The organism is Henriciella mobilis (assembly GCF_003576315.1).
Lineage (GTDB): Bacteria > Pseudomonadota > Alphaproteobacteria > Caulobacterales > Hyphomonadaceae > Henriciella > Henriciella mobilis.
Window position 1 is genome coordinate 1 of record NZ_QWFZ01000018.1, and the last position, 48568, is coordinate 48568.

49 protein-coding genes and 4 pseudogenes are annotated in these 48568 nt (G+C 58.6%); 25 read left to right on the forward strand and 28 right to left on the reverse strand.

Going from position 1 to position 48568, the window contains the following annotated elements:
- Positions 1-182 precede the first annotated feature (182 nt).
- Complete coding sequence (istA, locus tag D1227_RS10470; RefSeq protein ID WP_035542056.1) at positions 183-1706, forward strand: IS21 family transposase; 1524 nt, start codon at positions 183-185, stop codon at positions 1704-1706.
- Positions 1703-2515 carry an IS21-like element helper ATPase IstB gene (istB, locus tag D1227_RS10475; RefSeq protein WP_119404655.1) on the forward strand — a complete coding sequence of 271 codons (813 nt, stop codon included), beginning with the start codon at positions 1703-1705 and terminating at the stop codon, positions 2513-2515. The genes istA (D1227_RS10470) and istB (D1227_RS10475) overlap by 4 nt, the downstream gene beginning before the upstream one ends.
- Positions 2516-2643: 128 nt before the next feature.
- On the opposite strand, the pseudogene D1227_RS10480 reads toward istB (D1227_RS10475), so the two are convergent.
- From D1227_RS10480 to D1227_RS10510, 7 genes and pseudogenes are all read right to left on the reverse strand, one after another.
- A pseudogene (locus D1227_RS10480) lies at positions 2644-3384 on the reverse strand (IS256 family transposase); the annotation flags it as partial.
- Between the two features lie 98 nt (positions 3385-3482).
- Positions 3483-3932, reverse strand: coding sequence for a MarR family winged helix-turn-helix transcriptional regulator (locus D1227_RS10485; RefSeq protein WP_035540749.1), 450 nt, complete (start codon positions 3930-3932; stop codon positions 3483-3485).
- Between the two features lie 196 nt (positions 3933-4128).
- Positions 4129-5535: an MFS transporter gene (locus D1227_RS10490; protein WP_158586624.1), complete on the reverse strand. Its 1407-nt coding sequence runs from the start codon at positions 5533-5535 to the stop codon at positions 4129-4131.
- 352 nt (positions 5536-5887) lie between these two features.
- On the reverse strand, positions 5888-6811 hold the full coding sequence (locus tag D1227_RS10495) for a fatty acid desaturase (protein ID WP_119404657.1): 924 nt from the start codon (positions 6809-6811) through the stop codon (positions 5888-5890).
- Positions 6812-7245: 434 nt separating this feature from the next.
- The gene (locus tag D1227_RS10500) at positions 7246-7743 is read right to left on the reverse strand and encodes an aromatic-ring-hydroxylating dioxygenase subunit beta (RefSeq protein ID WP_233349699.1); all 498 of its coding nucleotides are present in this window, start codon (positions 7741-7743) and stop codon (positions 7246-7248) included.
- Positions 7740-8915 (reverse strand): aromatic ring-hydroxylating oxygenase subunit alpha, encoded by a 1176-nt coding sequence (locus tag D1227_RS10505; RefSeq protein ID WP_035540745.1) that lies wholly within the window; start codon positions 8913-8915, stop codon positions 7740-7742. Before D1227_RS10505 ends, D1227_RS10500 begins: the two co-directional genes overlap by 4 nt.
- A 29-nt stretch (positions 8916-8944) precedes the next feature.
- A complete protein-coding gene (locus D1227_RS10510; RefSeq protein ID WP_119404658.1) occupies positions 8945-9931 on the reverse strand; it encodes a dihydrodipicolinate synthase family protein in 987 nt (328 codons plus the stop codon).
- A 168-nt stretch (positions 9932-10099) separates the two neighbouring features.
- On the opposite strand from D1227_RS10510, the gene D1227_RS10515 reads away from it, so the two are divergent.
- Positions 10100-10885, forward strand: coding sequence for a 1,6-dihydroxycyclohexa-2,4-diene-1-carboxylate dehydrogenase (locus tag D1227_RS10515; RefSeq protein WP_119404659.1), 786 nt, complete (start codon positions 10100-10102; stop codon positions 10883-10885).
- Between the two features lie 25 nt (positions 10886-10910).
- Here the strand turns inward: D1227_RS10515 and D1227_RS10520 are convergent, their stop codons facing one another.
- Together D1227_RS10520 and D1227_RS10525 are read right to left on the reverse strand one after the other, a co-directional pair.
- Positions 10911-12137, reverse strand: coding sequence for an NAD(P)/FAD-dependent oxidoreductase (locus tag D1227_RS10520; RefSeq protein ID WP_119404660.1), 1227 nt, complete (start codon positions 12135-12137; stop codon positions 10911-10913).
- A gap of 116 nt (positions 12138-12253) precedes the next feature.
- Positions 12254-13897: a sigma-54-dependent Fis family transcriptional regulator gene (locus D1227_RS10525; RefSeq protein WP_035540741.1), complete on the reverse strand. Its 1644-nt coding sequence runs from the start codon at positions 13895-13897 to the stop codon at positions 12254-12256.
- A gap of 217 nt (positions 13898-14114) precedes the next feature.
- On the opposite strand from D1227_RS10525, the gene D1227_RS10530 reads away from it, so the two are divergent.
- The 6 genes from D1227_RS10530 to D1227_RS10555 all read left to right on the forward strand — a co-directional run bounded on the left by D1227_RS10530 (position 14115) and on the right by D1227_RS10555 (position 20389).
- Positions 14115-15461 carry an aromatic ring-hydroxylating oxygenase subunit alpha gene (locus D1227_RS10530; protein ID WP_119404661.1) on the forward strand — a complete coding sequence of 449 codons (1347 nt, stop codon included), beginning with the start codon at positions 14115-14117 and terminating at the stop codon, positions 15459-15461.
- Complete coding sequence (locus tag D1227_RS10535) at positions 15454-15981, forward strand: aromatic-ring-hydroxylating dioxygenase subunit beta (protein WP_119404662.1); 528 nt, start codon at positions 15454-15456, stop codon at positions 15979-15981. The genes D1227_RS10530 and D1227_RS10535 overlap by 8 nt, the downstream gene beginning before the upstream one ends.
- Before the next feature lie 77 nt (positions 15982-16058).
- A complete protein-coding gene (locus D1227_RS10540; protein ID WP_119404675.1) occupies positions 16059-17426 on the forward strand; it encodes an aromatic ring-hydroxylating oxygenase subunit alpha in 1368 nt (455 codons plus the stop codon).
- 14 nt (positions 17427-17440) lie between these two features.
- A complete protein-coding gene (locus D1227_RS10545; protein WP_119404663.1) occupies positions 17441-17992 on the forward strand; it encodes a 3-phenylpropionate/cinnamic acid dioxygenase subunit beta in 552 nt (183 codons plus the stop codon).
- Positions 17993-18157: 165 nt separating this feature from the next.
- Positions 18158-19228, forward strand: a complete 1071-nt coding sequence (locus D1227_RS10550; RefSeq protein ID WP_325048733.1) for an alkane 1-monooxygenase — start codon at positions 18158-18160, stop codon at positions 19226-19228.
- 120 nt (positions 19229-19348) lie between these two features.
- Positions 19349-20389 carry a 2Fe-2S iron-sulfur cluster-binding protein gene (locus D1227_RS10555; RefSeq protein WP_119404665.1) on the forward strand — a complete coding sequence of 347 codons (1041 nt, stop codon included), beginning with the start codon at positions 19349-19351 and terminating at the stop codon, positions 20387-20389.
- A 95-nt stretch (positions 20390-20484) separates the two neighbouring features.
- On the opposite strand, the gene D1227_RS10560 is transcribed toward D1227_RS10555, so the two are convergent.
- The 19 genes from D1227_RS10560 to D1227_RS10650 form a co-directional block, all read right to left on the reverse strand.
- A complete protein-coding gene (locus D1227_RS10560) occupies positions 20485-20865 on the reverse strand; it encodes a hypothetical protein (RefSeq protein ID WP_119404666.1) in 381 nt (126 codons plus the stop codon).
- A gap of 58 nt (positions 20866-20923) precedes the next feature.
- Positions 20924-21724: a 3-(cis-5,6-dihydroxycyclohexa-1,3-dien-1-yl)propanoate dehydrogenase gene (gene hcaB, locus D1227_RS10565; protein WP_035540728.1), complete on the reverse strand. Its 801-nt coding sequence runs from the start codon at positions 21722-21724 to the stop codon at positions 20924-20926.
- A 39-nt stretch (positions 21725-21763) separates the two neighbouring features.
- Positions 21764-23263 carry an aldehyde dehydrogenase family protein gene (locus D1227_RS10570; RefSeq protein WP_035540725.1) on the reverse strand — a complete coding sequence of 500 codons (1500 nt, stop codon included), beginning with the start codon at positions 23261-23263 and terminating at the stop codon, positions 21764-21766.
- A 23-nt stretch (positions 23264-23286) separates the two neighbouring features.
- Positions 23287-23565 (reverse strand): 2Fe-2S iron-sulfur cluster-binding protein, encoded by a 279-nt coding sequence (locus D1227_RS10575; RefSeq protein WP_045695151.1) that lies wholly within the window; start codon positions 23563-23565, stop codon positions 23287-23289.
- Between the two features lies 1 nt (position 23566).
- Entirely contained in the window at positions 23567-23779 is a 213-nt protein-coding gene (locus D1227_RS10580; protein WP_035540723.1) for a 2-hydroxymuconate tautomerase, read from the reverse strand.
- Positions 23780-24550, reverse strand: a complete 771-nt coding sequence (locus D1227_RS10585) for a 2-keto-4-pentenoate hydratase (protein ID WP_035540762.1) — start codon at positions 24548-24550, stop codon at positions 23780-23782.
- 9 nt (positions 24551-24559) lie between these two features.
- Positions 24560-25591: a 4-hydroxy-2-oxovalerate aldolase gene (gene dmpG / locus D1227_RS10590; protein WP_035540720.1), complete on the reverse strand. Its 1032-nt coding sequence runs from the start codon at positions 25589-25591 to the stop codon at positions 24560-24562.
- Positions 25588-26526, reverse strand: a complete 939-nt coding sequence (locus D1227_RS10595; RefSeq protein WP_035540761.1) for an acetaldehyde dehydrogenase (acetylating) — start codon at positions 26524-26526, stop codon at positions 25588-25590. Before D1227_RS10595 ends, dmpG begins: the two co-directional genes overlap by 4 nt.
- Before the next feature lie 22 nt (positions 26527-26548).
- Positions 26549-27361, reverse strand: a complete 813-nt coding sequence (locus tag D1227_RS10600; protein ID WP_119404667.1) for a fumarylacetoacetate hydrolase family protein — start codon at positions 27359-27361, stop codon at positions 26549-26551.
- A gap of 4 nt (positions 27362-27365) precedes the next feature.
- Positions 27366-28850 (reverse strand): 2-hydroxymuconic semialdehyde dehydrogenase, encoded by a 1485-nt coding sequence (locus D1227_RS10605; protein WP_035540717.1) that lies wholly within the window; start codon positions 28848-28850, stop codon positions 27366-27368.
- 39 nt (positions 28851-28889) lie between these two features.
- Complete coding sequence (locus D1227_RS10610; protein WP_206741594.1) at positions 28890-29309, reverse strand: GlcG/HbpS family heme-binding protein; 420 nt, start codon at positions 29307-29309, stop codon at positions 28890-28892.
- A gap of 14 nt (positions 29310-29323) precedes the next feature.
- Positions 29324-30247 carry a catechol 2,3-dioxygenase gene (locus tag D1227_RS10615; protein WP_035540713.1) on the reverse strand — a complete coding sequence of 308 codons (924 nt, stop codon included), beginning with the start codon at positions 30245-30247 and terminating at the stop codon, positions 29324-29326.
- Positions 30248-30267: 20 nt separating this feature from the next.
- Positions 30268-31119 (reverse strand): alpha/beta fold hydrolase, encoded by an 852-nt coding sequence (locus D1227_RS10620; protein WP_119404668.1) that lies wholly within the window; start codon positions 31117-31119, stop codon positions 30268-30270.
- A 190-nt stretch (positions 31120-31309) separates the two neighbouring features.
- The gene (gene gstA, locus D1227_RS10625) at positions 31310-31915 is read right to left on the reverse strand and encodes a glutathione transferase GstA (protein ID WP_119404669.1); all 606 of its coding nucleotides are present in this window, start codon (positions 31913-31915) and stop codon (positions 31310-31312) included.
- A gap of 42 nt (positions 31916-31957) precedes the next feature.
- Complete coding sequence (locus D1227_RS10630; protein WP_035540708.1) at positions 31958-32437, reverse strand: aromatic-ring-hydroxylating dioxygenase subunit beta; 480 nt, start codon at positions 32435-32437, stop codon at positions 31958-31960.
- A complete protein-coding gene (locus D1227_RS10635) occupies positions 32434-33714 on the reverse strand; it encodes an aromatic ring-hydroxylating dioxygenase subunit alpha (protein ID WP_035540707.1) in 1281 nt (426 codons plus the stop codon). The genes D1227_RS10630 and D1227_RS10635 overlap by 4 nt, the downstream gene beginning before the upstream one ends.
- Complete coding sequence (locus D1227_RS10640; RefSeq protein ID WP_119404670.1) at positions 33711-34733, reverse strand: PdxA family dehydrogenase; 1023 nt, start codon at positions 34731-34733, stop codon at positions 33711-33713. Before D1227_RS10640 ends, D1227_RS10635 begins: the two co-directional genes overlap by 4 nt.
- A complete protein-coding gene (locus tag D1227_RS10645; RefSeq protein ID WP_035540703.1) occupies positions 34717-35211 on the reverse strand; it encodes an aromatic-ring-hydroxylating dioxygenase subunit beta in 495 nt (164 codons plus the stop codon). The genes D1227_RS10640 and D1227_RS10645 overlap by 17 nt, the downstream gene beginning before the upstream one ends.
- Positions 35208-36620, reverse strand: a complete 1413-nt coding sequence (locus D1227_RS10650) for an SRPBCC family protein (protein WP_119404671.1) — start codon at positions 36618-36620, stop codon at positions 35208-35210. The genes D1227_RS10645 and D1227_RS10650 overlap by 4 nt, the downstream gene beginning before the upstream one ends.
- A 306-nt stretch (positions 36621-36926) precedes the next feature.
- On the opposite strand from D1227_RS10650, the gene bphC reads away from it, so the two are divergent.
- The 16 genes and pseudogenes from bphC (at position 36927) to istB (D1227_RS10730) (ending at position 48441) form a co-directional block, all read left to right on the forward strand.
- Positions 36927-37826, forward strand: coding sequence for a biphenyl-2,3-diol 1,2-dioxygenase (gene bphC / locus D1227_RS10655; RefSeq protein WP_035540701.1), 900 nt, complete (start codon positions 36927-36929; stop codon positions 37824-37826).
- Positions 37827-37879: 53 nt separating this feature from the next.
- On the forward strand, positions 37880-38206 hold the full coding sequence (locus D1227_RS10660; RefSeq protein WP_119404672.1) for a non-heme iron oxygenase ferredoxin subunit: 327 nt from the start codon (positions 37880-37882) through the stop codon (positions 38204-38206).
- Position 38207: 1 nt separating this feature from the next.
- Entirely contained in the window at positions 38208-38696 is a 489-nt protein-coding gene (locus D1227_RS10665; RefSeq protein WP_045695146.1) for an aromatic-ring-hydroxylating dioxygenase subunit beta, read from the forward strand.
- Positions 38697-38718: 22 nt separating this feature from the next.
- Positions 38719-39981 (forward strand): aromatic ring-hydroxylating dioxygenase subunit alpha, encoded by a 1263-nt coding sequence (locus D1227_RS10670; RefSeq protein ID WP_035540699.1) that lies wholly within the window; start codon positions 38719-38721, stop codon positions 39979-39981.
- Positions 39978-40574, forward strand: a complete 597-nt coding sequence (locus tag D1227_RS10675) for a 2-hydroxychromene-2-carboxylate isomerase (RefSeq protein ID WP_035540696.1) — start codon at positions 39978-39980, stop codon at positions 40572-40574. Before D1227_RS10670 ends, D1227_RS10675 begins: the two co-directional genes overlap by 4 nt.
- Positions 40575-40946: 372 nt before the next feature.
- On the forward strand, positions 40947-41300 hold the full coding sequence (gene tnpA, locus D1227_RS10680; RefSeq protein ID WP_045695144.1) for an IS66-like element accessory protein TnpA: 354 nt from the start codon (positions 40947-40949) through the stop codon (positions 41298-41300).
- Positions 41297-41398, forward strand: a pseudogene (locus D1227_RS20350) (IS66 family insertion sequence element accessory protein TnpB); the annotation flags it as partial. The gene tnpA (D1227_RS10680) and the pseudogene D1227_RS20350, both read left to right, overlap by 4 nt.
- Before the next feature lie 108 nt (positions 41399-41506).
- Positions 41507-41899, forward strand: coding sequence for an IS66-like element accessory protein TnpA (tnpA, locus tag D1227_RS10690; RefSeq protein WP_045695771.1), 393 nt, complete (start codon positions 41507-41509; stop codon positions 41897-41899).
- A complete protein-coding gene (gene tnpB, locus D1227_RS10695; RefSeq protein WP_035540695.1) occupies positions 41896-42249 on the forward strand; it encodes an IS66 family insertion sequence element accessory protein TnpB in 354 nt (117 codons plus the stop codon). Before tnpA (D1227_RS10690) ends, tnpB (D1227_RS10695) begins: the two co-directional genes overlap by 4 nt.
- 38 nt (positions 42250-42287) lie before the next feature.
- Positions 42288-43940, forward strand: coding sequence for an IS66 family transposase (gene tnpC, locus D1227_RS10700; protein WP_084146413.1), 1653 nt, complete (start codon positions 42288-42290; stop codon positions 43938-43940).
- Positions 43928-44596, forward strand: a complete 669-nt coding sequence (locus tag D1227_RS10705; RefSeq protein ID WP_119404673.1) for a UPF0149 family protein — start codon at positions 43928-43930, stop codon at positions 44594-44596. Before tnpC ends, D1227_RS10705 begins: the two co-directional genes overlap by 13 nt.
- Before the next feature lie 17 nt (positions 44597-44613).
- A pseudogene (gene tnpB / locus D1227_RS10710) lies at positions 44614-44871 on the forward strand (IS66 family insertion sequence element accessory protein TnpB); the annotation flags it as partial.
- 50 nt (positions 44872-44921) lie between these two features.
- The gene (locus D1227_RS10715; RefSeq protein ID WP_035542059.1) at positions 44922-45359 is read left to right on the forward strand and encodes an IS66 family transposase; all 438 of its coding nucleotides are present in this window, start codon (positions 44922-44924) and stop codon (positions 45357-45359) included.
- Positions 45360-45383: 24 nt separating this feature from the next.
- Positions 45384-45926, forward strand: a pseudogene (locus D1227_RS10720) (IS256 family transposase); the annotation flags it as partial.
- Between the two features lie 182 nt (positions 45927-46108).
- Positions 46109-47632, forward strand: a complete 1524-nt coding sequence (istA, locus tag D1227_RS10725; protein ID WP_035542056.1) for an IS21 family transposase — start codon at positions 46109-46111, stop codon at positions 47630-47632.
- Complete coding sequence (istB, locus tag D1227_RS10730) at positions 47629-48441, forward strand: IS21-like element helper ATPase IstB (RefSeq protein WP_119404655.1); 813 nt, start codon at positions 47629-47631, stop codon at positions 48439-48441. Before istA (D1227_RS10725) ends, istB (D1227_RS10730) begins: the two co-directional genes overlap by 4 nt.
- Positions 48442-48568: the final 127 nt, after the last annotated feature.

The window sequence follows — 48568 nt, forward strand, 5'->3', positions numbered from 1 at the left end:
TGCAGCGCGACAATCAGGATGAGAGTTGCGCGACAAACGGGATGAGAACGCTTCGGGGCGGGAACGTAGGGAGGGCGTAGCCCGACTGGAGTTCCTGCCCCGAAGCGTAAGTTTTTCAGGACTTTCTGGTGCTCGCGGTCGGTGGAGTAAGCTGGCGATTTTCCATTCGGAGGGATCGCATCTTGCCCGGCCGCCACATAACCGACCATCAGATGAGGCTCTATATGACGTACAGGAAGACTTACCCGATAGCCGTTGCCGCCGCGAAGGCGTCGATCAGCCCGGCAACCGCCTATCGGATCGAGAAGGATCCAAGACCGCCTTCACAGAAGACCGAGGCGCGCGGCCGCCGGCGCCCTGATCCCCTGGCCGGCATTTTCGATGCCGAAGTCGTGCCGATGTTGCAGGCAGCGCCGGGCCTCCGGCCCGTGGCTGTTTTCGAGGAGTTGATCCGGCGTCATCCTGATCTGGGTGAGAGCGTACGGCGCACGCTTGAGCGTCGCATTCGGGCCTGGCGCGCCATTCATGGCGAGGAGCAGGACGTCATCTTCCGCCAGGTGCAGGAACCCGGCCGGCTGGGGCTTTCGGATTTCACCGACATGGCCGCACTCGGCATCACGATTACCCACCAGGTTCTGGACCATCGGCTCTACCATTTCCGGCTGGCCTATTCCGGCTTTGAACACGCCCATGTCGTACTCGGTGGGGAGAGTTTCGTCGCCCTGGCAGAAGGCCTGCAGAACGCACTCTGGTCGCTGGGCGGGGTGCCGCGTGAGCACCGCACGGACAGCCTGTCGGCGGCCTTCCGTAATCTGGGCAAGGAGGCGCGCGAGGACCTGACCCGCCGCTATGACGAGATGATCACCCATTATGGCATGGTCGCCTCGCGCAACAATGCCGGCATCGCCCGCGAGAACGGCGCCATCGAGGGCCCGCACGGCCACCTCAAACGCGCGATCGAGGATGCCCTCTTGCTACGGGGGGCGCGCGATTTCGACACCCTCACTGCATATCGCGGTTTCGTCGACGAGATCGTCAGCCGCCGCAACGCGCGCAATGCCAGACGCATCGACGCAGAGCGAAGTGAGCTCAGGCAACTGCCCGAGCAGCGTAGCGCCGACTTTGAGGAACTCGGTGTGCGGGTCACATCCTCAGGCGGATTCACCCTGCGCAAAGTTTTCTACACCGTGCCCTCGCGTCTCATCGGTCATCGCCTGCGCGTGCGCCTCTATGACGACCGCCTCGACGTCTTCATCGGCAGCACACATCTCATGACATTGCCGCGCGGGCGCGCTTCGCCTTCCGGCAAGCATGATCAGGTCGTCAACTACCGACACGTCATCCATGCCCTGAAGCGCAAACCGATGGCCTTGATGCGGCTTGTCTACCGCGACCAGCTGTTCCCACGTGAAGCCTACAGGCAGACCTTCGACCTCCTCGTCGATCGTTTGACCGAGCGCCAGGCGTGCCAGATCATGGTCGAGCTGCTTGGTCTCGCCCACGAACGCGGCTGCGAGCGCGAACTGGCTGAAGAGTTGTCGATCTGTCTGGGTACTGGCGACCTGCCTGACATGGGCCGTCTGCGAACCCGCTTTGCGCCTGATGCCGCCAGCCTGCCCAATGTCGTCGTCCGCCTCGAGCCGCTTCAGGCCTATGAAGCGCTCATCGGCTCCACACCTGCGCTGGCGACGGGAGAAGGAGCATGAAGAACTCCGCGACAGACCCGACCCGGCTCAGCCTGCTCCTCAACGAGCTGCGCTTGCCTGCAACCAAGGTCAGCTGGCCAAAGTTCGCAGACCAGGCTGACAAGGAAGGCTGGCCCGCCGCCCGCTTCCTCGCCGCACTGGCTGAGCACGAACTGGCCGAACGTGATCGCCGCCGCATCGAGCGGCATCTCGCAGAGGGCCGCCTCCTGCCTGGAAAAACGCTCGACACATTCGAGTTCGACACCGTGCCGATGGTCTCGAAGGCTCAGGTCATGGCCATTGTCGCGGGCGACATCTGGCTGGGCAAAGGCGCAAACCTGCTTCTGTTCGGACCGCCCGGAACCGGCAAAAGCCACCTCGCTTCGGCGATCGGACTCGCGCTCATCGAGAGCGGATACCGGGTTCTGTTCACTCGAACCACCGATCTCGTCCAGAAGCTGCAACAGGCCCGTAGAGATCTCGTTCTCGAGAACGCCCTGGCAAAACTCGACAAGTTCGATCTGCTCATCCTCGATGATTTCGCATACGTCACCAAGGATCAGGCCGAGACCAGCGTCCTCTTCGAGCTCATCAGCACACGCTACGAGCGCCGGTCCATGTTGATCACAGCCAACCAACCGTTCGGGGAATGGAACAAGGTCTTCCCCGATCCCGCCATGACACTCGCCTCCGTCGATCGCCTCGTTCACCACGCAACAATATTCGAGATGAATGTCGAAAGCTATCGGCGCCGACAGGCCGTTGAGCGACGAAAGGGACCAGGAAGGCCCGCCGCGTTCGCAACCACCAACAATATCATGCCTGATTGACGCGCCGCGACAATCAAACTGACAAACCTCTTGCAAGCGTCAATCTTTGACGCAATCATTCAAAAATCGCGGCTCCAGATTCTCATCCTGATTGACGCTCGCTTCTCATCCAGAATGTCGCGCTACAGGCATCTTTGCTGGCTGGTGTTCAGCACTTTCGATGCGGCCGCACGCAGGCCTTTGTGATCATCGGCGATGACGAGCTTCACGCCGCGCAGGCCGCGTGCTGTCAGGGACCTGAGGAAGTCCTTCCAGAACGGCTCTGCTTCCGATTCGCCGGTGGCGAGGCCCAGAACCTCGCGCTTGCCTTCGGCATTGGCCCCGACAGCCACTATGGCAGCGGTCGAGACGATCCGTCCGCCCTGCCGGCTTTTGATGTACGTGGCGTCGATCCACAGGTAAGGCCACTCGCCTTCGATCGGGCGGTTCAGGAAGGCTTGTACACGCTCGTCGATCTCTTCGCACAGCCGGCTGACCTGGCTCTTCGATATGCCCGTGCCACCCATCGCCTTGACCAGGTCGTCCACCGCGCGCGTCGAGATGCCCTTGATGTAGGCTTCCTGGATAACGGCCGTCAGCGCCTTCTCGGCCGTTCGGCGCGGTTCAAGGAAAGATGGGAAGTAGCTGCCCTTGCGCAGCTTCGGGATATCCAGATCGATCCGGCCAGCCCGTGTGTCCCAGGCTCTCTCCCGGTAGCCATTCCTGTAGGTCTTGCGATCCGCGGAGCGGGCACCGGGAGCCGCGCCCGTATGCGCCTCCACCTCCATCTCCATCAAGCGCCCGGCTGCAAAGGCCAGCATGTCGCGCACCAGATCGTTGTCTGCGCTCTGGTCAATCAGCTCGAATAAAGCCAATCTGTCTTCGGTCATCGTGTGAGGTCCTTCTGGTTGAGTTTCGCAACCACAACCTCGACGGATTCGCGCACGATGACCTTCCTCAGGTCGAATTTACACCAAGTCCCGGGACGCTACCCAAGGTTGCCAGACATTTTCCCAAGCAGGGTCTTGACCGTGTCAAACTCCGTTGCGGAAATTCCTGCCAGTCGTTGCGCGTATATCGCGTCGGCCTCCGACCGAAGTGATGGAAGTATCTCGATAGCCTTGGGAAGCAGGTGCAGGCTCCAGACGCGCCGATTCCCTTCCATCGAACGCCGCTCGACAAAATGTGCCTTTTCCAACTGATCGATCACATGACCCACACTCGCGCGTTCACGATCTAGGTGTTTTGCAAGTTCGGTCTGGGTGAGTCCCGGTGAGCGGAATATATAGGCAAGGGCGCGCCACTGAGTGCGAGACAGGCCAAATTTTGCCACGGACGCATCAAACAGCTTGCGCAGTTTGCGCGGAACTTCCTCGACGAGAAAAACGATCTCGTCGGCCTCGGTCACATAGCTATCCTGGTTGATTTCGTCGCGCATCGAGGAGGCTCGCGCAATCGGCGATGACACGCGTCGGGCCGATGATCCGTGCCCGCTCGACGCTAGCGAGCGAACTTTAGGCAAGAAGGTGTTCGTGGCATCTTGCAGGGCCGATCATGCTCAATCAGTTTTTCGGTAACCATCAAGACTGCGACGCCCGCGACCGACGTTCAAAACCCAACCGCAGCGCTCAGCGTCAGGTCCCTGCGGCCGGGGTTGCCCCGGTTTTCGCGCTGGGCGGGATGTGTCTCCTCACCAGCAGCAACGCGATCACCGTCACGGCCATGGCGGCGGCCACTACATAATAGAAGCCCACCGGGCCGAAGCCGGACAGGGCCGCTGCGCCGATAAAGCTGCTCAATACCGCACCGACCCTGCCGATTCCCGCCGAAAGTCCAACCCCGGTTGCACGCAGCAACGTCGGATAGACGTGTGACGCGAGCACGTAGAGTACAACTTGAAGGCCTACGATACAGCCACCAAGCAGGGCCAGCGCCGTCAGGAGCAGCAGCTTTGGCGCGGCCGGGTCAAACCCCATGCGGCTCAACGCCAAAGCCCCCCCGGCACCGCCAAGCGCCATAATCACCATTGGCAACCGCGACCCGGTGAAAAGGATTATCCAGGATACCAGCACCGCAGCCACAATCGCCCCCACATTAAACGTCAGCAGGCCGCGGCTCGATGTCGGAAGGTCGAAGCCGGCATCGGCGAGCATGGTCGGAAGCCAGTTAAACGACATGAACACCGCCAGCAGGCAGCCAAAGAAGGCCAGCCACAAGAGCAATGTATCACGCAAGTAGGGAGGGCGGAGAAGGGTTGCCGCCGATGGCTTGTTGACACCCGATTCGGCGCGATCGACAAACACGGCGTCCGACGGCACGTCGAACCGCATCCTTTCGAAGATCTGGCGCAATTCGTTCGACCGTTCCGGCCGGGTCACCAGAAATCGTGGAGATTCCGGCAGCAACAAAAACAGCGCCAATGCCAGCACTAGCGGCAAGGCGCCCGCCACAGCGAACAATCCCCGCCAGCCCAATGCCGGAAGCGCTTCGGCAGAAACAAACCCGCCGACCACTCCGCCAACCGCCATGCAAACCAAACTAAGCGTAACCGCAAAACTGCGACGGTGTTGGGGCGTATACTCTGCAACCAGTGCGGTGACATTCGGGAGCGCGCCGCCCAGACCGATACCCGCAATAAAGCGGAATAGTCCCAGTGTCGGCAAGTCATTGGCGAAAGCGATTGCGCCCGTCATTGATCCGAAGATGATTGTGCTGGCCAACAGGGCTATCTTGCGTCCAAACTTGTCGCCGATGATCCCGCCGATTGTGGCGCCTATGGTCATGCCGATCAGGCCGATCGCCAGCACCGGCGCAAGTTCTTCCTTGGTCAGGTTAAGGTCGGGCAGCATCGCCGGGGCGGCAAAACCGAGCGCCAGCGCATCGAAACCATCGAGCACGATCACCAGGGAGCACAGCAGAAGCACCAGCTTCTGATAGGGCGTCCATGGCGATGTGTCTGAAGCAAACCCCACGTCGAATTCGGGGGGACCAGCTGGGATTGCATGAGGGGGCACACCTCCCCCAATCTCTTTGGCACTCATAATGGACATCCTCGCCGTTGCTGTTTTCGCTGGTCTACATGGTTGAGCAAAATTGCGCCAGCCTGCCGAACGCCCCTTTGCTTGCTTCCCAAATACGCTTCGTCAGCGGACTTTCTCCGTTCGAGCTTCCTGGGGATGATGCTCCGCCCGGTCGATTGTTCCAGCACCGTAACCAGCCCGCGCTGCCGATTGGCGGTCCTGTGCCTTGTGATCGGCGCAGTGCGGAAGGCGGGAGCGCGTGCAGCGTAGCGCCTGTCCATGAGTAGAGGCCAGCCTGACCGATCGCGGCGAGAGGCCGTTCGCAGCCGTAGGGACGGCAGTGATCTGATCGGGCAGCCTGTCGGGCCATCTATTATTCAGCTGGCTGCAATGCCGCGTCTTTTTCCTGGCGGTAGGCCAGATGGGACTCCATGTTCTCCGGCTTGACCCCAAAGGCTGTCTGTCGGCTGATGTTCTGACGGTTGATCTCATCGAACTTGATGAAATAGGCCCTATGCATCCTGTAAAAGGGAATTTCCGGATAGAGATGATGGATGAGATGGTAGTTCTGATAAACCAGCAACGGTGTCAGCAGCCATTCCCATCCGTAGCGCATCGTCGTCGCCATATAGGGCTCTTCATCCTGTGCAACCATCGCCGGATAGTGCGGCAGAATCACGAAAACGATCGCAATCAGGAACAGCGTGATTCGCGAGGGCAGAAACCACAACATGAAGAGTTCGAAGCCGTATCCAAAATAAAGGGCCGCTACAAACAGCGCGAGCAAGACCGAGTAAAAAGCGACGAGTTCCTTGTCGTGCTTTTTGCGAACATTCTGGCCGTACTTGAAAAAATAATAAATATAGGCGCCGTCAAACATCGTCCAGCGAAACGGCACCTGCCACCATGACGACTCGTGTTCGAAGCGATCAGGGTCTAGTGGGCCATTGGCATAGCTGTGGTGTTTGTTGTGCACCCACCGCAGAAGTACCATCGGGGCATATGGGAACAAGAAGAAGAGGCCGATCGCTCCGATCGTCTCGTTTAGCCATTTGACCCTGGAAAGGGACATATGGGCCGCATCATGTATTACGCTGAAAAGCAGATAGGTGATCAGGCCGTTGGCGATGGTGCCGAGCCAGATAGGTATCTGCCCCGTCAATGCCAGATACCAGACAATTCCGATGCCACCCATCGAGGCAACGAAAAGCAAGAAGGTCGGCAGCGCCAGTAACGGTGCCCTTCGCAACTGCTCGAAATACTCTTCCTGGTTTTTTGGAAAAACACTCGCAGCCATACCACATCTCCCAAATCTTAATTAACCCATGGGTTCAGCCATCTCGGTTTGGCGTTCCATGTTTTGTGTTCAATTGCTCGTTGCACAATTGTGCGGACTATAGACGCATGTTGTATAATATACAACTCTTATCCTGAAATGACATGGCAATCAGGCAACCCCGTTGAACGCCCGGCGCCCATACTAAACCGCCCAGGGATTGTCGGAAGCGATTTTTTAAAGTTACACGGCCATGCCGACATTGGTCAGCATGGCATAATATTTTTGTTCGGCAAGCGGGGCTCAAATGTCAAATCGGCTCCCATAGGCAAACACTTGTTATCGTTCAAATTATAACAACTAAGGGCCTGAATGACGCCAGGCCCTTCTGTTGCGGCCGAAGCACTGGTTACCGGTTTGGCGGAAAATATCCGTCGCTTCGGCTGACCACCTGATCAAATCGGATAGACCAGATATCGCGGAAGTACTGAGGTATCGAGCTCAGCGCGCCTCGATAACAGCTTCAGTTCGCCATTCTTGTCTTGCCGAACAGTATCGAGATACTGCCCTGCCGCCAGCACTTGGGTGATACCGCTGTCTTTAGGCGTCATGAACACCGAAAAATTTGATCGCATTTCCAGGGTGGTTGCATCAACGCGATTAAAGCTGGTGAGCTGGACGAAATGGCGGGTTCGATAGTCCTGAAAGGTGCCAGCCCAGATGTCGTTCACGAAGGTGACGCGATCCTCGAGCCTGGCGCGGCAGTCGTCGTACATGAATCCAAGGGCGAGTCCGTGCTCCGAATTTTCCGCCGAACGGCAGTAGTAGGCGGCAGCCTCCTCGTCCGCGTAATTACCAAGCCACCCCGGCATATCCTTGCTGTCGAGCGCGTGAGCATCAGCCAGCAGCAGGGCGTTAAGCGCCGCTTCGAGCGATGTATCTGTCTGCATCATACTGTCGCCCTTTCGAAGCCCATGACCGAACGGTAATATTCCCAGCGCGGAAGATTGCCGCTCTCGTCATTCTGAAGAAATTCCGATTCCAGCTTCAAAGGGTCATGTACTCCCTTCTGGAAGATGGCCGACCCTGGTGTGTGGTTTCCGATGTGGATGCGGTGAAAGACCGAAGCATCCTCCATGCTGATCAGGCCGCACGGGCCGAGCAGGTTGGAACTTTGCCGCAGGCGATGGCGAACCATGTCCTCGTCGTCATCCTGATGGGCGAAATAGGCATAGTGGACTTCAACCGTCTCCGCATCGATCGGTGTAGCGAAGCGCAAGTTGATGACGTCAAGATGCTTCGTCGAAACGAAGGTTGGAAACAGCGAGACGATCCGGGATCCGACCGCCGGGTCCTGCCCTTTGAACTCGATCAGCGACTTGTCCTTGAGCACGGAAGGCCCGGTTGCCACAGAAAGGGCCGATTCGAAGCAGATGTGGCCGCGGTGCGTTGCCGTGTACTGGCGACCCTTGCCGCCTTGCCAGTTGAGCATCTTGAACGCCTGATGCAGCAACGGAGCATGATAGCCATCGTTATCGGTATACGACTTCCAGTTCGTATCATAACGGACCTTCTGGTAGCCAAGCAGCTTGAGCCGCCCGTCGCCCGCAAGCAGCTCGCGCAAGCAATTCTGCGAGTCGCCCAGATATTCAAGCAGCGGCTCGGTTTCCGCCGAAAGCGTCACGAATATCAGGCCAAAATAGATGTCGAACCGCGGCTGGGCAAGCGGATAGTCAGCTTTGTTGAAACCGGGCAGAAATTCCCGTGGGTTAGGACACCCGACCAGGTCACCCTTCGAATCGAACAGCCAGCGGTGGTAAGGGCATTCGAATTCGGTCTTGTTGCCCATGATCGCCGTCTCGAGCTGATTGCCGCGGTGCGAGCAAGCGTTGTAGAACACCCGCACCACGCCCTCGACGTCGCGCCCGATAAGCAGCGGTACGCCCGCCAACCGGAAAGTCTTGAAATCTCCTGGGTTGGGCAATTCGCTTTCATGGGCGACCGGGTGCCATTCGGTGCCGTGAAAAATCCGTTTGACCTCCTCCGCATAGATGTCCTTGCGAACAAAGGCTTCTTTAGGAACTTCATTATAGTTTTTCGGCCACGACAGGTTAATCTCCGTCATCTGCTCTCTCCCAAATTATCGCGCTGATATCATTTCTCAGATTCGAGTGCTTTGCCGAGCTCAGCCCACATTCTGCCCGACTGGCGCGCGCCTTCGAGGTAGGGTTCCGGGCAAAGATGATAAGGCGGACGGGCCGGGCCGGCATTCATCCACCCGCCGGCATTCATCCGCGCCTTTTCAAGCGCGATGTTGTAGGTCGAGAATTCCTTAAAGCTGCCGTTCGGGAACAGCGGCGCTGCCGTTGGGCCGAGCTGGCCCATAAAAGCCCGCGCCGCGCTCCAGTCGCCCGTCGCGCGCGCTTGCGACACGAGGTCGCGCAGCGTAGTTGTCACCAGCGGATGACACACGGCACCGCTGGACCAGAAGGCGTCGATTGAATCGTCCATACGGGCTGCACCATAATAGTCGAAGTCGATCGGCAGCAGCTTGATGCGACCGCGAATTGCCGCAAGGTCTGGCAGCAGGGTGCCGACACCGATGTACTTCGCCGTGACGACCTGCGGAAGCTCGGCCACCTGTGCCCAGAATGAACGTGGAAAATCGAATTTGAAAGCTTCGGGATTGGCGTAGATCGCAATGTTCATTTCAGGGACGGCTTCAGCGACATCCTTGTAGAACTGCACGGCAACGTCGAGGCTGGGCGCGCACCACATCGGGACTCCCAACATAGTGCCATCCGCACCTATATCGAGCGCCTGCCGGGTTAACGCGACGGTATCGCGGGTGTTGATGCAGGTAGTTCCGACAAAAATCGGCACCCGGCCAGCCGCAGAATCGACCAATGCCTTCATGAAATCGAGCTTTTCATCGTGGGTCATGGTCGCCGCTTCCCCAAGCGTGCCCATGCTTAGAATTCCGTTAATTCCTGCGTCGATAAGACCGTTTACCACGCGCGCGGTCTCATCGAGATCCACCGTTTTTGTCGCGCGCCAATCCGAGGCATTGTCCTTCGCCGGAGTGGGAATAATTGCCCATGCTCCTTTGATGTCGGCTGGGGCCATAAGTGTACGCGTCATCTTCGTCGCTCTCCTAGAATTTACGTCAGGTGATTGTTGCCGCAGTGTCCCGGCGTTCTGCATTGTGTAATGCTTTTCCTTGCATGACATAAAGTGCGGATATATACAAGATCGTCCTTCGACCTTGCGTATTTTTTCAGGAGTTCGGGAAAGAGGAGCAGACTGACCATGCCTATATGCAGACGGTTCGAAAACCAGGTAGCGGTTGTGACAGGCGGAGCTCAAGGTATCGGGCTGGCCACCGCCCAGCGCCTGGCGGAAGAAGGCGCGACGGTGATCGTCGCTGACCGCGCAGCTCAAGCCACGCAGGATGCGGTCGACCGGCTGCGGGCCGACGGCGCGGACGCCCACGCCGCCATCTTCGACCTTGAGCAATGCGAGGGAGCGACCGAACTTTACCGGACGGTTTCCGATCAATTTGGCCGGATCGACGTGGCAGTCCACAATGTGGGCGGCACGATTTGGGCCAAACCCTATTGGGACTATACACCAGACGAGATCGTGGCAGAAATTAACCGCTCGCTGTGGCCGACTCTTTGGTGCTGCCACGCAGTGGTGCCCTATATGCTCGCGGCCGGGCGCGGTTCGATCGTCAATATCGGTTCAGTGGCCACACGCGGCGTGAACCGGGTGCCCTATGCCGCCGCCAAGGGCGGAGTCGCTGCGCTGACCGCTGCCCTGTCGCTGGAACTGGAAACCAGCGGTGTCCGAATCAACTGCGTTGCGCCGGGGGGTGTCAATGTTACCCGGGTCACGCCGCGCGATCCGGCGCCAATGAGCGACGCCGTCAAGGCGGGCTTTGCCGGGGTGATGGAGCAAACCATGCGCGACACCCCGATGGCCCGTTTCGGCGAACCCGAGGAACTGGCCGCCGCAATCTGCTTTTTTGCATCGGAAGAAGCGTCGTACGTTACGGGACAGACGCTCTTCGTCGCAGGCGGCGGTATCGGATAGGCCGGTCCCGCGGCGCTGCCATCCATCAAGCGGTCTGTTTAAGCAGCTCACGTAATGAAACATCCGCATCGGCAAGCCGGTCCGCACTGGCGATCACCCGCCGTTCGACCAGCCGTTTGCCAATTCCCATGTCGGCAGCGCGGTTGACAGTCAGGACTCCTTCAATGGTATTCCCGGAGAGGAAGAAAGCGACGAATGCGTTGCTTTCGACGTCGCCGCGGACGACAATCTCGGCTTCTACCGGAATTTGTCCGCAGAACTGGATGTTCAGATCGAACTGGTCGCTCCAGTACCACATCGGCTTGCAGTAATCGACTTCGTGGCCAAGCATTGCCAAGGCCGCAGCCTGGGCTTGGTCGGCCGCGTTTTGGTACGTTTCCTGACGGAATCGACCACCAAAAAACCCGTCCTGTTCGGCCACGTCGCCGGCGGCGAACACTATTGGACTACTGGTTTGGCAACGACGATCGACGACGATCCCGTTGTTTACAGTCAACCCGGCATCTATCGCCAGAGACGTTGCAGGAATGATTCCCACGCCGACTACGACAGCGTCGCAAGGGATGAGGGTGCCGTCGTCGATCTCTACGGCGGAGACGCGACCGTCCGCGAACTTGAACCCCGTGACGCCCCGGTTGAAATAGGTCCTGACCCCACGCTTGCTGTGCTGCTCACCCAGCCATAGGCCGAAGCGCTTGCCCAGCGCCCGTTCCATCGGCGCCGCCAGCGGCTCTATCGCGGTTACCTCGCAGCCCAGCTTGATCGCGCTGGCTGCCACTTCAGCACCGATCACCCCCATCCCGACAATAACGACCCGCGCCCCTTGACGAAGGTCGAGTGCCATCCTGGTGGCGTCGTCGCGGGTGCGCAGATAATGGACATTGGCACAATCGGCTCCCGCTAAATTGAGTTTGCGGGCATGCCCGCCGGTCGCCAGCAACACCTTGTCGGCGGTGACCAGCGACCCGCCGGACAGGCGCACTCCGCCCGCATTCAAATCCAGCGCTTCAACACGCGTGTTGAGAAGCAGGTCGATCCTGTTTTCCGCGTACCAGCCCTCATCTTGCAAGAAAAAATTATTCGGAGCCTCCGCCGTATTCCACAGAAGTTCTTTCGAAAGAGGTGGGCGTTCATAGGGCCTCAACGGCTCTTCACCGATAAGGGTGATCTGACCGTCAAACCCCGCCTGCCGAAGCGCTTCCGCCGCTCGCCCACCAGCAAGATTCGCACCTACAATCGCTACCGAATGCACTCGATTTCTCCCAATTTCACGAACGCCGCCATACCTTTATCCTTGCACACTCTGCTAAGGTTTGTGTTGCACAATATACAATATGTTGTAAATCCGTCAATATCCGTCAATATCTGTCAATATCTGTCATTTCGAATTTTCTCGATACGGTATGCCAGTTGCCGACGCGTCAGCCCCAATTCTCTGGCCGCTAGTGCAACGTTACCGCCGGCGGCTTCGACTGATGCACGAACGATCGCATCTTCGATCGTCGAAAGCGTTTCGCCGTTCTGGCGAAGCAAGCCGACCAGCTGGTCAATCCCAGACGACTCTTCGGAGCTCGGCTCCGCGCCGACCACACGGCCATCCTGAGCCAGGGTCAGACTGCTTGGGATGAGCGCCCTGTTCGATCCAATGAAGAGGTGCCGTAAATCGATGGCACCAGTTTCGTCGGCGAGCAGCACGGCACGCTCAACCATCCGCTCCAGTTCCCTGACATTGCCGGGATAGTCGTGCATCAGCAGCGCATTGATCGACCGCGCCGTGAAGCCTTCTACGGTACGCCCGTGACGCTTGGTATATTTGGCGCGGAAGTGCTCCATTAATCCCGGGATGTCCTCGCGCCGCTCTCTCAGCGGCGGAACCCAGATCGGCAGTGTTGAAAGACGGAAGTACAGGTCCGGACGAAATGTCCCCGCAGCGATTGCCGCCTCGAGATCGATGTTGGAGGCGGCGATCAGGCGAACGTTTACCTGAATGGTCTTGGTACCACCCACACGTTCGAATTCGCCTTCCTGGATGGCCCTCAGAACCTTGCTTTGCGCCAGGGGTGACAGCATCGAAATCTCGTCGAGAAACAGCGTACCACCGTGGGCGAGTTCGAAACGTCCTTGCCTGTCGGTCATGGCGCCGGTGAAAGCACCCTTGGCCACACCGAACAGTTCGGCCTCGATCAAGCCTTCAGGAATTGCTGCGCAATTCAGCGCGACGAAAGGCGCGTCGCGGCGAAGGCTAAGCCGGTGCGCCATCCTGGCGAACACCTCCTTGCCGACTCCCGTCTCCCCCAAGAACAACAGCGTGGCATCGGTCCCTGCAGTCCGCTCGATCAAGTTGCGCACCGCGTGGAAGCCTGCCGATACTCCAGCGACGAATTGGTCGTCCTGACTCTTGAGGCCGCTTGAATCGATTTGAACCACTGCCGTTTCGACATCGTCCAGGCTTGGCCACTCGGCTTCAGGCTTGCCATGGAGCAGGCAGGCCCGATGCCCCATTCCCTTGCACTCGATTTCACGCATGATTATGGGCTGACCCGCGAAAGTGCTTGCAAAGCCGCTGGCAAAACCAGTTTGCAACCAACACACAGGATCGGTGCTAATGCCATCGGTCGCGAGATGGATTCCGGCTTCAATCGAATCGTGGACCAGAAAACGACCATCGAAATGCCCGTTCTCGGTATCGGTGTCCAAAGTTTCGATCTCGGTCCAGCCGAACCCGGTTACTGCATGGGCTTGAGGGCCGACCGCAAAGGCATCAAGGAAACTGCTGCCGGGCCTTAAATGCTTTGCTTCGACTGCGCAACGCGCGCCTTCGGCGAACCCTATCTCCCAGAATAGTCGGCGAGCGCTGACTAAGCCCAGTTGGACAACTATTTCGTTCCGCAACATGACTAGCGCAGAATTACTCAGCAATACGCAGCGCTCGCTGTCACGCCAGATGCGGCCCTGCTCGGGCGAAAAACGGAGCCGGCTGGTAAGGTCGGTGTACGCGGGGAGATGCTTCATGCCTTATCATAACAAAAATGTACACTGTGCGCCACAACATCATCCAGCACTCGACAAATATGTCAAACTTTAACGGGGTTAAAAGTAGAGATCTTTTATATATGCACGAGATTCCTTGACTTTTGAATTTGGCACAGTTTATGAATCATATATGCAAAATTCTGGACTTGGCTGACCGAAGGAAAACTGCGGCGGCGACTCGGAGGAGAGGACGCAGATGGATGTTTCCGACCTGGTCGATACGACGACAGGCCGTCAAAAGCGGACGATCTACTCGAACGAGGAGCTCTACAAACAGGAGCTTGAACGCATTTTCGGTCGCTGCTGGCTGTTCCTCGTTCACACCAGCCAGATCCCCAAAGCTGGTGACTATTTCCGCACCTTCATGGGCGAGGACGACGTCATCGTCATTCGCCAGAAAGACGGATCGATCAAAGCATTCCTCAACAGCTGCACCCACCGCGGGAACCGCATTTGCCGCGCCGATCGCGGCAATGCCAAGGCCTTTACCTGCAATTATCATGGGTGGTCGTTCGCGCCAGACGGGTCGCTCGCCGGGGTTCCGCTGGAAAACGAGGCCTATTTTGGCGAACTGGACCGCAGCAAGCTGGGCCTGGTTCAGGTAACCCATGTTGCCGAATACAAGGGCCTGGTCTTCGGCTGCTTCGATCCAGATGCGCCCTCGCTCGAGGATTACCTTGGCGATGCAAAATTCTTCCTCGATGTCTGGCTGGATGCGATGCCAGGCGGAACTTCGCTGCTCGGCGAAACCCAGAAGATGGAGCTGGGCAGCAACTGGAAGCTGCCGGTTGAGAATGTCTGCGGCGATGGCTACCATCTGGGTTGGGCGCATGCCGGAGCGATGTCGGCCGTCCAGTCGATGGACCTTGCCGGTCTCAGCGTCGGCAATTCGAGTACCAACCTCGAAGGCGGGCTTTCCGTCGCCGGAATGAACGGCCACATGGCGCTGACCTCGCTCGACGGGATTTCGGGCTACGCCTTCTACCCCGAACCGAAGCCCATGATGGATTATCTGGAGGCCAATCGTCCCACGGCGATCGAGCGGTTGGGCAAGGTGCGCGGCGAACAGCTCTGGGGTTCGCAGATCAACATCACGATTTTCCCCAATCTCCAGTTCCTGCCAGGCCTGAACTGGTTTCGGGTCTATCATCCCAAGGGTCCGGGCAAGCTCGAGCAATGGACCTGGGCGATGGTGGAAAACGACATGCCTGACGAGATGCAAGCAGCAATCCTTGACAATCAGTGCCTGACCTTCGGGCTTGCGGGCCTGTTTGACAATGACGATGGCGATAATCTTGCCGCCTGCACCGAACAGTCGCGTGGCTGGCGGACGGCGCAGATGGACGTCTTCACCAACATGGCGCTCGGCCGTTCTGGGCCGCGCGATGGCTTCCCCGGCGACATCGCAGCCGGATTGGTGAGCGAGCACAACCAGCGCTATTTCTATCGCCGCTGGCAAGAACACATGCAGGCTGAAAGCTGGGCCGAGGTTCCCACCTACAACATCAACTCGCTCTCCGTTGAGGAGCCTGGGAATGCTTGAAATGAACCCTGCCCCGGTCCTGGTAGAGGATATGATCGCTCTGACGCAGCGCCTGTATCACGAAGCGCGCCTGCTCGATGCCGAACGCTTCGAGGACTGGCTGGAGCTGCTGTGCGACGATGTTACCTACCGAATGGACCTCAAACGGCGGCGCTTCCGGGCAGATCGGTCGCCGCCGGCGGCAGTCGGTGCTGGCGTTGTTTTTAACGAGAACTTTGCGCGCCTTAAACTCAGGATCGATCGCCTGCGCTCGGGATATGTGTGGGCCGAGGATCCGCCCAATTTCGTGCGCCGCGTCATATCGAACGTCGAAATCGAACCTGCGGATGCCGAAAACGAGGTGATCGTACACTCGGTGATCGTTATTCATCGCAACCGCATCGACGGCTTGGCGCGTCAATTTACTGCGGGGCGCACCGACCGGTGGCGCCATGGCACGCAGGGCTGGTGCCTCGCTGCGCGTGACATCGCGCTTGACCATGCGGTGCTGCCAGACAGCAACATCAACGTGTTTTTCTAAAATGAGGTTACAATTTTCTAAAATGAAGTTACAATTTTCTAAAATGAAGTTACAAAGAAGTTAATGGGAGAGAAATGATGCGCATTGAACGGATCGGCCGCGAGCCAGAATTTTCACAATACATGGACCTCAAGGAAGGCTGGCTCGATCGCCGGATCTTCAGCGATGCCGAGATTTACGAGGAAGAGCTGTACCGCATCTTCGCACGGTCCTGGCTGTTCGTGGCCCACGAGAGCCAGCTGCCCAAGGCGGGCGATTTTCTAACCACCCATATGGGCGAAGACGCCGTGATCGTCGCGCGTCAGCCCGATGGCTCGATCAAAGTCTTCCTGAATTCCTGTCCGCATCGCGGCAACAAGGTGTGCTTTGCCGACGCCGGAAACACCCGCCGGTTTGTCTGCAATTACCACGGCTGGGCCTTTGATACCGGCGGTGAACTGAAAGGCATGCATGAGGAATATTGCTACGACGAAATCGATATTGATCGGAAAAAGAACGGCTTGAAGCAGGTTGCCCGGGTAGCCGGTTACAAGGGGTTGGTGTTTGCGACCTTCGCCGAAGACGGTCCGAGCCTGGACGCGTGGCTGGGCGACTTTCGCTGGTACCTCGACATGTTGCTCGACAACGAAGAAGGCGGCACCGAATTGATCGGCGGCTGCATCAAGTCGGTGATTAACGCCAACTGGAAGTTCGGCGTCGAGAACTTCATCGGTGATGCCTACCATGCTGGCTGGACCCATGATTCCGGCTGCCGTTCGATGAACAATGGCGAGCCTTTCCCGCCGGTCGACATGGAAAATTCCTACCATGCCAGCGTCAACGGCCACGGGTGGGAATTCGGCACCGAAGGGGTCGGCGATCTCTTCCTCCTGGGCCGACCGAAGGTTATGGAATACTATGAAAGAATCCGGCCCAAGATGGCCCAGCGGCTGGGTGAGATGCGCTCCCAAATCTTCGGATCGGTCGCCTCCGCGTCGATTTTCCCCAACGTGTCGTTCCTTCCAGGCATTTCGACCTTCCGTCAGTGGCAGCCCAAGGGACCAATGGAGTTCGAACTCAAGACCTGGGTGATCGTCAACAAGGCGATGCCCGATGACATCAAGGATGAAATTACCAAGGGGGTCATGCAGACCTTTGGCCCAGGGGGCACGTTCGAGATGGACGATGGGGAAAACTGGAGTAACTGTACCACGGTCAACCGCGGCGTAGTGACCCGCCACGAACGCCTGCACTACCGCTGCGGCATATCGCGCCAGATCGAGCACGATACGCTGCCGGGCATCGTCTATCGCGGGCAGTATAACGACGCCAACCAGCGCGGTTTCTACCAGCGTTGGCTCGATATGATGGAAGCCGACAAGCTGGATGCAATGCCCGAGCGCCCAGAACCGCGCCTGACAGGCGTTAGCGAGACGCGCGACGTTCCCGGCCTGTTCGCGCTCTGAAAGGAATCATCACTATGACAAAGAACACCACGTTCAAACGCCCGCAGACGGGCCAGAGCGCCTCGCTCGAACTGACGCACGCCTTGACCCAGACCGTCTATCGCGAAGCGCGCATGCTCGACGATGAGAACTATGTTGGTTGGGTCAAGATGCTGGCCGACGATTTGCTCTATCATATGCCCGGCATTGAAACGCGCTATCGCCGCGACAAGACCGACCAAGTAAACGATCTGACCCGGATGGCCTATTACAACGACAATCTGGAGGAGATCAAGAAACGGCTTTCGCGGCTGGAAACCGGTACGGCCTGGTCCGAGGATCCGGCCACGCGTTACACGCACATCATCACCAACGTTGAGGTAGAAATGACTGAGAAGGAAGGAGAATACCAAGTCTTCTCCAACTTCTACGCCTATCGCAATCGCAATGAGCGTGAGGAAGACTCGCTGATCGGCAACCGTGTCGATATCTGGCGCGAAGCGGGAGCTGCATTTCAGCTGGTCAAACGGCGAATCATACTCAAGCATAATGTCCTGCTCAGCAAAAACCTGAACATCTTCCTTTAGGGATGCGGCGGCACGAAATGCGAAGCCAGTCGCATTTCGTGCCGCTAACCATGCGCGCCTCGGCGCGGGGCATTCCCATATACGGACTACAATATGGCCGGCCTGCGGACCGGACGGATCTGAGAGAATAAAGTGGACGCATTACGGTATTATCTTGTGCCCTTGATGACCATGACGGGCATCGCAGGGTTTGTCCTCGGCGGCCCGTTCGTGTGGCTCGGCTTTGGCACCTTCCCAGTGCTGATGATGCTTGACATAGCCCTTCCAAATGACAGCAAAATGCGCGCACTCGGCATTTCGTCCGTCGCCGATTTCGCGATCTATCTGCAGCTACCGCTGATGATCGCACTCTATCTGGTTTTCGCCCACTCGGTAAACTCCGGCACAAATCCTATCTTGGGTGATGCGGCTTCGGGTTGGCAGATCGCCGGATCGATCGCCAGCCTTGCATGGCTTTCTGCGGTTCCGACCCTGCCCGTCGCGCACGAGTTGATGCATCGCCGGCACTGGTTCCCAAGGGCTGTGGCAAAAGGATTGAGTGCCTTCTATGGCGATCCCAATCGCGATATTGCGCACATTGTCACCCATCATGTGCATCTCGACACAGCGAAAGATAGTGACACACCCTTGAGAGGGCAGACCATCTACAGCTTCGTGTTTTCGGCCACCTGGGGTTCGTACAAGGACACCTGGGATAAGCAGGCGGAGATCCTTTCGCGTCTGGGTCATTCGAAATGGAGCTGGCGCAATGCGATGTGGTTGCAACTGGTGCTGGTTGGCGCAATTATCGGTGTGATGGTCGTTCTCGCCGGTCCTATCGCCGGACTCGTGACGGTCACCGCGATGTTTTTTGCCAAGATGCTGGTTGAAGGCTTCAATTACTTTCAACATTACGGCCTGCTGCGGATCGAGGGGGAGCCGATCGCCAAGCATCACGCATGGAACCATCTTGGCATGATCGTGCGTCCGATCGGGGTCGAGATCACCAATCACATCAACCACCACCTCGACGGGCACACCCCATTCTACGAACTGCGGCCCGAGCCCGAGGCGCCGCAGATGCCGTCGCTGTTTCTGTGTTTCCTGTGCGGACTGGTCCCGCCAGTCTGGAACCGGTTCATCGCCCAGCCGCGCCTCAAAGACTGGGACCAGAGGTTTGCATCACCTGGCGAGCGCAAACTTGCACAAGCCGCCAACGCGAGGGCCGGTTGGCCGCAGTGGCTCGCCATCGACTGACACAGTCCACCAACATCCGTCCGGTCATCTGCATGTTACTCGAGCGTCGTCCCTCCGGGGATGACACTTCCTTTTACTTTCATCCCACTTGCCGCAAATCGAACAGAATAGATCGCATTCATGTTTTCCTTCCTGAAAAAGCCCAAGCCCAACAAGGTGACTTTGACCTCCGAAGCGCGGGAGTTGTTTGTCGCCCAAGACAAAACCCTGCTCGAAGCAATGCTCGCCGAGGGCATGGCCATGCCGCACGATTGCAAAGTCGGTTCGTGCGGAACCTGCAAATTCAAGCTTCTGGACGGCAAGATACGGGAATTAAGTCCATCCGCGCTGGTTCTGGAGCGCGACGAACTGTCGGCTGGATACAGGCTTGCTTGTCAGGCCCTACCCCGCTCGGATTTGACGATTGCACTCGACGCTCCCTTGTTGAGCCAGCAAGCTGTCAATAACTATCCGGCAACGATTGTCGCAGCCACCCGGCTTTGCCCGGATATAATCAACCTCATTGTCGAGCTTGACCGACCGCTGTCCTTTACCCCAGGCCAGTACGCCGATCTGAGCCTGCCTAGCATCGACGGCCCCCGAAGCTACTCCTTCGCATTCGCACCCGAAAACGGGTCGGCAAAGCAGTTGCAATTCCATGTCCGCCATGTTCCGGGAGGCGCTTTCACCGACTGGTTGTTTGGCGGTGAACGCATCGGAACGCAGATGGAGGTGGCGGCGCCCTATGGCGCGTTCCACCTCAAGCCAAGCAAGGCGCCAATGCTCTGCATTGCGGGTGGCAGCGGCCTCGCTCCGATCATGGCGATTTTGCAGGAGGCCCGTGCGCTTGGCGCCAATCGGCCGGTTATCCTGTTGTATGGCGCCAGGACCAAGGCGCACCTTTATTGCCTTGATGAAATCAGCGCACTCGCCGCCGACTGGAATGCGCCGTTCGAATTTATACCGGTCCTGTCCGAAGAATCACCGAATAGCCCCTGGGAAGGCGCCCGGGGGCTGGTGACGCAGCAGATCGCCGAAATACCAGACCGGGCACAATGCGAGGCCTATCTCTGTGGCCCGCCCGCGATGGTCGACCTCGCTGAAGAAGTGTTACTCAAAGCCGGCGTGTCTCGCCATGCGATCTCTGCAGATCGTTTCCTCGATCGGAGCAGCGCGCGGTAACCCCGCACTAAAATAGCCTGTGCGCCAAGCGCTGTTTTGCGCCTTGGAGCAACAATGTCAAGCCGGGCGCGAGACAGTGATTCTGCAACCCCGAGTCAGTTATCGACCCGGATCATCTTGCCAACCACTTCCTGGATATCCACCTTTTGGGTGTTGTCGAGCAGAACTGCAACGCGGTTCAAGGTAGCAATAACTGACGTGTATTGACCATGCGCGTAAAAGGCGTCGATCGGATAGACGACTGTCTTGTCGACAGGTGCACGATGGTAGCTGAGCTGCCCGATCCCGTAAATTGCGAGTCCCCCGGCTTCGGCGTGAGCCATCATACGTTCGGCGCGATCTCTTGTGAGATCGCCGCCGAATTCGACCAGTTGGGGAGGCGCGACGGTCGGACCAAGGTGCGTCGGTTTCCACCGGGCGGCTCCAATAACCCCCGAAATGACGAACAAGTCGGAAAATTGAAATTTCTCAGCCATGGCTTCTATCCTCCTATCATGCGCTTGATACTAACAACCCTAGCTCTCGGCATCGTGTTCACCCGTCCGGACGTTTCCCGATTCCGATTCCGCCATCGCTGAGGAGCACTGTTCCGGTCATGTACGAAGAGTCCCGCCGCGAAGCCAAAAGGGTATAGAGACCAGCATGGTCGGCAGGTTCGGCGATCCTTCCGAGCGGAGTCATGCCGGAAATCAAATCGTCAAGCCCGGGCATCTGTTCCATCTTTGTCTCTGCAAAGCCGCCGGTCTGGGTACCGCTGAGCGGGGTCCGTGTCCCACCCGGCGCAACGCCGTTGACACTGATGTCCGGTGCTAGTTCCCAGGCCAGCTGTTTGATAAGCCCGAGCACAGCGTGCTTGGACGCAACGTATAGAGTGCCGCCTCCTCCAGTGTAGTAGCTTGAAGTCGAGGCGGTAAAAATAATACTTCCCTTAACCTTCCGGAGCTCGGGGATGGCGGCGCGGGCACCGAGAAAGTAGCCCTTGAGGTTGACATCGAATATCTCGTCAAAAACCTTTCCGAGCTGCTCGGGCTCCTGCTGTTCGAGCGGAACCATGAAATCCCAGATTCCAACGTTCCCGACAAACACATCGAGCTTGCCGAACGCCGCCACGGTTTCCGCAACGGCGCGGGAATTGTCCGCATAGGAACGCACGTCTCCCGTTACCACGACGACGCTGTCTCCATGTCGCGAACGCACCAGTTCTGTCTGCTCGTCATCCTTGACGAGCACGCCGACCCTGGCGCCTTCTTCGATATAGCGCGCGACTACCGCCGCGCCGATCCCGGTGGCGCCACCGGTAAGTAGCGCCACCTGTCCATCAAGCCTCTTAGACAATTTTCTCTCCTTCTTCGCCGATTGTCGTTCAGTTCAAAATTACTGATCGAACATCCCGGTGCGACCCTCTTGCAAGTTCACCACGACCGACTTGGTCTGGGTGTAGTGGTTAAGCACTTCATGACTGAATTCACGACCGAACCCGCTCTGCTTGTAACCGCCGAGTGGCATGTTGGCCTTCAGATTGTAGTAGCGGTTGATCCACACCGTGCCGGTTTCGAGCTTGCGTGCCATGCGGTGCGCGCGCGCGATATCGCGGGTCCAGATACCACCGGCGAGGCCGTAATTGGTATCGTTCGCCACCTTCATCATATCGTCTTCGTCCTTCCAGCTAATCACGCTGGTAACGGGGCCGAAGATCTCTTCACGCGCAATACGCATCGAGTTGTTGACGTTGGTAAAGACCGTCGGGCTGATGAAGTGCCCATCGGCAAGATTGTCGTTACGGCTGCCGCCGGTCAGAACGGTGGCGCCTTCTTCGGTAGCCAACTGGAGATAGCTCTCGACCTTGTCCATTTGCATCTTCGACGCCTGTGCGCCGAGCTGGGTCGCAAAGTCCAGCGGATCGCCCTGACGAATACCTTCGAGCGCCACCTTGAACTTCGCAAGGAACTCATCCTGGATCGACTCGTGCAGGAACAGGCGTGAGCCAGCCAGGCAAACTTCGCCTTTGTTGAGCACGGTCGACATCGTGGCACTTTCGACCGCGGCATCGATATCAGCATCCCCACAAACGATGTGCGCGGACTTACCGCCCAGTTCGAGCGTCTGCGGGATGATATTGGCGGATGCATATTGCATGACCCGGCGGGCCGTCGCCACCGACCCGGTGAAGGCGACCTTACGGACGTCCTCATGAGTCACAAGCGCCTCACCGACGTCAGGACCGTAGCCGGTGACCACGTTGATCACGCCTGGGGGCAAAAGATCCGCCATTTCTACGAAGAATTCGATCACCGAAAGGCAGACCGTCTCGGCAGGTTTAAGCACAACCGTGTTCCCTGAAGCAAGGGCTGGCGCGATTTTGCACGCCATCATCAGCATCGGCACGTTCCACGGGATAATCTGCGCGCACACGCCCAGCGGCTCGCGGTGAACGATGCCGACAGCATCGGGGAAATCCAATGTCTGACCATGAAGGCCATACGCCGCGCCGGCAAAAAGCTCGAATTGGCCGATTGCCTGAGGCATATCGAAATACATCGATTCGCGGATTGGCTTACCGTTGTTCAGGGTCTCAAGCGTGGCATAATGCTGATGGCGCGCCTTGAGCCGACGCGCGACCTCAATCAGGATTTCCTGACGTTCGGCAGGCGAACTTTCTGACCACTTCGGAAAGGCGGCCTTTGCAGCGGCCACTGCACGCTGGATATCCTTGGCATTACCGGCCTGGATCTTGGTCAGCACCGCGCCTGTGGCCGGATTGATCAGGTCGATCGTCTTCCCACTATCACCGGAAATCCACTCGCCGCCGATAAAGTGACCGTATTCGCTCTTAATTCCGTATTCGTTTTCAACGTTTTTGAGTTTGGTAGCCATTTCATATCTCCTCTAGATTTATATTACACTTCGATTAATAAGTCAGCGGCCGGATAGAGGCGGCATGCTAGGGCATAACCCGCTTCACGGTCGCTTTCTGAAACCTTTGCGGCACTCATTTTGCCGGTCTTATAGCCCCCTTCGACCACTTTGACCCTGCAGATCCCGCACCCGCCGCCCCGGCAACCAACGCCAATATCGCTCGATCCGCATCGCTCCATGGCCAGCAAGACCGACTCGTCCTCACCGCAACTGAACTCTCCGCCGCCGACAATCCGGATCAGGTGCAGCCCAGTTGTCACGTCATTCCTTCCCGGCGGCCTTTGCGGCCGCTTTCGCCGCGAAGGACTGTCCACCGACCGCGAAGTGGCCGCTCGGCATCTCGCGCAAGATAATGCGGACCGATTCACGCGGCGCCCCGATCGACGTTATGGCAGCATCGGTCAGGGCTTGGATCAACCGTTCTTTGTCATCCGGCGATCTACCCTCGAGCATGTTGACCTCGATGATTGGCATTTACGCCTCCACCTGAAACATTACGGCACCAAGCCCCTGGATATTCGTGCGGACGGTTTGACCGGGCGCGAGATTGGGAGCGGCGGTGATGCCACCTGCCATGACGATGTCGCCTGCTGAGATTTCTTCTCCGCCTTCAGCGACAAGTCGCGCCGCGGCGACCAACGACCGCAAGGGATGGCCGAGAATAGCTGCAGTCGAACCGACCTCGATCACATGGCCGTCGATTTCGAGCACAACCCCGAGGTTCGAGAAATCCTTGGCTGGATCGTTCCATTGTCCGATCACAAGGCCAGAAGACGAGGTGTTGTCGGCAATAACATCAGACAAAGCGAACTTGAAGTTCTCGTACCGGCTATCAATGATTTCCATTGCTGGAGCAATCGCTTCGACCGCCGCCAGCGCCTCCATCGCTGTGACCTTTCCGGAAAGCGGTGCCTTCATAAGGAAGGCCACTTCCGGCTCAACCCGTGGGTGAACGAAACGTGCGCGAGACATCGACGCGCCTTCCTCGATCAGCATCGCGTCGGTCAGGCGTCCCCAGGCTACCTCGTCGACCCCGACCTGCAGCATCTTGGCCCGGCTCGTCAGACCCATCTTGACTCCGATTCGGCGTTCACCGCGGCTGAGGCGACGATCGACCGACAGCTTCTGCACCAGATAGGCATCCGCCACACTCAGATCGGGGTCGGTATGCGTCAGTTGGGGCGTTGCGCGCGCATGAAGCGCCGCGCTGTCCAGAATTTCCGCGTAACGTTCAATCTTGTCCATTGCCATCGCCTATGTTGCCCGCGCGGAAACGAGATCGAGCGCAACATCGACAATCATGTCTTCCTGCCCGCCAACCATGCGCCGTTTACCCAGTTCGATCAGAATTTCGCGGGTGTCGAGGCCGTATTGTTCGGCCGCCTTTTCCGCGTGACGAAGAAAGCTTGAATAGACACCGGCATAGCCCAGGCTCAGCGTCTCGCGGTCGACCCGCACCGGGCGATCCTGGAGTGGACGGACCAGATCTTCCGCTGCGTCCATCAACGCCATCACGTCGCATCCATGGTTCCAGCCCTTTCGGTCGGCCGCAGCAACGAACACTTCGAGCGGGGCGTTGCCCGCCCCTGCCCCCATGCCTGCAAGGCTGGCATCGATCCGTACTGCGCCTTCCTGAGCGGCAACGATCGAATTTGCGACACCGAGCGACAAATTGTGGTGGGCATGCATGCCGCGCTGGGTTTCTGGCTTGAGAACGCGGTCGTAAGCCCGCAGCCGCTCGCGCACACCGTCCATGTCGAGTGCGCCGCCGCTGTCGGTCACATAAACACAGTGCGCGCCATAGCTTTCCATCAGCATGGCCTGCTGGGCCAGCGCCTCGGCGTCGATCATGTGGCTCATCATCAAAAAGCCCGATACATCCATACCAAGATCGCGGGCGATACCGATATGCTGCTTGGCAACGTCTGCTTCAGTGCAATGGGTTGCAACACGTACCGAGCGAACACCCAATGCGTAAGCGCGGCGAAGCTCTTCGACCGTGCCGATGCCAGGGACCAGCAGCGTGGTCAGCACCGCCCGTTTGATCACGTCGGCTGCCGCCTCGATCCATTCCCAGTCGGTGTGAGAGCCAAAGCCATAGTTGAATGACGTGCCGTTGAGACCGTCACCGTGCGACACTTCAATGGCGTCGACACCGGCATCGTCCAGGGCCTTGGCGATCGTGCGGACGCTGTCGGTGCCGTACATGTGAAGGATTGCGTGCATCCCGTCACGCAGGGTGACGTCCTGGATGTAAAGCTTGCCGGTTTCAGGGTTGAAGGTCATGGTGCCACCCTTTCTAGGTTCTGCAATGCAAGCCGCTCGCCGGCCGCCTTGGCCGCAGCTGTCATAATGTCGAGGTTGCCGGAATATTTTGGCAGGTAATCGCCCGCCCCCTCTACCTCGAGGAAAACGCTGGTCTTGAGACCGACGAACTCGCCATAGCCGGGGATTTTGAGAGGCTGGTTCGAACCAAACCGCTCGAACTGTACCTCCTGCTTGAGGCGATAGCCGGGGACATAAGACTGGACGGTCTGCACCATGTCCTGCACCGACTGCCGGATAAGATCCTCGTCAACCTGATCGGTCAGCGTGAAAATCGTGTCGCGCATGATCATCGGCGGTTCAGCCGGATTGAGGATGATAATCGCGCGTCCGCGGCGCGCACCGCCAACGACCTCGATCGCCTTAGCAGTGGTCCGGGTGAACTCGTCGATATTGGCGCGGGTTCCCGGCCCCGCTGAACGCGACGAAACCGATGCGACAATTTCTGCGTAATGGACAGGACTCACGCGTGATACGGCTGCGACGATCGGGATGGTCGCCTGGCCTCCGCAGGTGACCATGTTCACGTTGCGGACGCTGCTGTCGAGCACATTTCCGACCGGGGGCACGAAAAATGGTCCCAATGCTGCGGGTGTCAGGTCAACGACCAGTTTGCCATCCTGCTGCAACGCGGCATCATGCTCCTTGTGGGCGTAAGCCGAGGTCGCGTCAAAAGCGATCCCGATCTCCGAATAGACGGACAGCTTGCGTAGCCCTTCAATCCCCTCGTGGGTGGTTTCCACGCCCCGTTCGCGGGCCATCGCCAGCCCCTCGGATGCCGGGTCGATACCAACCACTGCGGCAAGTTCGAGCACATCTGAACCTTTGAGCAACTTGATCATCAGGTCGGTGCCGATATTTCCCGAGCCTATGATCGCACATTTCATTTTTGGCATACGCTTGTCTTTCATCCAGTTTTCAGTTGGTATCGGCGGCGAATTCTGCCCGCACCATTCCGACACCGTTTATTCTTGCCTCGACGACATCGCCTCGGTTCACTCCGGCCATGGGGCCGAGCGCGCCGGACAGGATCACGTCGCCTTCAAGCAGCGGCCGGCCGACCCGCGCCATGACCCGCGCCAGCCACAACGATGCGGTGATCGGGCTGCCCAGGCAGGCGATACCAGCGCCGACCGAAATGGGTTCGCCCTTGATCTCCATCACCATGCCGCATTCACGCAGATCGAGCCCATCGAGCTTGCGCGGAACCGCGCCCAGCACGAACAGGCCACTTGAGGCATTATCGGCAACCGTATCCCAGATGCGAATGTCCCAATTGGCCACCCGGCTGTCGACGATCTCGATCGCCGGCACGACATATTCCACCGCGCGGATCATTTCGGCGGTCGTCAGGTCCGGATGGGGCAGGTCGCGACCGATGACGATCGCGATCTCAGCTTCGACCTTGGGCTGAATCACCTGATCAAGCGAAACCGGTATGCCTTCAGGCACGTCCATGTCGGCAAACAGCATGCCGTAATCGGGCTGGTCGACGCCAAGCTGCCGCTGGACTGCAAGCGAAGTGAGGCCGATCTTGCGGCCTACCAGTCTTCGTCCGCTGTCGACATAGTGCCGGGTATTGACCTCCTGCACGGCATAGGCCGCATCCACCCCGCCCGCCGATATGAGGTCGCGAACCGGTGCGACGGGCGTTCCGCTTGTCGCGGCACCGCGCAACTGTTCGGCTGCTTGTTGAATGACCCGAGGGTCTATCTTGGTTTCCATGGTCATAATCTCAGAGCTTCACACAAATGTTTGCGGTTTCAGTGTAGAATTCGAGGCTGTGAACACCGCCCTCCCGGCCGATCCCGGAATGGCCAGACCCGCCAAACGCCGTGCGCAAATCGCGCAGGAACCAGCAATTGACCCAGCACACACCGACCTGCATCGCCGCTGCCACCCGGTGCGCGCGCGAAAGGTTTTCGGTCCACACGGTCGCGCACAATCCGTAGTCGGTGTCATTGGCCAGCGCGATAACCTCGTCTTCGGAGTCGAACGGGATTACCCCGCAGCACGGACCGAAGATCTCCTCCCGCATCACTGTGCTGTCGTGCGCAAGTCCGGTCCACAGCGTCGGCTCGACATAGAAGCCGCCCGCCTGATCGCCATCGACTTTCGGAACGCCGCCGCCGGCGACAACCGTCGCCCCTTCTTCGACCGCTTTCGCGTAATAGCCGAGCACCTTGTCGCGGTGCTCTGCGCTGATCAACGGCCCAAGGTAGGTCGGATCGCCTATCACGCCGGGTTTGAACGTCTGCGCGGCTAGCGCCATCCGCTGCACGAATTCATCAAATATCGGCCGCTCGACGTATACTCTCTCTGTGCCGAGACAGACCTGCCCGGTGTTGAGGAAGACCGAGCGTGACAGGCCCTCAATCGCCTTGTCGAGATCAGCGTCGGCGAAGACGATCGCCGCATTCTTGCCGCCGAGCTCGAAAGAAACGTCGCGGACCCCGACTGCAGCCTTTTGCATGATCGCCTGCCCGGTTCCGGTCTCGCCGGTAAAAGTGATCGCATCGACATCCTTGTTGGAGGTCAGGAACTCGCCCGCCGAGCCGCCGCCGAAACCATGGACGACGTTGTAGACACCTTCGGGCATCCCCACCGCGTTCATGACTTCGCCCAGAAGCGCTGCTGTTCGGGGGGTTTCCTCCGAAGGCTTGATTACCACTGTGTTTCCGCAGGCTAGCGCCGGTCCGACCTTCCAGGTCATCAGCAGCAACGGGAAGTTCCACGGGCAGATCACCGCGATCACGCCCTTGGGCTTGCGCACGGCATAATTGATCGCCTGCCCACCATCGGGCGTCGGCGTGGTGAAGGATTCGCCTGGCATCGTCGCGATAACGTCGGCGAACATGCGGAAATTCGCCGCGCCGCGAGGAATGTCGATGTGCGAAGCCACGTGACGGGGCTTGCCGGTATCGGCCACCTCGGCATCGAGAAAATCATCCGCACGGCGCTCGATTTCGGCGGCCACCGCGACGATCAACTTGACCCTCTCGGCCGTCGTCATCTTGCCCCAAGGACCATCAAGAGCCGCCTCAGCCGCCGCCACTGCATCGGCGACATCGGCTTCACTTGCCTCATGAACCGTGCCGATCGTCTGTCCGGTTGCAGGATTGACGTTGTCAAAGGTCTTTCCCTGGCTGCCCTTGCGATAGGAACCCCCAATGAAATTGAGGATGGTGTCGGCTACAGGTCGAGGCGAATTGGTAGTCATTTGAGTTCTATCGTTCCAATTTATTGAGGCGCTGGCCGCTCACTGCTGCCCTGCGCCGATTGCGGATAGGCCCGCGTTGGCGCAGGCAATGTCGCGTTCTTCAGATCCACCAGAGACGCCGATTGCGCCGACGAATTCGCCATCGATAACGATGGGCAGCCCCCCGCCAAACATCACGATCCCCGGCTGAACGGTTATCCCGGCGCTCAGCGCCGGATTGCCCGAAACCATCTTGTACACGTCAGGCGTCGCAACCCGAAAGCTGGCGGCGGTATAGGCCTTGTCCTGGGCAATTTGTGACGAGGGAAAGGGTGTTCCGCTTGCTCGCAGCAGAGCCACCAGTTCGCCTCCTCCACCGATGACGGCGGCAACGACCGGGCAACCGGTTTCCTCGCCCTTGGCGACGGCGGCCGAAACCGCTTGTGCGGCCAAGCCGTGTCCGATTGTCCGGATTGTCACCAAACCGTCCATGATCAGGTGTTTACCGTCATGAAGCGGTCGGTCAGCGCCTTCTCGTAATAGAAAATCGCCTTGCCTGCGTTTTCCGCCTGCCACATGCGGCGCGGGTTGTCGGGGTAGTAGAAATAGCCGCCGCTGAACGTCTCGTTGCGGTTGCCCGACGGATCGAAGAAATAGATCGTCTGGCCGCGAGTGATCCCGTGGCGCGTAGGGCCGATGTCGAGCGAGATATCGTAGCGACTGATAATGTCAGCCGCGTGCCCAACATCGTGCCAGGATTCGAGAAAGAACGAAGTGTGGTGGATCCGGCCATCTTCCGGATAGCCCAGAAAGGCGACATCATGGGCCTTGTTGCTGCATGACAGGAAGATACCGAGACGTGCCCCCGTACTTTCGTCGACCAGTTCCTCGGTGACGGAGAAGTCGAGAACTTCCACGAAGATCTTGGCGCTCGCCGAGATGTCCACGCCGTTGAGCGCACAGTGGTCAAACCGGGTCGCGCGCATGCCGCGGGGCTCGGCGATCCAGACATCAGGGTTCCGTACTGCGGGCCCGGTTTCGGACAGCTCCATTTCTGCGTATAGGTCAAACTCATGCGCGGTCGGCGTGTTGAAGCGGATTTTGCGTCCGACACCCGGATCTTCGCCAGCGGGAATGACATCGACGTCAACTCCCGCGTCGAGCAGGCGTGCGGCAAAATGATCAAGATCGGAGTCTTTCGCGACCTTGAACGCCATCCGATCTAATCCGGCCGAATCCGCTTCGCGCAGGATGATGCTGTGGCGGTCGAATTCGTCGAACGCCTGGAAATAGGCACGCCCATCCTCGACGCTGACGAGATTGAGACCGATCCGGTCACGGTAATGAACAATAGCCTCGTCGAGATCGAGGACCCTCAGTTGCACGTATCCTGGACGGAGTACACCAGTTACAGCCATTTCAGTTCTCCTTGTATGCGTCAGCCATTGAGGCCGGTGGTGAAAAATTCAGACACAATTCGGTTAAAGCTGGCCATGCGCTCAATCTGAACCCAGTGCCCGCATTCGCCGAAAACGTGCAGGTCCGCACGAGGCAGCAGATTGGCCAAGCGCACGCTCGACTCCAGCGGAATGACCTGATCGGACCGGCCATGCAGGATCAGGGTCTCGTGCTGCAGCGCGGTAATATCTTCTTCGCGGCTTGCCAGCATCGCTATATTGCTCTGGCGGTCTGGGCCGCCGAAGGTCGCATGGTAAGGTTCATGCGCACCCGGACGGATACTTGCTTCATATCGCGACTTGACCAGATCGTCAGTCAGCCTGCTGTGATCCCAAGCAAGATACTTGAGTGATGAGCGCATGGCTTCGACCGAAGGTTCGTAGCCCCAGACTTCCTCAAGCGCGGGTGTAATCGGAAATTCAAGACCGGCTGGCCCCATCAGCACCGCCCGCTCGACCCGATCTGGATGAGCGATCATGAAAGCAAGGGTAATGCCGCCACCGAACGAATTGCCCACCATTGACACCTTGTCGATGCCAAGTTTGTCGAGCAGAGCTGCCAACTGATCAACCCAGATCTGCTTGTCTTCGACTCGGCCCTTGGAATCGGAATAGCCAAAACCGAACATATCTGGCGCAATGACTCGGAACCGCTTAGCGAGTTCGGGCATATTAAGTCGCCAATTGGCCCAGGCAGTGACGCCAGGCCCTGAGCCATGGACCAGCAAAACCGCCGCGCCTTCGCCGACATCATGATAATTGGTTGCGCAGTTATCCACGACCAGCGATTTGCCGATCTCGGCGCGTGCGACTTCATTCGAAGCGGTGATCATACTCTCTCCCGAACTTTTTTTGTTGGTTCCGGTAACCCCGACGAATCTTGTTCCTGCAAGAACCCGCCCGGATTTACTCCAAAAGACCAAATTTGTTATTATTTGTTATTGCTCTAAAAAGAATGCATTTGCAATAGGCCAAAGCTTTGCAACCATCGCAATTGCTCCCGATAGTGTCAGCGAAAGAAATTCAGATGAGGCCTTCTGCCTTGAGAGCTGCTCCCACCGAGGGACGCTGCGCTATCTTGCCAGCAAAAGCGCCGAGCGCAGGATAAGCTGCCATGTCGATGCCGACATGGGCGGGCCAGCCGAGGATTACAAACAGGTAGATATCAGCGACGCTAAATGCTTCGCCGACATAATATTCCTTGCCAGCGATTTCCTGATCAAGTCCGGCCAAATGACCTTTCACGGCGACCGTCGCTGCGGCCTTGGCGTCGTCCGTTGTGCCAGGCGTGAACAGCGGGACGAACGCCTTGTGCAATTCCGAGCCGAGAAAGCTGAGGCGGCTCAACAGCTGATAGCGCTCAATGCTGCCCTCCGCTGGCGCCAAGCCGACTCCGGGATTTTGATCGGCGATATAAAGCAGAATTGCTGGGTTCTCGGTCAGGCTCTGACCGTTGTCCAGGGTCAGCGCCGGGACCTTGCCGGATGGATTAACGGCCAGAAAATCGTCGCCTGCTTCGGTTTTGCGGGTTGCGAGATCGACCTTGACCGCCTCGAAATCCGCGCCGGCTTCGCGCAGGGCAATATGCGGTGCAAGCGAACAGGCGCCGGGACTAATAAACAATTGCATTGTGTTTCTCCTCTTGTCTCTTGTTGGTAAAAATTGCGGCCGTCAGATCGGGGTCGCCAGCAGGGTCGCGATCCGGTGGGTGTCGTAGACGCACGTCCGGCTGACCAACCTTGCCGCGCCGTCCTCGACAAGGAACCTGTCGACATACTTTCCGGCATTAAAGATGCGCGTTTCACCGTCGTTGCGGGTTTGCAGCACGGCATAGCTGGCCTCCGCCGTCACCGTGTTCCCTTCGCTCCCAGTCACAACCGCCCGAGAGATTAGATGACGACTGAAATGTTCTGGGAACACGTTGGCCTGGCGCAGGGCCACCACGCGATCAACCAGCATTCCCTTGCTATCACAATACATCACTGCAGCAGGCAGGCCATTGTCGACATTCTCGCGAGCGATCACCTGATAGAGGCAATCTTCAACAAAGAACTCGGGCCAATCTTCAAGGCGCCCGTCATCGAGGCATAGACCGTAAGCGGCGTTCAGGGAATCGATCAGACCTTGCAGAACTGGATCTGCGATCGTCATGCCGGCACCTCCGCTGTCGAGGCCGACAAGGCATCACCCATCAATTCCAGATATCCTTTCCAGAATCCACGCACGGCGTTCTCATCCATGCCCATCGGTGCGTAATATTCGCGTACATCGTCGCCACCCATTTCGATGAAATTAAACTTGCCTTCCGCCCCGATGGTCCCCTGCTGGCAAAGCTCGACCGCTTCGCCGTCCTCCATCGATATCAGCCCGGAAGGCCCAACGAGATTCAGGTTGCGCAGGCGGTGCCGCGTTGTTTCCTCATCATCGTCGGCATAGCCAAAGTAAGTCCAGACCAGCTCGGTCTTGTCAGGGCCAAGCGTCACGATCTGACGAGTCGCCAGCGTGTTCTGGATTTGCTGCAGCACTACGTTGGGGAACAGCGATTGGATGTGCAGCCCCACATCGTCGTCAATTTCGGGCCGGAATTGCAACAGTCTTTCATCCTGCAATTTCGTGGCCCCTTGCATCTCCCGATTGGCTTCGTCGCCGAACGACGTGTAATCGATGTCGCCCTTGGGTTTGGACACCGTAAAGACGTTATGGAAGCCCTGCTCGGCAAGTTCTCCCGCGCTGTCCTGGCTTTGGCGGTAAATGCCGAAGGTGGGATAGAACAGATGTAGCAAGGCGCCGTGATAGCTATCCCGGCTGTTTTCGGAATAGAGCTTCCAATTGCCCGCCATATACTGCCGCGAATAGCCCAACACTTTGATCGGGCGCTGGAAAACCCGGTCGATATATTTGCGCATCACGGGGCCTAGAAAGTCCTCGAGCGGCTCTATTTCAGACGAAAACGTCCCAAACACCATCCCCTTGTAGCTCTCCACCCGAAGCTTCTCGAGCGAGTGATTGGCCGGATCGAAATCCTTATCATAGCCGCCGACGCCCTTCATGCCGCGCCGGAACGGCACGCCAACTAGCGTTCCTTCGGAATCGTAAGCCCACTGATGGTATACGCAGACAAAAGCGCCATCAGCCTGATTGCCGCGCAGTGAGCGGCATACAGTTGCTCCCTTGTGCGCGCACCGGTTGACCCAGGCGAAAACCTTGTCCTCCTGCCCGCGCACCAGAACGACGGGTGTTTCACCGACATGGCTCGTTCGAAAATCGCCAGCATTGGGAATTTCGGCTTCTAGTCCAAGGTAACACCAGGTGCGACCCTTGAAGACGTTGCGCTGTTCCGCAGCGAATACTTCGGGGTCGTGATAGACCTTATAGTCGATCGCCGTGGGGATTGATCGCTGGGCCTCAACCCGCACTTGAGTGTTCATTCCATCACTCCTTCAAGTTCAAATCCCTTCCCAGATGCGAGCCGCCCACAGGTGCGCATCGCGCTGAGCATCATCGCCGCGTCCGCTATGCCTGAACCGACAATGTCGTAGGCGGTGCCATGGGCGACCGACATGTGGAGATAGGGCGGCCCCATCATGATTACGCAGTTGCCCGAAAATCCCCAGGTCTTGACAGCAATATGGCCCTGATCGTGGAACATCGCGAGAACCATGTCGTAGCGGCCCTCGATACACTGGCGGAAGACCGAATCCGGCGCGACCGGCCCTTCGACGGCAATCCCCATGGCCTTGGCCTGCTCGACACCCGGCGCGATGGCCAGCCGCTCCTCATCGCCCATGGCGTGGGGATTAAGCCCGGCAACCGCAATGCGCGGTTTGGCAATGCCCCAGGACTGCATCGCGTCGTTCACCTGCCCGATGGCCTTGGCCACAAGATCAGCGGAAATGACATCGATCACCTGACGCAAGGACATATGATCAGTCAGATGCGCAACCCGCAAGGGGCCGGTCAGCAAAACGAGATAGCTCTCGCCGGGCGTAGGGCTGATAACCTTGTCCAGCTTGCCGGCCATCTTCAGCGAACCGGTACTGATCGGTCCCATGATCGTCGCCGCAAAGGATCCGTCCCGCGCCAGCGCATCAAGCTCATCAAGCCATTGCGCCGTCGCGTGCCCCGCCGCCTCAGTGTCTTCGCCCAGCGGCAGAACCCCGGCAGGCAAGGCACCCGTGTCGATCACATCAATCACGCCCGGATCGTCACTGGGCGTCTCGAGCGACTTCATGGCACGCACGCGCGCTTTGACCCCGGTCATGTCGATGGCCCGTTCGACGGCCGCAGACGACCCGACCAGAACCGGGACAGACACTTCGTGAACTTGCCCGCTCGCAAGCGCCTTGACCGCAACCTGCGGACCGATCCCGGCAGGATCGCCGATCATCGTTCCAACGACCGGCCGTGTGCCAAGCGAACCCATTGGCCGGTCAGATACTGTAGACATCGAGCATTGTCTTGGCGACGTCGTTTATCACAATCGTCTTCTTGCGCTTGATCACAAAGGAATTGCCTGCTGGCGCAAGGTCGTAGTGCGCGGATCCGCTGTAAACGGTGACATCGCCTTCAAGCACCGAAGTGACGGTCCATGAGGTTCGCACCTGCAAACCAGCAGCGGTGTCATCGACCGACAGCAGCGTGAACATATGCTGCGTCCGCGGAGCAGGCGTACTGGATGAAGACCGGCCGGTCCGGATGCGAAACACCCGATCTTCCAGCCCGCCCCGGTTATGATAATAGATGAGCGAGATTTCACGCTTCGGATCGGCGGTCAGGCGTTCGCTATCATCCCAGGCAGGGACCCAGTATTCAGCCTCCTCGTCGTAGAGCGCCAACCAGGAATCCCAGTCCTTCTCGTCCAGCGCCTGGGCCTCTCGCCCAAGGAAGCGCAACACCGACAGCCATTTTGCATCTACGTCAGTCATAAAACCAGCCCCTTGTCCCCAAACGCCATCAGTTCAGCGCTTTCGCGATCGATCGCCGAATTCATGCGGTTCACCCACTCATCATGGATCGCAACATAAAGGCCTTCGTCGGCCACGGCGGGACTGCTGAGGACGGCGTCTACATCCAGTCCTGCACCGAAATGTCCAGCGCCCTTCTCCCATCTGGGAGCGCCGCGCGACATATCATTCATCCGGCCTTCACCGCTGGCGAAAGCAATCTGGCAATTGTTGAACTCGGTCAGGTCATCGGGTGTCGCCATGCCGCTGGCGTTGAAGAAGTCTTCATACTGCCGAATCCGCAAGGCCCGGGCCTCAGCACTCTCACCAACAGGCGCGATGCAATAGGTCGTGACTTCCGTTTCATCGACCGAAATCGGGTGAATGATTCTGATCTGGCTGCTGGTCTGGTCCATCAGGAACACATTGGGGAAAAGCTGGAGATTGCGGATCCGTTTGTTCATCCACAATACCTTCTCTTCCCCGTGGGTGGCAGTCAACCAATCGATCCACTGAAAGTTCGGCCGATCCTTGAAATTGGCATAGTCAGCCCACAGGACCGTATGGCCATTCTTGAAAGAGAACGACCCGCCATCCTGCTGATTGAAGTTGGCAAAATCGATCGCCTTGGTATCGTTTTTCGATTCGCCCAGAACACGCCGCTGGACGGTCATGAAGTAGTTGGCGTGGACAGTGCTGACGTGATATCCGTCAAGACCGTTTTCAACCTGCATCTTCCAGTTGCCCTGATAACGATATCGGGTGGCACCAGGGATTACCTCAAGCTCTCCAGTCTGGGATTGATCGACAAGCAGGTCAATGAACGTTTTCGACCCAGCCAGATAATCCTCAAGCGGCAAGACGTCGTCGGAAAGGCTTGCGAATATGAAACCGCGATAGCTTTCAAGGCGCGCAATTTGCGGCAGACCAAAATCAGCCTTGTCGAAGCCCGGCGCATAGCCGCCAGCCGCTTCTTCCGTGACGTCCAGCAAATCGCCTGCCGATGAATAGGTCCATCCATGAAACGGGCACATGAAATTCTTCTTATTTCCGGCCTTTTCACGGCAGACGCGCGCGCCCCGATGCGCGCAGGCATTGATCATGCCACGAAGGTTCCCGGCCTTGTCTCGCGTAATAAGGACAGGCACCCTGCCGATTTTTGTTGTAATGAAATCGTTGGGCTTAGCGACCTGACTTTCATGCGCAACGAACACCCAGTTGCGTTCAAAAACGTACTTTACCTCAAGCTCAAACATTTCGGGGTCGGTAAAAGCGGCACGATCTACCTGATAGACGCCGCGCGCTTCATCCTTGGCCAGCCATGATTGTAATCGGCCCCGCAGGACCTGCAGGTCGGCAATACGCCCAACGAGCTCTTCCGTCGCATTCATGTCTGATTTCTCCCGTTTTTTAAATTCCAGTCAGATGCCGCGCCCGAAATCCTTGAGCGCCGTGAACTTCCCACGTCCGCATCGTCGGAAACATGGAGAAACATCAGGCAACGAATCGAACTGTCAGACCTAACCATTGCCTTCTATACACGAGGAATTTAGTATATGCAACGTATTGCACCATGAGAAATCTTGAGTTATAACACCCACAGAATCGGATAGTCGAAGTCGCAATAATGGCGACGGCGGATCCGTTGGGCATTTGGACATAACGTCCAAGGCAGAGATAAAGGGGAGAAGTAGCAAATGTCATCGGTCACCGAACTTGGATATCTGGGCATGTCAGTGACAGATCTCGATGCGTGGCGAGCCTACGCAGCCGAGGTTGCCGGAATGGAAGTCGTCGACGAAGGTGAGGGTGATCGGATCTATCTCCGGATGGATCTGTGGCATCATCGCATTGCACTTATCAAAGGCGACACTGACGATCTGGCCTATATGGGCTGGCGGCTTGGCGATCCGACCGAGTTCGAGGCAATGGTTGAAAAGCTGACCAACGCCGGGGTAGCAGTGACTGTGGCGAGCGATGCCGAAGCCCGCGAGCGTCGCGTGCTCGGCCTGGCCAAGTTGACCGATCCCGGTGGAAACCCCACCGAAATCTTCTTCGGCCCGCAAGTGGATGCCCACAAGCCTTTCCATCCCGGACGCCCCATGTTCGGCAAATTCGTCACCGGGTCGGAAGGGATCGGTCACTGCATCCTGCGCCAAGACGATGTCGAAGCCGCAGCCGCGTTTTACCGCCTGTTGGGGCTGCGCGGATCGGTTGAATACCAGTTGCACCTGCCCAACGGCATGGTTGCCATGCCGTACTTCATGCATTGCAACGAACGGCAGCACTCGGTCGCCTTCGGCCTCGGCCCGATGGAAAAGCGCATCAACCATCTGATGTTTGAATATACTGAACTGGACGACCTCGGGCTCGCTCACGACATCGTGCGCGAGCGGCAGATCGATGTCGCGCTTCAGCTTGGCAAACATGCCAACGATTTGGCCCTCACCTTCTACTGCGCCAACCCGTCCGGCTGGTTGTGGGAATTTGGTTGGGGTGCTCGCAAGGCGCCAGCCCAGCAGGAATTCTACACCCGCGATATTTTCGGCCACGGCAATGAGGCCCAGGGGTACGGCATGGATATCCCTCTCCAGTAAGGGGCCTCCAAAATGGCTGTCATATCAATTATTTCAAAGGATTGCGAAACACTATGACAAATAAGGTACGTCTTTGTCCAGTTGCCGACGTCAAGGATGGCGAACCGATCGGCGTGTTTCTGGATGACCTGCCGGCGCTCGCTGTTTACAATGTTAATGGTGACATCTTCGTCACCGACAACATGTGCACCCATGGAAACGCCATGCTGACCGATGGGTACCAGGATGGCGGCATCATCGAATGTCCTTTTCATGGCGGTTCGTTCGACATCGCCACGGGGGCGGCGAAGGCCTTTCCATGTCAGGTTCCGGTCAAAACATACGCGGTTGCTATCGAGGATGGTTGGGTTTGCATCGACGAACTGGGCGGAGCGGCCTGAAATGGACCTGTCCACTTCTGAGCGGTTTCGCTTGCAGCAACTTGCGACCGAACTCAACGCGACCCACGCCGAACTGATAGATGACGACCGGCTGGAGAAATGGCCCGACCTGTTCGTACCGGATTGCACCTACCGCGTCATCGCACGCGAGAACCATGATCGCAATCTGACACTGTCCGCAATATTCTGCGACAGCAAGGGCATGTTGGTCGACCGCATAATTTCCCTACGCAAGGCAAACATTTTCCCGGTCCACAGCTATCGCCACATCCTTGGTCCGACGCGCATCGTTTCGGCGCATGAATTCAAGATAACGACGCAAACGAACTACGCCGTTCTCATGACCCGTGCGGACGGACACACCGAAATATACAATGCCGGGAAGTATATTGACGAGATCGATTGCAGCGAAGACCAGCCTCTTTTTATATCAAAGGTCGCTGTTTTTGACACAAACGTCATCGATACAATGATGGTTCGTCCAATCTGACCCTTATCATGGAAATGTAGTTATGGCAGAAAAAGCGCTTAAAAACAGAGGGTCTTCGGCAACAGCGGACGTCGCGGGCTACCGTGTTCCTTATCGGGTATTCACGGATCCGGACTATTACAGGCGCGAGCAGGAAAACATCTTCCAGGGTGAGACGTGGTCCTTCGTCGCACTAGAAGCCGAAGTTCCCGAGCCTGGAGACTTCAAGTCGACCTTCATCGGCGAGACCCCGGTAATAGTTACCCGAGGTAGCGACGGAAAAGTCCATGTTGTGGTCAACCGCTGCGCCCACCGCGGTGCCTTGGTCTGCCGCGAGATGCGCGGCAACCGGCCCAGTCTGGAATGCGTATACCATCAGTGGGCATATGATTTGGAAGGCAATCTGATCGGGGTTCCGTTCCGGCGCGGGCTTAAGGGTCAGGGCGGTATGCCGGGCGACTTCGACATGAAGGAGCATGGCCTTAGAAAGCTGCGCGTAGATTCTGTAGGTGGGTTGGTCTTCGCCAGCTTTTCGGAAACTGTAGAGCCGCTGCGTGACTTTCTGGGGCCGATCGTGATCGAGCACATCGAACGTATCATGTGCAAGCCGATCAAGGTTCTTGGAGATCAGCGCCAGCATGTCCACGGCAACTGGAAGCTGTATGCGGAGAACACACGCGACCCTTATCACGCGAGTTTGCTCCACCTGTTCCATAACACTTTCGGTCTCTACCGCTCCACACAGACGGGCAAGAGCGTGATGGATGCTAACAAGCGCCATTCACTGCTTTATTCGATCGCCGCCAGCAACGATGATGCGGCAGATAAGCAGGCCTACGGCGACTCCCGAACTTTTGACACCGAGTTCAAACTTCAGGACATGTCGCTCCTGAAGGGTCGGCAGGAATTCGACGATGGTGTGACCCTCGTCATCCTTGCTGTCTTCCCGAACCTAGTGCTCCAGCAAATCCAGAACACTCTGGCTGTCAGGCAGACCGTGACTAAGGGCACCGATGGCTTCGAACTCGTCTGGACCCATTTTGGCTATGCCGACGACGATGTCGAGATGCAGGCGATCAGGCAGAAACAGGCAAACCTGATCGGTCCGGCCGGGCTGGTCTCCATGGAAGATGGCGAAGCGGTCGAGATAGTGCAGAGAGCTGTCATAGGCGAACACGACGCGGCCTCATACATCGCCATGGGCGGCGATCGCCCCGATGATGCCGACCACCTGGTCACTGAAGGCGCCATTATTGGGTTCTGGCACAACTACGAGAAGCTGGTCGGCTTTGGAATTGCACCTTGACCAAAACAATCGACTTCTATTTTGATTTTATCAGTCCCTTCAGCTATCTCGCGCAGCTGAAGTTGCCAGACCTGGCCCGGAGGACTGGTTGCAAGATCGAATATTGGCCGATCGACATTCCGGAGGCGAAGATTGCCGCTGGCAACTATGGCCCATCCAACCGTGAAGTTGCACCGAAAATAAAGGTCATGATGGCTGATCTGGAGCGTTGGGCAGTCAAATACGCGGCGCCATTGAAATTTCCTGCGAGTTTCGCCTGTGCAGACTGGAACTGCGCGGTGGTTTACGCTCGCGGCCATGGCCAGGCCGAAGCTTTTGTCACAGCGGCATACCACCGAATCTGGGGACTTGGCATCGATCCTGGTGATCTCAGCGAGTTACGAAGTTGTGCCGAAGAAACTGGCCTCGACGCCGATGGGTTGTGCGAATTCATAGCATCTCCAACCGGCCAGGGCGAATATCGCAAGGTGCGTACGCAAGCTTATCAAAGAGGCGTATTCGGCGCGCCTCTTATGTTTGTCGATGATCAAATATTCTGGGGCAATGACCGCCTCGATTTTCTCGAATCTTACCTGGTTGCTACCAATGAGTAATTCGAAATTAGGAGAGTTTGTGATGCCAAGAAAGGGACGTATTGCCGTCGCTGCACATGGTACTTTATCTGCCATTGGCTTTCCTTGTGCTTCGGCGGACGTCTCGATTGTGCGCGCTCGCAGCACGGGCGTGTCCGGGCCTGAAAGGGGGCGATCTGGACAGATATGGTGTTGGTAGAACGGGTTGGGTGGCTGTCGATCAACAGTATTTACGAGCCTCCCCACAAATTCGGTATGATGCTCTACAGACAATTATAATATATTCTATGTAACCGTCCGGTCTCCCCGCCCTTGTGGTGAACGCCTCGATGCTGATTTTGGTTGGATGGAGGCGGATAGTGTCCGCCTGATTCAAGTGGACACGATCCGACCATGTTTGACCATAAGCCTGTGCGCAAGCGGCGGAGTTATTCAAGGGCCTTCAAGCTCCAGGTCCTGGCCGAGACGCGGGAGCCGTTTGTGTCGGTAGCCGAAGTGGCCCGCCGACATGGCATGAACGCGAACGTCATTTTCAACTGGCTTCGTGATCCCCGCTTCGGGGGCGACAAGGCGGTCACGGGTTTCCTTCCGGTCAAGATCGGTCCGGCGCCTGTCGCGGTGACCGCCCAACCTTTATCGGGGCCAGGCGATGAGGTGATCGTGGAACTGGCGGCGGGAGCGCGTATCCGCTGCAGGGACGAGCCATCCCTGGTGAGGGTGTTGCGTGCCCTGAGGCAGGTGACATGATCCCGGTTCCGGCTTCGACCAGGGTCTGGCTGGCGGCTGGCGTGACCGACATGCGCAAGGGCTTTAATGGCCTTTCCGCACTGGCCGAGAAGGTCGTAAGCGGTGCGACCGCCCCACCGTTATGACGGGTTCTCCTTCGACGTTGTTTCGGCGAGCTTTGCGTTTTGGTTTGGAGCAAAGCGTTGGAACAAACAGTGCAACATTTGTTGGCTTCCGCTGGGAGCAACATAAGCCGGCTTGAGGTTCTCGAGGGTCCGACGGGGCGTCGCAATTGGCCCGATGAGGTCAAAGCGCAGATCGTTGCCGAAAGCTTCGAGCCGGGCGTGAAGGTGAGCGCGGTTGCGCATCGCCACGGCCTGACGCCGCAGCATCTAACCGGATGGCGCCGGGCGGTGCGCGAGGGGCGACTGATACTACCATCGGCTGGCGAAGAACCCTTTGCCCATCTGGTCGTGGGCGATCTCCGCACGGCCGAGCATGAAGATCAAAGCAGGTGCGGGGCGATCAGCATCGAGACGGGCGGGATCGTCGTTCGGGTGCCGGCGGATATCAGCGCGGCCCGTCTTGGCGACATTGTCCGCGTCCTGCGCATCACATGATCCTGACCGGACAGGGCCTGAGGGTGGTCGTGGCGGTGAAGCCTGTGGACTTCCGCAAAGGCCATGACGGTCTTGCGGCGGTGGTGCAGTCGGAGCTGGGCCTCGATCCTCATTCGGGGATCATCGTCGTGTTCCGTTCGAAGCGGGCGGACCGGATCAAGGTTCTGACCTGGGACGGCGGCGGGCTGGTGCTGGCGTACAAGCGGCTCGAACAGGGCAGCTTTGCCTGGCCGCCGATCCGGGACGGGGTGATGAAGCTCTCGGCAGCCCAGTTCGGCGCGCTGTTTGAAGGTCTCGACTGGCGCAAGGTACGCGCGGTGAATGTTCGCCGTCCGAACCTTGTCGAATAAGCGAGTCACCGCGAACGAAGCAGTGTATAATATGGCTTATGCCCGAGACGCTCACTGCTTCAGAACTTGCCGGACTTCCGCCGAAGGTGCGGGCGGTTCTGGCGGCGCAGGCGGAGTTGATTGAGGCGCGTGCAGAACAGATCGCCGCGCACGAACAGAAAGCTGCCGCTGCTGAAAAAAAGGCCGCTGCGGCTGAAGAGAGCGCCGCCGCCATCGCCGACGAGATTGGGGAAATCAAAGCCCTGAACGCGCGGCTTGAGTACCTGGTGAAGGAGCTGCGCCGTGCGCTCTATGGCAAGAAGTCTGAGCGCCTTGATCCGGACCAGCTCGACCTGTTGCTTGAAGATCTCGAGACGGCGGTTGCAAAGGCTGAGGAAGAAAGCGAAGCGCGCAGTCGCGGGTGCACGGCGCGTGAGCCTTCCCGGCGCAATATCGGCCGCCTGCCAGACCATCTTGAGCGGATCGAACGTGTGATCGAACCGGAGAGCCTTGAGTGCCCGTGCGGCTGCGGGGAGATGGTGAGGATCGGCGAGGACCGCACGGAGCGGCTCGACTGCGTGCCGGCGCAGCTCCGGGTGATCGTCACGGTACGTCCCAAATATGCCTGCCGGACCTGCGAGGCTGGCGTGACGCAGGTGCCGGCCCCGGCGCACCTGATCGAAGGCGGCTTGCCAACCGAAGCGCTGATCGCGCAGGTCCTCGTCTCCAAATACGGCGATCATCTTCCACTTTACCGGCAGGCGCAGATCTTTGCCCGGTCCGGTGTCCTGCTGGATCGCTCGACACTCGCCGGCTGGAGCGGGGCCGCGGGCTATCATCTCTCTCCGCTGACGCGGCGGCTTGCTGAAATCCTCAAAACCTCAGGCCACCTGTTCATGGACGAAACCCGGTGCCCGGTGCTCGATCCTGGACGAGGCATGACCAAGAGCGGTTATCTCTGGGCGCTGGCCCGGGATGAACGCGGATGGGGCGGGACAGGTCCGCCGGGTGTGGTCTACTTCTACGCTGATGGCCGGGGCGGAAAGCATGCCGAGGCGTTCCTGAATGGGTTCACCGGAACGCTGCAGGTCGATGCCTATGCAGGCTACAAGCGCCTCGCGCGGAAAGGCCGGCCGGAGGGCGCGCTCGTGCTTGCCAACTGCTGGGCGCATGCACGCCGCAAGCTGGTGGAGATCAAGAAGTCCTCGAACTCGCCCATTGCCGATGAAGGCCTCAAACAGATCGCAGCGCTCTACGCCATCGAAGCAGAAATCCGCGGCCTTGATCCGGAAGCGCGCCGGCTTGTCCGCCAGGCCCGCACCGCGCCGCTGGTGGCTGCGTTCGGCGACTGGCTCAAGCAGAAACGCGCACGCATCTCTGCCAAGTCCAGGCTGGGTGAGCATCTCACCTACATCGCCAACTGCTGGGGCGGGCTGCAGGTGTTCCTCTCTGACGGCCATGTCGAGATGGACAGCAACCCGGTTGAGAACCGCATCCGTCCGCTGGCCCTCGGCCGCAAGAACCATCTGTTCGCCGGTCATGATGAAGGCGCGCATGCCTGGGCCTGCACCGCGTCGTTGATCGAAACCTGCAAACTCAACGGCGTCGAACCGCTCGGCTACCTGACCAAAACGCTCGAAGCCATTGCCCAGGGCCATCCCATGAGCCGACTTGATGAACTCCTGCCGGGGCCGTTCGCATGCGCAAGCTGACAGACGAAGGCCTTGCCCGGCTCGATCACTTCCTCGTCTCTCAGGAAGACGATGAAGTCATGATGGTGCCCGAGCTCGACGGGTTCCTCACCGGCCTCCTCGTCTGCCCCGAAATGATCCTGCCAAGCGTATGGCTGCCTGTCGTCTGGGGCGGAGACGGTCCGGTGTTCGAGGACCAGACTGAGGCAAACGAAATCCTCGGCCTGATCATGGCGCTCTACAACGACATCACATCCAGGCTTGATGATCCTGACACCTACGAACCGTTGCTCGACCAGGACATCGACGGGACGTTCCTGTGGGAGTTCTGGGCCGAGGGGTTCGGCAAGGCGATCGCCTTGCGTCCCCGGGCCTGGTCGACGTTCAAGGATCGGCCAGACGATGATCAGGCAGCTGATGCGTTCGGCATGCTTGTCGCCCTCGCCACGATCGCGCGGGCAACCGACGAGGATCCTGAACTCTACGATGAACTCGACGAGCAGGTCAGCTATGAAGCCCCGCAGATGATCGCTGTCTGCGTGATGGAGTTGCACCAAGACCGTCTTTCAAACCATCAGCTCAAGCCGCGAACCGAAAAGGTCGGCCGAAATGATCCGTGTCCCTGTGGGTCGGGAAAAAAATACAAAAAGTGCTGCCTACAAGCCGAAAAGCTGTGAGGTCTACGTACCGCTTACAGAAGGTCCTGGAGGAGGATCCCTTCTGCGGCCACCTGTTCGTGTTCCGGGGACGCGGAGGTGATCTTGTGAAGATCATCTGGTGGGACGGCCAGGGCGCATGCCTGTTTGCCAAGCGCCTTGAGCGCGGCCGGTTTGTGTGGCCGGCGGCGAAGGATGGCAAGGTACACCTCAGCCAGGCGCAGCTGTCGATGCTGCTTGAAGGGATCGACTGGCGGATCACGAAGCAGACATGGCGGCCTCTGACGACAGGGTAAAGCGATTTTCGGGATTCACTGGCGAGGCGAAGCAGGGTAGATTCCTGCCTATGTCGGATGTGGCTGATCTTCCCGATGATGTCGAAGCGCTGAAGGCGATGCTGCGCGACGCGCATATCGAGTTGCGTGGCCGCGACCTGCTGATCGAGAAGCTGAAGCTCCAGTTGTCAGGGATGGCCCGTCATCGGTTCGGGTCATCGGCCGAAGGCCTCCAGCAGCTCCAGCTGATGCTGGAAGACCTGGAGATCACCCGCAGCACAGAGGTTCCCGCTGGCGCGCCAGAGCCTGCCTCGAAGGACAAGCCGGCCCGCAAGCCGCTGCCGGATCACCTGCCAAGGATCGACCAGGTGCTTGAGACGGGCGATGCCTGCAATGATTGCGGTGGCAAGCTGAAGCGCGTTGGCGAGGATGTCACCGAGGAGCTCGAGTATATCCCCGGCCGGTTCATGGTGAACGGGAGTGTCAGAAATTTTGTGCCGGGGTCATAGTGATGGAAAGAAAGGACGCATCACATGGCAATCGAGAAAGAACTCCTGGACCAGCTGCTTTCAGGACGTGATCCTGAGGAGATTTTTGCAAAGGATGGTCTCCTGGATGATCTGAAGAAGGCGCTCTCGGAACGCATTCTGAACGCGGAGCTGGACGAGCATCTTGGCGAGGAACGCTCTGAGGGACGGTCCAACCGGCGCAACGGCGTATCGAAGAAGACGGTTTTGACGGGCACTTCGAAGGTGACTCTGGACATTCCACGCGACCGGTCGGGCACCTTCGATCCGAAGCTGATCGCCCGGTATCAGCGCCGGTTTCCTGATTTCGACGAGAAGATCATCTCGATGTACGCGCGCGGCATGAGCGTGCGCGAGATCCGGGGCCATCTGGAGGAGCTATACGGGATCGACATCTCTGCCGACCTGATCTCGACGATTACCGATGCGGTTCTGGAGGCTGTCGCCGAATGGCAGAACCGCCCGCTCGATGCCTGCTATCCCCTGGTCTTTTTCGATGCGATCCGGGTCAAGATCCGGGATGAAGGCTTTGTGCGCAACAAGGCGGTTTGCAGCGCGACAATCAGGATGAGAGTTGCGCGACAAACGGGATGAGAACGCTTCGGGGCGGGAACGTAGGGAGGGCGTAGCCCGACTGGAGTTCCTGCCCCGAAGCGTAAGTTTTTCAGGACTTTCTGGTGCTCGCGGTCGGTGGAGTAAGCTGGCGATTTTCCATTCGGAGGGATCGCATCTTGCCCGGCCGCCACATAACCGACCATCAGATGAGGCTCTATATGACGTACAGGAAGACTTACCCGATAGCCGTTGCCGCCGCGAAGGCGTCGATCAGCCCGGCAACCGCCTATCGGATCGAGAAGGATCCAAGACCGCCTTCACAGAAGACCGAGGCGCGCGGCCGCCGGCGCCCTGATCCCCTGGCCGGCATTTTCGATGCCGAAGTCGTGCCGATGTTGCAGGCAGCGCCGGGCCTCCGGCCCGTGGCTGTTTTCGAGGAGTTGATCCGGCGTCATCCTGATCTGGGTGAGAGCGTACGGCGCACGCTTGAGCGTCGCATTCGGGCCTGGCGCGCCATTCATGGCGAGGAGCAGGACGTCATCTTCCGCCAGGTGCAGGAACCCGGCCGGCTGGGGCTTTCGGATTTCACCGACATGGCCGCACTCGGCATCACGATTACCCACCAGGTTCTGGACCATCGGCTCTACCATTTCCGGCTGGCCTATTCCGGCTTTGAACACGCCCATGTCGTACTCGGTGGGGAGAGTTTCGTCGCCCTGGCAGAAGGCCTGCAGAACGCACTCTGGTCGCTGGGCGGGGTGCCGCGTGAGCACCGCACGGACAGCCTGTCGGCGGCCTTCCGTAATCTGGGCAAGGAGGCGCGCGAGGACCTGACCCGCCGCTATGACGAGATGATCACCCATTATGGCATGGTCGCCTCGCGCAACAATGCCGGCATCGCCCGCGAGAACGGCGCCATCGAGGGCCCGCACGGCCACCTCAAACGCGCGATCGAGGATGCCCTCTTGCTACGGGGGGCGCGCGATTTCGACACCCTCACTGCATATCGCGGTTTCGTCGACGAGATCGTCAGCCGCCGCAACGCGCGCAATGCCAGACGCATCGACGCAGAGCGAAGTGAGCTCAGGCAACTGCCCGAGCAGCGTAGCGCCGACTTTGAGGAACTCGGTGTGCGGGTCACATCCTCAGGCGGATTCACCCTGCGCAAAGTTTTCTACACCGTGCCCTCGCGTCTCATCGGTCATCGCCTGCGCGTGCGCCTCTATGACGACCGCCTCGACGTCTTCATCGGCAGCACACATCTCATGACATTGCCGCGCGGGCGCGCTTCGCCTTCCGGCAAGCATGATCAGGTCGTCAACTACCGACACGTCATCCATGCCCTGAAGCGCAAACCGATGGCCTTGATGCGGCTTGTCTACCGCGACCAGCTGTTCCCACGTGAAGCCTACAGGCAGACCTTCGACCTCCTCGTCGATCGTTTGACCGAGCGCCAGGCGTGCCAGATCATGGTCGAGCTGCTTGGTCTCGCCCACGAACGCGGCTGCGAGCGCGAACTGGCTGAAGAGTTGTCGATCTGTCTGGGTACTGGCGACCTGCCTGACATGGGCCGTCTGCGAACCCGCTTTGCGCCTGATGCCGCCAGCCTGCCCAATGTCGTCGTCCGCCTCGAGCCGCTTCAGGCCTATGAAGCGCTCATCGGCTCCACACCTGCGCTGGCGACGGGAGAAGGAGCATGAAGAACTCCGCGACAGACCCGACCCGGCTCAGCCTGCTCCTCAACGAGCTGCGCTTGCCTGCAACCAAGGTCAGCTGGCCAAAGTTCGCAGACCAGGCTGACAAGGAAGGCTGGCCCGCCGCCCGCTTCCTCGCCGCACTGGCTGAGCACGAACTGGCCGAACGTGATCGCCGCCGCATCGAGCGGCATCTCGCAGAGGGCCGCCTCCTGCCTGGAAAAACGCTCGACACATTCGAGTTCGACACCGTGCCGATGGTCTCGAAGGCTCAGGTCATGGCCATTGTCGCGGGCGACATCTGGCTGGGCAAAGGCGCAAACCTGCTTCTGTTCGGACCGCCCGGAACCGGCAAAAGCCACCTCGCTTCGGCGATCGGACTCGCGCTCATCGAGAGCGGATACCGGGTTCTGTTCACTCGAACCACCGATCTCGTCCAGAAGCTGCAACAGGCCCGTAGAGATCTCGTTCTCGAGAACGCCCTGGCAAAACTCGACAAGTTCGATCTGCTCATCCTCGATGATTTCGCATACGTCACCAAGGATCAGGCCGAGACCAGCGTCCTCTTCGAGCTCATCAGCACACGCTACGAGCGCCGGTCCATGTTGATCACAGCCAACCAACCGTTCGGGGAATGGAACAAGGTCTTCCCCGATCCCGCCATGACACTCGCCTCCGTCGATCGCCTCGTTCACCACGCAACAATATTCGAGATGAATGTCGAAAGCTATCGGCGCCGACAGGCCGTTGAGCGACGAAAGGGACCAGGAAGGCCCGCCGCGTTCGCAACCACCAACAATATCATGCCTGATTGACGCGCCGCGACAATCAAACTGACAAACCTCTTGCAAGCGTCAATCTTTGACGCAATCATTCAAAAATCGCGGCTCCAGATTCTCATCCTGATTGACGCTCGCTTCTCATCCAGAATGTCGCGCTACA

Coding starts and splice junctions, on each gene's coding strand:
- istB (WP_119404655.1), top strand. CDS start 1,703: ATGAAGAACTCCGCGACAGACCCGACCCGGCTCAGCCTGCTCCTCAAC.
- D1227_RS10485 (WP_035540749.1), bottom strand. CDS start 3,932: ATGCGCGACGAAATCAACCAGGATAGCTATGTGACCGAGGCCGACGAG.
- D1227_RS10490 (WP_158586624.1), bottom strand. CDS start 5,535: ATGAGTGCCAAAGAGATTGGGGGAGGTGTGCCCCCTCATGCAATCCCA.
- D1227_RS10495 (WP_119404657.1), bottom strand. CDS start 6,811: ATGGCTGCGAGTGTTTTTCCAAAAAACCAGGAAGAGTATTTCGAGCAG.
- D1227_RS10500 (WP_233349699.1), bottom strand. CDS start 7,743: ATGATGCAGACAGATACATCGCTCGAAGCGGCGCTTAACGCCCTGCTG.
- D1227_RS10505 (WP_035540745.1), bottom strand. CDS start 8,915: ATGACGGAGATTAACCTGTCGTGGCCGAAAAACTATAATGAAGTTCCT.
- D1227_RS10510 (WP_119404658.1), bottom strand. CDS start 9,931: ATGACGCGTACACTTATGGCCCCAGCCGACATCAAAGGAGCATGGGCA.
- D1227_RS10515 (WP_119404659.1), top strand. CDS start 10,100: ATGCCTATATGCAGACGGTTCGAAAACCAGGTAGCGGTTGTGACAGGC.
- D1227_RS10525 (WP_035540741.1), bottom strand. CDS start 13,897: ATGAAGCATCTCCCCGCGTACACCGACCTTACCAGCCGGCTCCGTTTT.
- D1227_RS10530 (WP_119404661.1), top strand. CDS start 14,115: ATGGATGTTTCCGACCTGGTCGATACGACGACAGGCCGTCAAAAGCGG.
- D1227_RS10535 (WP_119404662.1), top strand. CDS start 15,454: ATGCTTGAAATGAACCCTGCCCCGGTCCTGGTAGAGGATATGATCGCT.
- D1227_RS10540 (WP_119404675.1), top strand. CDS start 16,059: ATGCGCATTGAACGGATCGGCCGCGAGCCAGAATTTTCACAATACATG.
- D1227_RS10545 (WP_119404663.1), top strand. CDS start 17,441: ATGACAAAGAACACCACGTTCAAACGCCCGCAGACGGGCCAGAGCGCC.
- D1227_RS10550 (WP_325048733.1), top strand. CDS start 18,158: ATGACCATGACGGGCATCGCAGGGTTTGTCCTCGGCGGCCCGTTCGTG.
- D1227_RS10555 (WP_119404665.1), top strand. CDS start 19,349: ATGTTTTCCTTCCTGAAAAAGCCCAAGCCCAACAAGGTGACTTTGACC.
- D1227_RS10560 (WP_119404666.1), bottom strand. CDS start 20,865: ATGGCTGAGAAATTTCAATTTTCCGACTTGTTCGTCATTTCGGGGGTT.
- D1227_RS10570 (WP_035540725.1), bottom strand. CDS start 23,263: ATGGCTACCAAACTCAAAAACGTTGAAAACGAATACGGAATTAAGAGC.
- D1227_RS10580 (WP_035540723.1), bottom strand. CDS start 23,779: ATGCCAATCATCGAGGTCAACATGCTCGAGGGTAGATCGCCGGATGAC.
- D1227_RS10585 (WP_035540762.1), bottom strand. CDS start 24,550: ATGGACAAGATTGAACGTTACGCGGAAATTCTGGACAGCGCGGCGCTT.
- dmpG (WP_035540720.1), bottom strand. CDS start 25,591: ATGACCTTCAACCCTGAAACCGGCAAGCTTTACATCCAGGACGTCACC.
- D1227_RS10595 (WP_035540761.1), bottom strand. CDS start 26,526: ATGCCAAAAATGAAATGTGCGATCATAGGCTCGGGAAATATCGGCACC.
- D1227_RS10600 (WP_119404667.1), bottom strand. CDS start 27,361: ATGACCATGGAAACCAAGATAGACCCTCGGGTCATTCAACAAGCAGCC.
- D1227_RS10605 (WP_035540717.1), bottom strand. CDS start 28,850: ATGACTACCAATTCGCCTCGACCTGTAGCCGACACCATCCTCAATTTC.
- D1227_RS10615 (WP_035540713.1), bottom strand. CDS start 30,247: ATGGCTGTAACTGGTGTACTCCGTCCAGGATACGTGCAACTGAGGGTC.
- D1227_RS10620 (WP_119404668.1), bottom strand. CDS start 31,119: ATGATCACCGCTTCGAATGAAGTCGCACGCGCCGAGATCGGCAAATCG.
- gstA (WP_119404669.1), bottom strand. CDS start 31,915: ATGCAATTGTTTATTAGTCCCGGCGCCTGTTCGCTTGCACCGCATATT.
- D1227_RS10630 (WP_035540708.1), bottom strand. CDS start 32,437: ATGACGATCGCAGATCCAGTTCTGCAAGGTCTGATCGATTCCCTGAAC.
- D1227_RS10635 (WP_035540707.1), bottom strand. CDS start 33,714: ATGAACACTCAAGTGCGGGTTGAGGCCCAGCGATCAATCCCCACGGCG.
- D1227_RS10640 (WP_119404670.1), bottom strand. CDS start 34,733: ATGTCTACAGTATCTGACCGGCCAATGGGTTCGCTTGGCACACGGCCG.
- D1227_RS10645 (WP_035540703.1), bottom strand. CDS start 35,211: ATGACTGACGTAGATGCAAAATGGCTGTCGGTGTTGCGCTTCCTTGGG.
- D1227_RS10650 (WP_119404671.1), bottom strand. CDS start 36,620: ATGAATGCGACGGAAGAGCTCGTTGGGCGTATTGCCGACCTGCAGGTC.
- bphC (WP_035540701.1), top strand. CDS start 36,927: ATGTCATCGGTCACCGAACTTGGATATCTGGGCATGTCAGTGACAGAT.
- D1227_RS10660 (WP_119404672.1), top strand. CDS start 37,880: ATGACAAATAAGGTACGTCTTTGTCCAGTTGCCGACGTCAAGGATGGC.
- D1227_RS10665 (WP_045695146.1), top strand. CDS start 38,208: ATGGACCTGTCCACTTCTGAGCGGTTTCGCTTGCAGCAACTTGCGACC.
- D1227_RS10670 (WP_035540699.1), top strand. CDS start 38,719: ATGGCAGAAAAAGCGCTTAAAAACAGAGGGTCTTCGGCAACAGCGGAC.
- tnpA (WP_045695144.1), top strand. CDS start 40,947: ATGTTTGACCATAAGCCTGTGCGCAAGCGGCGGAGTTATTCAAGGGCC.
- tnpB (WP_035540695.1), top strand. CDS start 41,896: ATGATCCTGACCGGACAGGGCCTGAGGGTGGTCGTGGCGGTGAAGCCT.
- tnpC (WP_084146413.1), top strand. CDS start 42,288: ATGCCCGAGACGCTCACTGCTTCAGAACTTGCCGGACTTCCGCCGAAG.
- D1227_RS10705 (WP_119404673.1), top strand. CDS start 43,928: ATGCGCAAGCTGACAGACGAAGGCCTTGCCCGGCTCGATCACTTCCTC.
- D1227_RS10715 (WP_035542059.1), top strand. CDS start 44,922: ATGTCGGATGTGGCTGATCTTCCCGATGATGTCGAAGCGCTGAAGGCG.
- istB (WP_119404655.1), top strand. CDS start 47,629: ATGAAGAACTCCGCGACAGACCCGACCCGGCTCAGCCTGCTCCTCAAC.